The organism is Lentzea sp. NPDC037011, from assembly GCF_055607425.1.
On the sequence record NZ_JBVJRT010000012.1, the window covers coordinates 56,792 to 114,462 of the forward strand.

General features: G+C 68.7%; 46 protein-coding genes and 1 pseudogene (1 of these 47 cut by a window edge). 26 read left to right on the plus strand and 21 right to left on the minus strand.

The annotated features are described in order from the left end of the window. The 3 genes from ACZ7CH_RS32235 to ACZ7CH_RS32245 form a co-directional block, all read right to left on the minus strand. A protein-coding gene (locus ACZ7CH_RS32235) for a branched-chain amino acid ABC transporter permease (RefSeq protein WP_360390075.1) crosses the window boundary here: on the minus strand, window positions 1-764 show its 5' portion. Its footprint begins 949 nt before the window's first position; 764 of the gene's 1,713 nt are visible here — the first part of the coding sequence; its start codon is at window positions 762-764; the stop codon falls past the left edge of the window. Further along, window positions 761-1,675 (minus strand): branched-chain amino acid ABC transporter permease, encoded by a 915-nt coding sequence (locus ACZ7CH_RS32240; RefSeq protein WP_360390078.1) that lies wholly within the window; start codon window positions 1,673-1,675, stop codon window positions 761-763. Before ACZ7CH_RS32240 ends, ACZ7CH_RS32235 begins: the two co-directional genes overlap by 4 nt. A 77-nt stretch (window positions 1,676-1,752) precedes the next feature. Further along, complete coding sequence (locus ACZ7CH_RS32245; RefSeq protein WP_360390081.1) at window positions 1,753-2,979, minus strand: branched-chain amino acid ABC transporter substrate-binding protein; 1,227 nt, start codon at window positions 2,977-2,979, stop codon at window positions 1,753-1,755. Between the two features lie 435 nt (window positions 2,980-3,414). Between ACZ7CH_RS32245 and ACZ7CH_RS32250 the strand changes: the two genes are divergently transcribed. Next, complete coding sequence (locus ACZ7CH_RS32250; RefSeq protein ID WP_470375676.1) at window positions 3,415-4,836, plus strand: hypothetical protein; 1,422 nt, start codon at window positions 3,415-3,417, stop codon at window positions 4,834-4,836. Here ACZ7CH_RS32250 and ACZ7CH_RS32255 read toward each other — a convergent pair. Together ACZ7CH_RS32255 and ACZ7CH_RS32260 are read right to left on the minus strand one after the other, a co-directional pair. Next, window positions 4,817-5,428, minus strand: a complete 612-nt coding sequence (locus ACZ7CH_RS32255; RefSeq protein WP_360390086.1) for an ANTAR domain-containing response regulator — start codon at window positions 5,426-5,428, stop codon at window positions 4,817-4,819. The two genes, ACZ7CH_RS32250 and ACZ7CH_RS32255, sit on opposite strands and share 20 nt — an antisense overlap. Before the next feature lie 42 nt (window positions 5,429-5,470). Then, complete coding sequence (locus ACZ7CH_RS32260; RefSeq protein ID WP_470375677.1) at window positions 5,471-6,289, minus strand: hypothetical protein; 819 nt, start codon at window positions 6,287-6,289, stop codon at window positions 5,471-5,473. Window positions 6,290-6,550: 261 nt separating this feature from the next. Here ACZ7CH_RS32260 and ACZ7CH_RS32265 point away from each other — a divergent pair, with 261 nt between their 5' ends. Genes ACZ7CH_RS32265 through ACZ7CH_RS32275 form a run of 3 tightly spaced genes read left to right on the plus strand, consistent with a single transcriptional unit; the run spans window position 6,551 to window position 9,031 of the window. Continuing rightward, window positions 6,551-6,850 carry a hypothetical protein gene (locus ACZ7CH_RS32265; RefSeq protein WP_470375678.1) on the plus strand — a complete coding sequence of 100 codons (300 nt, stop codon included), beginning with the start codon at window positions 6,551-6,553 and terminating at the stop codon, window positions 6,848-6,850. A gap of 59 nt (window positions 6,851-6,909) precedes the next feature. Further along, the gene (locus ACZ7CH_RS32270; RefSeq protein WP_470375679.1) at window positions 6,910-8,490 is read left to right on the plus strand and encodes a thiamine pyrophosphate-binding protein; all 1,581 of its coding nucleotides are present in this window, start codon (window positions 6,910-6,912) and stop codon (window positions 8,488-8,490) included. Between the two features lie 55 nt (window positions 8,491-8,545). Further along, window positions 8,546-9,031, plus strand: a complete 486-nt coding sequence (locus ACZ7CH_RS32275; protein WP_470375680.1) for a mycothiol transferase — start codon at window positions 8,546-8,548, stop codon at window positions 9,029-9,031. A gap of 8 nt (window positions 9,032-9,039) precedes the next feature. On the opposite strand, the gene ACZ7CH_RS32280 is transcribed toward ACZ7CH_RS32275, so the two are convergent. Beyond that, entirely contained in the window at window positions 9,040-9,567 is a 528-nt protein-coding gene (locus ACZ7CH_RS32280) for a PH domain-containing protein (protein ID WP_470375681.1), read from the minus strand. A gap of 34 nt (window positions 9,568-9,601) precedes the next feature. Then, on the minus strand, window positions 9,602-10,519 hold the full coding sequence (locus ACZ7CH_RS32285; protein ID WP_470375682.1) for a LysR family transcriptional regulator: 918 nt from the start codon (window positions 10,517-10,519) through the stop codon (window positions 9,602-9,604). Window positions 10,520-10,600: 81 nt separating this feature from the next. Between ACZ7CH_RS32285 and ACZ7CH_RS32290 the strand changes: the two genes are divergently transcribed. The 6 genes from ACZ7CH_RS32290 (at window position 10,601) to ACZ7CH_RS32315 (ending at window position 17,423) form a co-directional block, all read left to right on the plus strand. Further along, window positions 10,601-12,082: an aldehyde dehydrogenase family protein gene (locus tag ACZ7CH_RS32290; protein ID WP_470375683.1), complete on the plus strand. Its 1,482-nt coding sequence runs from the start codon at window positions 10,601-10,603 to the stop codon at window positions 12,080-12,082. Window positions 12,083-12,208: 126 nt separating this feature from the next. Then, window positions 12,209-13,378, plus strand: coding sequence for an NAD(P)/FAD-dependent oxidoreductase (locus tag ACZ7CH_RS32295; RefSeq protein ID WP_458430812.1), 1,170 nt, complete (start codon window positions 12,209-12,211; stop codon window positions 13,376-13,378). A gap of 25 nt (window positions 13,379-13,403) precedes the next feature. Beyond that, complete coding sequence (locus ACZ7CH_RS32300) at window positions 13,404-14,528, plus strand: Glu/Leu/Phe/Val family dehydrogenase (protein WP_360390109.1); 1,125 nt, start codon at window positions 13,404-13,406, stop codon at window positions 14,526-14,528. Continuing rightward, window positions 14,525-15,604: a CaiB/BaiF CoA transferase family protein gene (locus tag ACZ7CH_RS32305; RefSeq protein WP_470375684.1), complete on the plus strand. Its 1,080-nt coding sequence runs from the start codon at window positions 14,525-14,527 to the stop codon at window positions 15,602-15,604. Before ACZ7CH_RS32300 ends, ACZ7CH_RS32305 begins: the two co-directional genes overlap by 4 nt. Window position 15,605: 1 nt before the next feature. Then, complete coding sequence (locus ACZ7CH_RS32310) at window positions 15,606-16,766, plus strand: acyl-CoA dehydrogenase family protein (protein WP_470375685.1); 1,161 nt, start codon at window positions 15,606-15,608, stop codon at window positions 16,764-16,766. A 63-nt stretch (window positions 16,767-16,829) separates the two neighbouring features. Beyond that, window positions 16,830-17,423, plus strand: a complete 594-nt coding sequence (locus tag ACZ7CH_RS32315; RefSeq protein ID WP_360390118.1) for a TetR/AcrR family transcriptional regulator — start codon at window positions 16,830-16,832, stop codon at window positions 17,421-17,423. A 4-nt stretch (window positions 17,424-17,427) separates the two neighbouring features. Here the strand turns inward: ACZ7CH_RS32315 and ACZ7CH_RS32320 are convergent, their stop codons facing one another. Beyond that, window positions 17,428-18,123, minus strand: a complete 696-nt coding sequence (locus tag ACZ7CH_RS32320; protein ID WP_360390121.1) for a peptidylprolyl isomerase — start codon at window positions 18,121-18,123, stop codon at window positions 17,428-17,430. 167 nt (window positions 18,124-18,290) lie between these two features. Between ACZ7CH_RS32320 and ACZ7CH_RS32325 the strand changes: the two genes are divergently transcribed. The 3 genes from ACZ7CH_RS32325 (at window position 18,291) to ACZ7CH_RS32335 (ending at window position 21,489) form a co-directional block, all read left to right on the plus strand. Beyond that, window positions 18,291-18,479 (plus strand): antitoxin, encoded by a 189-nt coding sequence (locus ACZ7CH_RS32325; protein ID WP_360390123.1) that lies wholly within the window; start codon window positions 18,291-18,293, stop codon window positions 18,477-18,479. Window positions 18,480-18,716: 237 nt separating this feature from the next. Next, a complete protein-coding gene (locus ACZ7CH_RS32330) occupies window positions 18,717-20,747 on the plus strand; it encodes a hypothetical protein (RefSeq protein WP_470375686.1) in 2,031 nt (676 codons plus the stop codon). A 52-nt stretch (window positions 20,748-20,799) separates the two neighbouring features. Beyond that, complete coding sequence (locus tag ACZ7CH_RS32335; RefSeq protein WP_458430808.1) at window positions 20,800-21,489, plus strand: RlpA-like double-psi beta-barrel domain-containing protein; 690 nt, start codon at window positions 20,800-20,802, stop codon at window positions 21,487-21,489. A gap of 7 nt (window positions 21,490-21,496) precedes the next feature. On the opposite strand, the gene recQ is transcribed toward ACZ7CH_RS32335, so the two are convergent. Both recQ and ACZ7CH_RS32345 read right to left on the minus strand, forming a co-directional pair. Beyond that, window positions 21,497-23,521, minus strand: coding sequence for a DNA helicase RecQ (gene recQ / locus ACZ7CH_RS32340; RefSeq protein ID WP_360390132.1), 2,025 nt, complete (start codon window positions 23,519-23,521; stop codon window positions 21,497-21,499). Between the two features lie 39 nt (window positions 23,522-23,560). Next, window positions 23,561-25,411 carry a Xaa-Pro dipeptidyl-peptidase gene (locus tag ACZ7CH_RS32345; RefSeq protein ID WP_458430806.1) on the minus strand — a complete coding sequence of 617 codons (1,851 nt, stop codon included), beginning with the start codon at window positions 25,409-25,411 and terminating at the stop codon, window positions 23,561-23,563. A 99-nt stretch (window positions 25,412-25,510) separates the two neighbouring features. Here ACZ7CH_RS32345 and ACZ7CH_RS32350 point away from each other — a divergent pair, with 99 nt between their 5' ends. The 4 genes from ACZ7CH_RS32350 (at window position 25,511) to ACZ7CH_RS32365 (ending at window position 32,530) form a co-directional block, all read left to right on the plus strand. Beyond that, a complete protein-coding gene (locus ACZ7CH_RS32350; RefSeq protein ID WP_470375687.1) occupies window positions 25,511-26,449 on the plus strand; it encodes an iron-containing alcohol dehydrogenase in 939 nt (312 codons plus the stop codon). Between the two features lie 91 nt (window positions 26,450-26,540). Further along, a complete protein-coding gene (locus ACZ7CH_RS32355) occupies window positions 26,541-27,842 on the plus strand; it encodes an alpha/beta hydrolase (RefSeq protein ID WP_470370641.1) in 1,302 nt (433 codons plus the stop codon). Further along, window positions 27,839-30,316 carry a rhomboid family intramembrane serine protease gene (locus ACZ7CH_RS32360; RefSeq protein WP_470375688.1) on the plus strand — a complete coding sequence of 826 codons (2,478 nt, stop codon included), beginning with the start codon at window positions 27,839-27,841 and terminating at the stop codon, window positions 30,314-30,316. Before ACZ7CH_RS32355 ends, ACZ7CH_RS32360 begins: the two co-directional genes overlap by 4 nt. 93 nt (window positions 30,317-30,409) lie before the next feature. Then, complete coding sequence (locus ACZ7CH_RS32365) at window positions 30,410-32,530, plus strand: ATP-binding protein (protein WP_470375689.1); 2,121 nt, start codon at window positions 30,410-30,412, stop codon at window positions 32,528-32,530. A 19-nt stretch (window positions 32,531-32,549) separates the two neighbouring features. Here the strand turns inward: ACZ7CH_RS32365 and ACZ7CH_RS32370 are convergent, their stop codons facing one another. Further along, complete coding sequence (locus ACZ7CH_RS32370; RefSeq protein ID WP_360390147.1) at window positions 32,550-33,158, minus strand: LysE family translocator; 609 nt, start codon at window positions 33,156-33,158, stop codon at window positions 32,550-32,552. A gap of 82 nt (window positions 33,159-33,240) precedes the next feature. Next, window positions 33,241-33,816 (minus strand): DUF4232 domain-containing protein, encoded by a 576-nt coding sequence (locus ACZ7CH_RS32375; RefSeq protein ID WP_470375690.1) that lies wholly within the window; start codon window positions 33,814-33,816, stop codon window positions 33,241-33,243. A gap of 97 nt (window positions 33,817-33,913) precedes the next feature. Here ACZ7CH_RS32375 and ACZ7CH_RS32380 point away from each other — a divergent pair, with 97 nt between their 5' ends. The 4 genes from ACZ7CH_RS32380 (at window position 33,914) to ACZ7CH_RS32395 (ending at window position 35,888) form a co-directional block, all read left to right on the plus strand. Beyond that, the gene (locus tag ACZ7CH_RS32380; RefSeq protein ID WP_360390153.1) at window positions 33,914-34,603 is read left to right on the plus strand and encodes a hypothetical protein; all 690 of its coding nucleotides are present in this window, start codon (window positions 33,914-33,916) and stop codon (window positions 34,601-34,603) included. Window positions 34,604-34,647: 44 nt separating this feature from the next. Continuing rightward, complete coding sequence (locus ACZ7CH_RS32385; RefSeq protein ID WP_360390156.1) at window positions 34,648-35,079, plus strand: hypothetical protein; 432 nt, start codon at window positions 34,648-34,650, stop codon at window positions 35,077-35,079. A 9-nt stretch (window positions 35,080-35,088) separates the two neighbouring features. After that, window positions 35,089-35,460: a MerR family transcriptional regulator gene (locus ACZ7CH_RS32390; RefSeq protein ID WP_360390158.1), complete on the plus strand. Its 372-nt coding sequence runs from the start codon at window positions 35,089-35,091 to the stop codon at window positions 35,458-35,460. Window positions 35,461-35,525: 65 nt separating this feature from the next. Next, a complete protein-coding gene (locus ACZ7CH_RS32395) occupies window positions 35,526-35,888 on the plus strand; it encodes a helix-turn-helix domain-containing protein (protein ID WP_360390161.1) in 363 nt (120 codons plus the stop codon). Here the strand turns inward: ACZ7CH_RS32395 and ACZ7CH_RS32400 are convergent. The 3 genes from ACZ7CH_RS32400 to ACZ7CH_RS32410 form a co-directional block, all read right to left on the minus strand. After that, complete coding sequence (locus tag ACZ7CH_RS32400; protein WP_360390164.1) at window positions 35,885-36,472, minus strand: ClpP family protease; 588 nt, start codon at window positions 36,470-36,472, stop codon at window positions 35,885-35,887. The two genes, ACZ7CH_RS32395 and ACZ7CH_RS32400, sit on opposite strands and share 4 nt — an antisense overlap. Continuing rightward, a complete protein-coding gene (locus ACZ7CH_RS32405; RefSeq protein ID WP_360390166.1) occupies window positions 36,469-37,080 on the minus strand; it encodes a ClpP family protease in 612 nt (203 codons plus the stop codon). Before ACZ7CH_RS32405 ends, ACZ7CH_RS32400 begins: the two co-directional genes overlap by 4 nt. Window positions 37,081-37,202: 122 nt before the next feature. Beyond that, complete coding sequence (locus ACZ7CH_RS32410; protein WP_470375691.1) at window positions 37,203-37,949, minus strand: hypothetical protein; 747 nt, start codon at window positions 37,947-37,949, stop codon at window positions 37,203-37,205. Window positions 37,950-38,428: 479 nt separating this feature from the next. On the opposite strand from ACZ7CH_RS32410, the gene ACZ7CH_RS32415 reads away from it, so the two are divergent. After that, window positions 38,429-39,187, plus strand: a complete 759-nt coding sequence (locus tag ACZ7CH_RS32415; protein ID WP_470375692.1) for a DUF2637 domain-containing protein — start codon at window positions 38,429-38,431, stop codon at window positions 39,185-39,187. A 115-nt stretch (window positions 39,188-39,302) separates the two neighbouring features. Here ACZ7CH_RS32415 and ACZ7CH_RS32420 read toward each other — a convergent pair whose 3' ends face one another. The 6 genes from ACZ7CH_RS32420 to drmD all read right to left on the minus strand — a co-directional run bounded on the left by ACZ7CH_RS32420 (window position 39,303) and on the right by drmD (window position 53,746). Next, the gene (locus ACZ7CH_RS32420; protein WP_470375693.1) at window positions 39,303-40,073 is read right to left on the minus strand and encodes a pentapeptide repeat-containing protein; all 771 of its coding nucleotides are present in this window, start codon (window positions 40,071-40,073) and stop codon (window positions 39,303-39,305) included. An 85-nt stretch (window positions 40,074-40,158) separates the two neighbouring features. Beyond that, the gene (gene drmC / locus ACZ7CH_RS32425) at window positions 40,159-40,896 is read right to left on the minus strand and encodes a DISARM system phospholipase D-like protein DrmC (RefSeq protein ID WP_470375743.1); all 738 of its coding nucleotides are present in this window, start codon (window positions 40,894-40,896) and stop codon (window positions 40,159-40,161) included. Beyond that, window positions 40,865-42,889, minus strand: coding sequence for a DrmB family protein (gene drmB, locus ACZ7CH_RS32430; RefSeq protein WP_470375694.1), 2,025 nt, complete (start codon window positions 42,887-42,889; stop codon window positions 40,865-40,867). The genes drmC and drmB overlap by 32 nt, the downstream gene beginning before the upstream one ends. Continuing rightward, window positions 42,886-46,566, minus strand: a complete 3,681-nt coding sequence (drmA, locus tag ACZ7CH_RS32435) for a DISARM system helicase DrmA (RefSeq protein ID WP_470375695.1) — start codon at window positions 46,564-46,566, stop codon at window positions 42,886-42,888. Before drmA ends, drmB begins: the two co-directional genes overlap by 4 nt. Continuing rightward, on the minus strand, window positions 46,563-50,552 hold the full coding sequence (locus ACZ7CH_RS32440; RefSeq protein WP_470375696.1) for an Eco57I restriction-modification methylase domain-containing protein: 3,990 nt from the start codon (window positions 50,550-50,552) through the stop codon (window positions 46,563-46,565). Before ACZ7CH_RS32440 ends, drmA begins: the two co-directional genes overlap by 4 nt. After that, complete coding sequence (gene drmD, locus ACZ7CH_RS32445) at window positions 50,549-53,746, minus strand: DISARM system SNF2-like helicase DrmD (protein ID WP_470375744.1); 3,198 nt, start codon at window positions 53,744-53,746, stop codon at window positions 50,549-50,551. Before drmD ends, ACZ7CH_RS32440 begins: the two co-directional genes overlap by 4 nt. A 78-nt stretch (window positions 53,747-53,824) precedes the next feature. On the opposite strand from drmD, the gene ACZ7CH_RS32450 reads away from it, so the two are divergent. The 4 genes and pseudogenes from ACZ7CH_RS32450 to ACZ7CH_RS32465 form a co-directional block, all read left to right on the plus strand. Next, window positions 53,825-54,937, plus strand: a complete 1,113-nt coding sequence (locus ACZ7CH_RS32450) for a helix-turn-helix domain-containing protein (RefSeq protein ID WP_470375697.1) — start codon at window positions 53,825-53,827, stop codon at window positions 54,935-54,937. Further along, window positions 54,934-55,473 carry a PIN domain-containing protein gene (locus tag ACZ7CH_RS32455; RefSeq protein ID WP_470375698.1) on the plus strand — a complete coding sequence of 180 codons (540 nt, stop codon included), beginning with the start codon at window positions 54,934-54,936 and terminating at the stop codon, window positions 55,471-55,473. The genes ACZ7CH_RS32450 and ACZ7CH_RS32455 overlap by 4 nt, the downstream gene beginning before the upstream one ends. A gap of 130 nt (window positions 55,474-55,603) precedes the next feature. Continuing rightward, window positions 55,604-57,268 carry a hypothetical protein gene (locus ACZ7CH_RS32460; protein ID WP_470375699.1) on the plus strand — a complete coding sequence of 555 codons (1,665 nt, stop codon included), beginning with the start codon at window positions 55,604-55,606 and terminating at the stop codon, window positions 57,266-57,268. Window positions 57,269-57,363: 95 nt separating this feature from the next. Next, a pseudogene (locus ACZ7CH_RS32465) lies at window positions 57,364-57,542 on the plus strand (IS5/IS1182 family transposase); the annotation flags it as partial. Window positions 57,543-57,671: the final 129 nt, after the last annotated feature.

Sequence of the window (57,671 nt, forward strand, 5' to 3'; positions counted from 1 at the left end):
ACCGTCATCCAGTACTCGTTGCCGGCGTCGGTGAACGGCAGCAGCAGCGCGCACGCCAGGAGCACGATCACGCTGAACACGCGGTGTTCCTCGGACAGGTGCGAGATCCACTTGGTGTAGCCGATGCCGTTGAGCGCCGCCAGCAGACCGCCGGCGAAGCCGAGGAACGACAGGAAGATGGCGCCCGCGTACGGGTTGCCGGCACCGACACCGCCGGTGGTCAGCATCGCGGAGACGGCGTAGAGCACCGCGCCGAACGACACCAGCAGCACCAGGTACGCCACCGGCGTGCTGAGCTTGATCCGCCAGTTGCCGGGCGGCTCGATGCCGATGCCGTAGCCGGCGAGGATCACCAGCACACCGGCGACGACGCCGGCGATGCTGCCGAACGCCACCACGTCCTTGTACGCGGTGATGGCACCGAACCCGCCGCCCTTGACGACGAGGTAGATGCCGTTGATGGCGGCCACCGACAGGACGCCCCAGCCCAGCGCGCGCACGACGCGGCCCTTGGACGGGGTCGGCGCGAAGGCGGCGACGAGCACGAGCACACCGAGCACCAGCATGTGCCAGCGGAAGCCGGTGAGCGCGAACGGCGCGTCGAAGAACGACAGCGTCGACTTGTCCGGCCAGTTCCCGTCGTTGAGCGGGAACGTGACCCACGGCAGCATGGCCGCGACGATCGACAGCACGCCGCCGACGGCCGCGAACGGCTTGCCCAGTGGCGCGAGAGCGGAGCGCTTCTCAGCAGCGGTCGTGGTCATGCGCGCACCCTTTCCGGCTCGCCGAACAGACCCTGCGGGCGGAAGACGAGCACGAGGATCAGCACGACGAAGATCCAGACGTAGTCGTACTGGGTACCGCCCGGCATGTACTGGCCGGCCAGGGTCTTGATCAGACCGATGATGAACGCGCCGATGACCGCACCGCGGATGCTGCCGACGCCGCCCAGCACGGCTGCCGTGAAGGCGAAGATGCCGTTCTGGAAGCCCATGTCGATGTTGATGTTGTTCAGGTATCCGCCGAACATGACGCCGGCGACACCGGCGAGCACGGCACCGAACACGAACGTCAGCACGATCACGCGGTCGGGGTTGATGCCCATCAGCTTCGCGGTGTCGGGGTCCTGCGCGGTGGCCCGCATCGCACGGCCCATCCGCGACCGGTTGATGTAGGTCTGCAGCAGGATCGACAGACCGACCGACAGCACCACGAGCAGCACGCCGGTCCACGGCACGCTGATGGGGCCGAGGGCGAGGCTCCCCGTCGGGAAGACCTTCGGGTAGGGCAGGTTGGACGTGGCGTCGGGGTACCAGACGCGCACGGCCTCCTGGAGGAACACCGAGACGCCGAGCGCCGTGATGAGCGGCGCGAGCCGGGGCGCGTTGCGCAGCGGCCGGTAGGCGAAGCGTTCCATGACCACGGCCACGACGACCGCGACGAGGATGCCGCCCAGGAACATCAGCGGCAGAGCCACGGCAGGCGACTTCTTGAGGTCGTCAGGAAGAAGCGTGAACGTGGCGAGTCCTCCGTACGAGGACACCATGAAGACTTCACCGTGGGCGAAGTTGATCAGCTGGATGATGCCGTACACCATCGTGTACCCGAGGGCGATCAGGGCGATCAAAGCGCCCTGCACGACCCCGTTCGCCAGCTGTTGGAGCAGGACTGACACGACTACCTCCGTAGACGGCGGGGGCGAGCAAACTTCGCCCGCCCCCGCCGCAGCTTCATTTAACGATCAGCAGTCGGTCAGCCCGTGTACTCGCCGGTCTGCACGTCATCCCACTTGGTGCCGGTGACCTGGTAGACGGTCAGGACCTTGTTGGTGCTGTCGCCGTACTGGTCGAACTTGACCTCACCGGTGGCGCCGGAACCGCTGTAGGCACCGACGTTGGTCAGCATGGCGTCGCGCTTGGCGTCGCCCCACTCGCCGCCCTCGACGGTCTTGGCCAGACCACCGATGATCGCGTTCGCGGCGTCGTAGGAGAACGCACCGTAGGCGGCGAAGTCCTCCTTGCCGAACTTCTCCTTGTACGCGGTCACGAAGGCCTTGGCGGTCTCCAGCGACTCGGTCGGCGCACCGACGGAGGTGGCGAGGTCGCCCTCCTTGCCGCCGAGGTCGATGAACTTCTGGTCGTAGATGCCGTCGCCGCCCATGAGCGGGACGTTCAGGCCGTTGTCCTTCATCTGCTTGGACAGCGGACCGGCGGCCGGGTACTCACCGCCGTAGTAGACGGCCTCGGGCGCGAGGCCCTTGATCTTCGACACGACGCCGGAGAAGTCCGTGTCCTTCTCACCGACGGTCTCGGTGCCGACGATCGTGCCGCCCTTCTTGGCGACCTGCTTCGCGAACTCGTCCGCCAGACCCTTGCCGTAGGTCTTGCCGTCCGTGATGATCGCGATCTTCTTCTTGCCGGCCTTCTCGACCATGTAGTTGGCCGCGAACGGGCCCTGCAGGTCGTCGGTCGCGCAGACGCGGAAGTAGTTGTCGAACTGCCGCTTCGGCGCCGTCAGGAAGTCGTTGCCCCTGGTCAGCGACGGGTTGGTGTTCGCGGGCGACACCTGCGGGATCTTCTTGTCGCGCAGGATCGGCTGCACCGTCTGGGCGACCGACGAGTTCAGCGTGCCGACGACGCCGACGACGTTCGGGTCGGTCGACAGCTTGGTGGCCGCCTGGGCGCCCTTGGCCGGGTTCGCCTCGTCGTCCTGGGCCGACACCTGGAGCTTGTAGCCCTTGACGGTGCACTTCTTGTTGGCCTCGTCCACGGCGAGCTCAGCGGACTGCTTGATGCCGATGCCGAGCGCCGACAGGTTTCCGGACAGCGGAGCGACAACGCCGACGGTCAGCGTGCCCTTCGACGTGTCGCAGCTGCCCCCGGTGCCGCCCGCTTCGGTCTTGTCATTCGTGCCACAGGCCGCGACGACGAGCAGCGTGGCGCCGACGATCGCTGCGGACTTCACAAGGTGCTTACGCACGTGAGTCCCTCCTCTATCCGTGCTCACTGCGATGGCGAGATCTCCGCGCACCGCTCCACGCCCCTCTGCTGAGGGATGGCCGGACCCTAGGCGCTGATTGTGACCCCAGTCATCAACGCCAATGGGCTCGTGACCATAACGCAACTCGGCGTTATGTTTTGTTTAAGGAAAGTCACCGTCAGTAACCTTCGTTCACTCTTTGGACTGCTGCCATAGCCTGGGCGTATGACTCCGCGTCGTCGTTTGGTCGCAGTCATCGCTGCCGCCGGGGTGCTGACCTCGGCGGTCCTGGTGCTGCGCGACCCCGGCCCGGACCCGCAAAACCCCAGCTCGGGACCTGTGCGGCTGACGAGCTACACGGCCGACTATGTCAAGCCACCGCCCCGTTCAGGCTCGATTTCGGCACCGTCCTCCGTCTGGAGCAACGACGGGCGGGTGCAATGGTCCCCCGTGGCGGGCGCCGCGGGCTACGAGGTGTCGGGCAGGCTGGTCGCGTCACCCGAGGTCGCCGGCGGTGGCACACCGGAGGTGCGGGCGGTCGACGCGCACGGCCGGCGGTCCGCGCCGGTCCGCGCCGAGGAACGCGCGGGGGACGACGGGGCGTGGCGGCAGCGGGTGTCCGGGTTCCTGGAGGAGTTCGACGACCCGCGGGTGGAGCGGCGCTTCCACCTCAGCGGCCGGCGCGGCTGCGTGAACCCCTCGCTGGGCTCCGGCCGGCTCGTGGTCGACATGCAGTGCGGCGAGGGCACGGCGGTCCTGCGGGCGCGGTCACCGCTGGTGCTCGAAGACGCCGGCGAGCTCGGGCGTGTCGCGGTGGTGACGTCGGCGGCGGGTCCCCGCGGCAAGCTCGTGGTGGACCTCGTGCCGGGCACGCCCGACCTGGCCGGACCCACTCCCCCGGCCGGCGCGATCCGTGTGGTGGTGGACGACTCGGTCGCCGGCACGCGCGGCGCGGGCGTGCTGCACCGGTTCGAGGTGGTGCTGACCCGCGACGGCGTGCGCGTGCTGCAGGACGGCGCGGAGATCTCCCGCTCGGCCGCGGTACCCGCGTGGCGGCAGGCGACCGTGCTGGTCGGCGTGACCGCGCCACCGGGACGGCCGGGACGGGTGGAGGTCGACACCGTCGGGATCTCCGGCGGACCGCGGCCGGTCACCGAGGTCGTCGAGACGCCCGTCGTGGCGGGCACGTTGCGCGTGCTGGAGCCGGAGGAGGAGGCGCCGGGCATCGGCGTGGCGCGCACACCGTTGCGGAACGCGCCTTCCGCCCGGCTGCGCGCCACGGTCCGGCTGGGCGACGGCGGTGACGTGAACGGCCTGGTGGCGCAGCTCGGAACGGCGCGAATCCCGTTGCGGCCGCAGACCGAGGGCTGGTCGGCGGCGCAGGATTCCGAGGTCACCGTGGCGGGTGACGTCCCGGCCGAGCTGCTCGGACCCGAGACCGGGGCGCTGTCGCCGTTCGTGCTGCGGATGCCGGGCGCGTCGCAGGCGCAGGTGCTGGAGAGCTACCTGGAGGTGCCGGGCGAGACGCGGGCGCGGCTGCCGAACGCCCCCGGGTCCCTGCCGCCCGCCGTGCCCGTGATGACCGCTGAGTTCGCCGCTGTGACCCCGAACGAGGCAACGCTCGTCGTCACCCTCGACGGCAGCGCCACACCGTCAGTGGCTCCCGTGGCGGGCTTCGAGGTGTACGTCGATCGGCACCACGCGGCCACGGTCGCCACGCCCGGTGGCGTCGGCGGCCGGCACGAGCTGCTCCTCGCGCTCAAGGGCGGCCACGACGTCGAAGTCCGCCTGCGCCCCGAGGATCCGGGACGGCAGGCGGACTCGGTCTGGCTGGAGCTCAGCCGAAGTTCTCGATGACGGCCTCGGCCACGGCCTTCATCGTGGTGCGGCGGTCCATGGCGGTGCGCTGCACCCACCGGAACGCCTCCGGCTCGCTCAGACCCTGCTTGGTCATGAGGATGCCCTTGGCCCGTTCCACGACCTTGCGGGTCTCCAGCCGCTCGGTCAGACCGGCGACCTCCTGCTCCAGTGCCGCGAGCTCGTTGAACCGGCTGATCGCCAGCTCGATCGCGGGCACCAGGTCCCGCTTCGCGAACGGCTTGACCAGGTACGCCATCGCACCCGCGTCACGGGCGCGCTCGACCAGCTCGCGCTGGCTGAACGCGGTGAGGATCACGACCGGCGCGATCCGGTTGCCCGCGATGTGCTGCGCGGCCTCGATCCCGTCGACCTTGGGCATCTTGACGTCCAGGATCACCAGGTCGGGGTCGAGCTCGGTCGCGAGTTTGATCGCCTCTTCACCATCCGCGGCCTCACCGGCCACGTCGTAGCCCTCCTCGCGCAGCATCTCCACGAGGTCGAGGCGGATGAGCGCCTCGTCCTCGGCGACGAGCACGCGCGGGGCCTTGCGCGTGGCTTCGGACTGGGCCTCGGCAGCCTGCTGGGTCACCGGGGTCCTCCTGACGATCGTTCCTGCGGGCGAAAGGGCAGTCTACCGGCGCCCGTGGCGCTGATCGGGCTCATCAGCCGTGACGGCAGACACGAACTCCTCCGGCCACGGGTAGGTGCGCATGCGCCGGTCGACGTCCTCGGCCGGCGCCTCGCTGCGCTGCAGCACGACCTCGTGCGCCGTGCCGAACCGCGGGTGGGCGAGCTTCTCCCGGACGCCGGCCTCGGAAGGACCGCCCGGCCACTCGACGAACCAGCCGTCGCCCAGCGGAAGCGCACGGAGCCAGCACGCGTCGTGCCACAGGTGCACCCGGCGCAGGAGAGCGCTCCCAGTGGCCGCTTGCGCGACCTCCTCGTCGAGCCCGCCGCCGTCTGCGTACTCGACGCCGCGGAACTCGTGCATCCACCGCACGTACCGCATGCCCTGGTCCCACGCCGCCTGGTCGACACCGGCGAGGACCACCGACGCCTCCCCCGTGGTGAGCTCGGCGGAGCGCCGGTGCTGCCGGTGGACGAGCCCCGCGACACCCATGCCGTAGCCGCCCTCGGTGCGCGGCAGCAGCTCGAACAGCAACGGCCCCAGCACGCGCGGCGCGAGGTGCAGCCGGACCGCCTCCCCCGGCTCCACCGCGCGGAACGCGTGGGTGGGCGTCGTGATGCTCGCCGGGGGCATGAGCTGGACGATGCTCGCCGCCGTGCAGCCGGCGAGCAGCACCTTGGCCTCCAGCTGCTGCTGGGCCGCGGTGGTCGCGTCGGGCAACGGCGCCCCGTCGCGCACGGCGGGAACGGCCTGCGAGAGGTTCTCGCCCGTGTAGGTGCGCCGCAGGTCGGCGAGCTGGTCCGTGGTGGACAGACGTGCCATGGCAGCAGTCCTCGTTTCCGCCGCCCGGCTCGGCCGACAAGGACGCATGTGCACGCGTCTACGTGGTCAGTGCGCAGTTCGTGAGCAGGAGTTGCTGAACTCTGCGACGGACTCCGCTCCACTGCCGGGAGAGCGGCTCCAGCCCCACGTCTGCTCGACGCCACCGACCACGGTACCGGATCTGCGCACCCGATTTTCTGTCCGCGCCGACGATCAACCGGTACCGCACGTCGACGGTGAGCCGCGGCGCGCTGGTCGCGCATGCAGAACCGCCCGGACGTGTCGGTCACCGGGTTCGTGGTCGAGGGCTGGTTCGCCCACGTCCACCACCGCGCCTGGAACTCCGCGGTGGCCGGTTCGTCCGATGTGGACGACGTGGGGGCGGTGGCGCCGCCGTCCGGGCCCCTGACCCGCAGCCGGCGAGCAGGAAGACCAGTCCTCGTCGTGCACCGGACGCCCCGCCACCCGATCTTCGGCAGACTGCGCACGGCCCCCTCGCCGGTTGTGACGACGCCCGTCGGGTGCGGGTCCGCCGAAGAGGCATCGAACAGGTGGTCCTGAGCACCAGAACTGCTGCACGACCGTTGCCGGTGCGATAAGCGCCCCTTAGCGTCGAGCGCATGCCCAATGGTGCCGAGAGCCTGCTGGCGATGGTGGCCGCGCACGACGTCGAGGTGGTCTTCGGCCTGCCCGGTGTGCACAACCTGGCGGTGTGGGAAGCGCTTGCGGCGTCCGGGATCCGGATGGTCGGCGTGCGGCACGAGCAGACGGCCGTGTACGCGGCGGACGGGTACGCGCGGGCGACCGGGCGGCTTGGCGTCGCGGTGGTGACGACGGGGCCGGGGGCGGCGAACACGCTCGGTGCGACGGGCGAGGCGATGGCGTCGGGCAGTCCGGTGCTGGTCATCGCGACGGACATCTCCAGCGCGGTGCGGCGGCCCGGCGTGTACCGCGGGGTGCTGCACGAGACGCGGGACCAGCGGGCGTTGTTCGGCCCGGTGACCAAGGCGGCGTTCGACGTGCCGGCGGCGGACGAGCTGCCCGCGTACGTCGACCGGGCGGTGCGCACCGCTCTCGAAGGCGCGCAGGGGCCGGTGTACCTCGGGGTGCCGACGGACTTCCTGACCGCGGAAGTGGAGTGGGGTGTCAGGTCTGCCACCGGCGAGCAGCCGCCGGTTCCGGACCTGTCCGAGGCGGTGGAGCTGGTCGGGAAGGCCGAACGGCCGCTGCTGTGGGTGGGCGGCGGTGCGGCGCGGTCCGGGGCCGGGGCCGCGATCAGCGCGGTGAACGACAGGCTGAACGCACCGATCATCACCACCTACGGCGCGCGCGGCATCAGCGACCACCCGCTCGTCGTGCGCGGACCGGTGCACGCACCGGTGGTCGGCGCGTTGTGGGACGAGGCGGACCTCGTGGTCGCCATCGGCACCGACTTCGACGGCATGATGACGCAGAACTGGTCGCAGCCCAAGCCACGCGCCCTGCTGTCGATCAACATCGACGAGGCCGAGCTGTCGAAGAACTACCCGGCCGACGTGGCGTTGCTCGGCGACGCGCGACACGTGACCGCGGCGCTCGCCGAAGCGGTCCCGGTCAAGAAGGCCGCCGTGGACGTCGAACGGGTCAACGCGGCGGTGCGGGAGTTCGTGCGCGCGGACTCGCCGGAGGCGGCGGTGTTCCTGGACGCGATGGCGGGCGTGGACGCCACGATCGTCGCCGACATGTGCATCCCCGGCTACTGGCTCGGCGGGTTCCACCACGTCCGCAGGCCGCGCGGGCTCGCCTACCCGGTCGGCTGGGGCACGCTCGGGTTCGGTTTCCCCGCTGCCATCGGCGCGGCGGTGCACGGGCGCACCATCGCGGTCGTGGGCGACGGCGGGTTCCTGTTCGCGTGCGGGGACCTCGCGACGGTGCGGCAGGAAGGGCTGCCGTTGACCGTCGTGGTCGTGGACGACGGCGGGTACGGCATGTTGCGCTACGACCAGCAGATCGCCGGCCACGCGGTCACCGGCGTCGACCTCACCCGCCCTGACTTCGCGAAGCTGGCCGAGAGCTTCGGCATCCCGGCGGTCACGCTCGACGGGTTCGGCGGCCTTGCTGAGGCGCTGACGGCCGAGGGACCGAACGTGGTCGTGGTCAACGCCAGGCTGCAACCTCCGGTCAACACCTCTCCGCGCTGGTACCGCACAACCACCGGCTGATCATGTTCGCGATCGACCGGGAGCCCGCCGAGCAGTCGGCTGGCAGACTCCTGCCGTGACCCGAACCTGGCCCGAGAACCTCGCGACCGACGAAGGTGTGCTCGCCTGGCAGTTCCTCGACTTCCTGCGCAGGACGGCCGTCCTGAAGGTCGACGGCCTGACCCGCGAGCAGGCGGCCGCCGCCCCGATCGCCACCTCGCCGAAGCTGACCGCGCTCGGCGTTCTCAAGCACCTCGTCGCCGTCGAGCGCTACTGGCTCTGCATCGCGGGCGCGGGCCTCGGCCTGCCGTCGCTGTGGGAGGGCGACCCCGACCCGTCGTGGGACCTCGACCCGGCCGACACGCCGGAGACGCTCATCGCCGCCTACCGCGCGGAGTGGGCCAACGCCGAAGCCCTCCGGGACCGCGGCGCGGACGCTGTCGCGGCGGACGGCAAGCGCACGGTGCGCTGGATCCTCGCCCACGTGGCCCAGGAGACCGCACGCCACGTCGGTCACCTCGACCTGCTGCGCGAGCTCGCCGACGGTCAGACGGGCGAATAGGGGCGCGATCAGGAAACGCCGGCCCAGGCCACGACCAGCAGCAGGGCGACCAGCCCCAGGAAGTGCCACGGACAGAGGTCGAGCCGCCTGCCGGGCGCCTCACCCGCGGGCGGCACGGCCGGGCGGTGCCGCTCGATCTCCTCGCGCATCCGGTGCTGCACCCGGCTGCCGCCCAGTGCGCTCGCGAGCGAGAACGCCCCCGCGGTCACGTCGACCCGCTCCCCCGTCGTGAGCACCAGGACGACCTCGCGGGTCACCTCGACCTCGCGCAGCGCCGTCCACGGCACCCAGTAGGAGCGGAACCAGTTGACGACCCGCACCCCGGACTCGTGGACGCGCACCGCCGGGTGCGCGAAGACCATCCAGCAGAACCAGATCAGCGGCGCCATCACCGCGACGAGCTCCGTCTGCTGCGCGAACCCGGCACCGGGGAGCGGGTGCAGCAGGACGTAGGCCGTGCCGCCGGTCCCACCGATGGCCAGGGACCAGCCGACCGCGCTGTCGGACCTCCTGCGCAGCACTGCTCTCGCCTTCACCCGACGCATTGTCGCCGACTCCCCGTTCTCCCGGTCATGGCAGGCCGACGTGGTCGCCCACGGCGTCCTCGCAGGCCTGGTGCAGGGCGTTGACCGCGTCGTGCAGCAACGGGTTGGTGTTCGCCGTCCGGTGCACGACGTGCACGTGCCGCCGCAACGGCTTGCCGCGCAACGGCATCGCGTGCGTGCCGCTGAGCGCCTTGTGGCCGAGCGCCGGCACGAGGGCGACGCCGACGCCCGCCGCGACGAGCGACTGCACCACCTCGTAGTCGTTGCTGCGGAACGCGATCCGCGGCGCGAATCCGGCCGCGGCGCACAGCCGGGTCAGGCAGGTGGCCCCGGACGTGCCGTCCCGTGACGCGATCCAGCGCTCGTCCCGCAGGTCCTCCAGCCGCACGGTGGCGCGCGCCGCCGGGTGGTGCTCCGGCACCATCACCAGCAGCGCCTCGTCCAGCATCGGCCGCACCGTCAGCTCCTCCGGCCACGTCCGGGGAACGAGGTCGTAGGCGTAGACCAGCGCCAGGTCGAGCTCCCCGGTCAGCACCAGCGGCAGCACGTACTCCGGCTCGCCCTCGTCCAGCCGGATCTCGGCACCGGGCAGCTCGGCCGTGAGCCGGGCGAGCGCCCTGGGTACGACGCGCGACGACGCCGTGGGGAACGTGCCGATCCGCAGCCGCCCGCGCAGGCCCTGCACCACCGCCTTCACCTCGTGCTCGAACCCGTCGAACGCGGCCAGCAGCTCCGCACCCCGGTCGGCGATGAGCAGCGCGGCCGACGCGGGCCGGATCGAGTGCGCCTCGCGTTCGAACAGCGTCACGCCGACCGCCCGCTCGAACGCCGAGACCTGCTGGGACACCGCCGACGACGTGTAGCCCAGGCGGCGGGCCGCCTCGGCGAACGAACCGGTCCTCACGACCTCGACGAGCGTGCGGAGATGCACCGGGTTGAGCACCAGGCCAGCTTATGCTCGACAACGCGAGGTTTCGCTCTGCCGCCTCTGGTGTTCTCGCCGGGCAGCTACCAGGGTGGAGGCATGGCCTACGTCTCCACGAACCCGTCGAACACCTCCGACGTGGTCATCGAGATCGAGCTCGGGACCAGCGCGACCTTCATCGACGCCGCGGGACGCGCGAAGGCGGCGCAGCGCGAGTGGGCTCGGGTGCCCGCCCCCGTGCGCGGTCAGGTCATCGGCAACATCGGCCGCCTGGTGGAGGCCAACGCCGAGAAGCTCGCCCAGCTCGTGACCCGCGAGATCGGCAAGCCGATCGGCGAGGCCCGCGGCGAGGTGCGGGAGATCGTGGACACCTGCGACTTCTTCGTGGGCGAGGGCCGCCGCCTCTACGGGCAGACCGTCCCGTCGGAGATGCCCGACAAGCAGCTCTTCACCTTCCGCAACCCGGTCGGGGTGGCCGCCGTGATCACCGCGGGCAACTTCCCCGTGGCGGTCCCGTCCTGGTACATCGTGCCCGCGCTGCTGTGCGGCAACTCAGTCGTGTGGAAGCCCGCCGAGTACTCCGCCGCCTCCGCCCAGGCCTTCTACGACCTGTTCCAGGCAGCCGGCCTCCCCTCGGGCGTGTTCGAGGTCGTGTTCGCCGAGGGCGCGGAGACGTTCACCGGCCTGGAACGGGCCCTGCAGCAGGGCCTCGTCGACAAGGTCGGCTTCACCGGCTCCACCGAGGTCGGTGTGCGCATCGGCGAGCTCTGCGGCCGCCACCTCCAGACGCCGTGCCTCGAACTCGGCGGCAAGAACCCGATGGTCGTCACCAAGGACGCCGACCTCGACCTCGCCGTGCAGGGCGCGTTGTTCGCCGGCTTCGGCTCCGCCGGCCAGCGCTGCACCTCGCTCGGCACGGCGATCGTGCACGAGTCGCTGTACGACGAGTTCCTGGCCCGCTTCACCGCGGCCGTGTCCGACGCCGTCGTCGGCGACCCGACCGGCGACGTCCTCTACGGACCGCTGCTGGACGAGAAGTTCGCGCTGGCGTACGAGAAGTACCTCGGCTGGATCGGTGAGCACCACGTGGTGCACGGCCCGATCGGTCGCATCACCTCCTCCCACCCTCGTGGTGGGTTCACGGGCACGGGCGGCTTCTTCTACCACCCGGCGGTCGTCTCCGGCGTCCGCGCGGACGACGAGCTGTTCCTGCAGGAGACCTTCGGCCCCATCGTCGGTGTGATGGCGTACTCGTCGCTGGACGAGGCCGTCGAACTCGGCAACGCACCGGGCTACGGCCTGTCGTGCTCGATCTACACCACGGACCCGGACAAGGCGTTCCGCTTCCGCGCGGGCATCTCCGCCGGGATGGTGAGCGTCAACAACTCGACGTCCGGGGCCGAGGCGCACCTGCCGTTCGGCGGCAACGGCAAGAGCGGCAACGGCTCCCGGCAGTCGGGTGTGTGGGTGCTCGACCAGTTCACCCGGTGGCAGTCCATGAACTGGGACTACTCGGGCACGCTGCAGAAAGCGCAGATGGACACGCTCGAGATCGAGGCGGACCTTGGCTTCCGGCTGTGACGGTGGCGGGGCGCCGAGTGCCGTCGTGAGCCCGGCTCCCGCTGCACCGGTGCAGCGGGTGGCCTGCGGCTCGGTCCGGCCGACGCGCCCGGGACCGCCGTGGCGCCACGAGATCGGAGGCCTGCCATGACGTCCGGCTCAGTGGAGCTCCCTGCGCGGGCTGAGGTCGTCGTCATCGGTGGCGGGGTGATCGGCACGTCCATTGCCTTCCACCTCGCCGAAGCGGGCGTCCGCGATGTCGTCGTCGTGGAGAGGGACGAGCTGGGCTCCGGGTCCACCTGCAAGGCTGCAGGCGGGGTGCGCGCCCAGTTCTCCGACGAGCTCAACATCAGGCTCGGTGCTCGGTCTCTCGAAGCGTTCCAGCGCTTTCCGCAGCGGCCCGGGCAGGAGATCGATCTCCACCGGGTCGGCTACCTGTTCCTCCTCTCCTCGGCTGACCACGTGACGGCGTTCGAGCGCAACGTCGACCTGCAGAACTCCCTCGGCGTGCCGAGCCGGATGCTGTCGGTCGAGGAAGCCCGGCGGTTGTCTCCGCTGGTCGAAACGGACGGTCTGCTGGCGGCGGCCTATTCGCCGGAAGACGGACACTGCACGCCCGAGTCCGTGGTCCTGGGATATGCCACCGCTGCCCGCCGGATGGGGGCCCGTTTCTGCACCGGAACTGCCGTGGAATCGATAGTAGGGGCCGGGTCCGACACTTTTCGGGTCGAAACCGGCCGCGGCACCGTCATCACCCGGACGGTGGTCTGCGCGGCCGGTGCGTGGTCGCGCTCGATCGGCGAGATGGTGGGCGTCGACCTGCCGGTTTCCCCGCTGCGGCGGCAGGTGGTGTTCACCGGGCCCATGCCGGAGTTACTCGATCGGGTGGTTCCCTTCACCATCGACTTCGGCAGCACCTTCTACTTCCACCGCGAGGGCCGCGGCCTGCTGTTGGGCATGTCCGACCCGGACGAGACGCCGGGGTTCAAGCTGGAGGTGTCCGACGCGTGGCTGCCGCGGCTCACCGAGGCGATCGGCCGGCGGGCACCGCGGCTGCTCGACGTCGGCGTGCGCACCGGGTGGGCCGGGCTGTACGAGGTGACCCCGGACCACAACGCGCTCATCGGCCAGGCGGAGGGCGCGGGCCGCTTCTTCTACGCCACCGGGTTCTCCGGGCACGGTTTCCTGCAGGGACCCGCGGTCGGCGAGGTCGTGCGCGACCTCGTGCTGGGCCGGGAGCCCTTCCTCGACGTGTCCGCCCTGGACGCCTCCAGGTTCACGGCCGGCCAGGCGCGGCCGGAGCTCAACCGCGTGTGAAGCCCGACCGGGAGGGGGAAGTGCGGTGGACGTTCTCCAGCTCATGGACGAGTGGGGACCCGAGAAGGTCGTCGCGGTGTCGGACCGGCGCACCGGCATGAAGGGCGTGCTGGTCATCGACAACACCGCGCGCGGCATGGGCAAGGGCGGCACGCGGATGAGCCCCGGCGTGACGGTCGCGGAGATCGCGCGGCTGGCCAGGGTGATGACGTGGAAGTGGGCCGGGGTCGACCTCTTCTTCGGTGGCGCCAAGGCGGGGATCCGGTTCGACCCCGCCTCCCCCGGCAAGGAGGCGGCGCTGCGGGCGTTCGCGCGCAAGCTGTCGAACGAGGTGCCGCGCGAGTACGTGCTGGGCCTCGACATGGGCCTCACCGAACGGGACGCCGCGATCGTCCAGGACGAACTGTCGGACCGCGGCGCTATGATGGGCGCACCGGCTCAACTCGGCGGCTTGCCGTACGACGAGCTGGGCGTCACCGGGTTCGGTGTGGCCGAGGTGGCGGACGAGCTGATGCCCCTGCGCGGCAAGCGGGTCGCGATCCAGGGCTTCGGCGCGGTGGGTGCCGCGACGGCGAAGCGGTGCGCCGAACTGGGCGCGATCGTGGTGGCCGTCTCTTCAGTTCACGGCGCGTTGGTGGACGCCGGAGGTCTTGACGTCGACCGGTTGTTGCGGCTGCGCGCGGAGTGCGGCGATCTCGCGGTGGAGGAACACGGCGGCGGTGCCCTGCGGGCGCTCGGCGCCGAGCTGCGGGTGCCGTGCGACGTGCTGGTGCCCGCGGCGGTGCAGGACGTCGTCGACGCCGATCTCGCGAAGGAGCTCGACACCGCGCTCGTGGTCGAGGGGGCGAACCTGCCCACCTCCCCCGCGGCGCAGGAGGTGCTGGCCGCGCGCGGGATCACCGTGGTGCCGGACTTCATCGCGAACGCCGGCGGCGTGGTCGCGGCGGCCTTCGGGATGGACGCGCGGTACTCGCCGTTCCCCGTCGACCCCGCGGTGGTGCTCGACGCGGTGTCGGTGAAGCTGCGCGCGAACGCGGCCACCGTGCTCGCCGAAGCGCGCAACCGGGGTACGACAACACATGCAGCAGCGAGAGAGGTGGCTCAGGAACGCGTGCTCGCGGCGATGCGGCTGCGGGGGCGGGTCGCATGAGCTCGCTCGAAGGGGTGGTGATCGCCGACTTCAGCAGGGTGCTGGCCGCGCCCTACGCGACCATGGTGCTCGGTGACCTGGGTGCCGAAGTGGTCAAGGTCGAACAGCCCGGCCGGGGCGACGAGACCCGCACGTGGGGTCCGCCTCACCACGGCGACGAGGCCACGTACTTCCTGTCCGTCAACCGGAACAAGACGTCCGTGCAGATCGACCTGGGCACCGCGGCGGGCCGGGAGCAGGCGCGCGAGCTGATCGCGCGCGCCGACGTCGTGGTGGAGAACTTCAAGCCCGGCACGATGAAGAGGTTCGGGCTGGACTACGAGTCGCTCGGCCGCGACGACCTCGTGTACTGCTCGATCTCCGGGTTCGGCTCCGGCAAGGGGGCCGGCCTGCCTGGCTACGACCTGCTCGTGCAGGCCGTCGGCGGGTTGATGAGCGTGACCGGTGACGGCACGCCGGTGAAGACCGGTGTGGCGCTGGTCGACGTCCTGACGGGCCTGCACGCCTGCGTGGGCGTCCTGGCCGCGCTGCGGCACCGGGAGAAGACCGGGCTGGGGCAGCGGGTCGAGCTCGACCTGCTGTCGGTGTTGTTGTCCAGCATGGTGAACCAGAGCGCGGGCTTCACGCTGGCCGGTGCGATCCCGGAGCCGCTGGGCAACCGGCACCCGTCGATCGCGCCGTACGAGGTGTTCCCGACGGCCGACCAGCCGATCGCGCTCGCGGTGGGCAACGACCGGCAGTTCCGCCGGTTGTGCTCGGTGCTGGACGTGCCGGAGCTGGCGACCGACCCGCGGTTCGCGACGAACCCGGACCGGGTGGAGAACGTGGACGCGTTGTTCGAGGTCCTCGCGCGGCAGCTGCGGGAACGGCCGGCGCTGCACTGGTTCGAGACCTTGACGCCCCTGGGCGTTCCGTGCGGGCCGGTGAACGACATCGCGCACGCGTTCGCGCTGGCCGAGTCGCTCGGCCTCGCTCCGACCACGACGATCGACGGCATGACGCTCGTCGCGAACCCCATCCGCCTGTCGCGCACGCCGGTGAGCTACCGGCTGCGCCCGCCGAAGCTGGAGCCGTGAAGTGCAGGACCCGTTGCAGCTGCTGGACATCCCGTCGTTGCTGAGCGACGAGGAGCGCGACATCCAGGCCACCGTCGCGGCGTTCCTGGCCGACCACGTCCGGCCGCACGTCGCCGGCTGGTTCGAGGAGGGCGTGCTGCCGCGCGAGCTGGCGCGGGAGCTCGGCAAGCTCGGTGTGCTGGGCATGCACCTGGAGGGCTACGGGTGTGCGGGCACGTCGGCGTTGGCCTACGGGCTCGCGTGCCTGGAGCTGGAGGCCGTGGACAGCGGCATCCGCAGCTTCGTGTCGGTGCAGGGCTCGCTGTCGATGTTCTCGATCTGGCGGTACGGGTCGGAGGAGCAGAAGCAGGAGTGGCTGCCGAGGCTCGCGGCGGGCGAGGCGATCGGGTGCTTCGGCCTGACCGAGCCCGACCACGGCTCGAACCCGAAGGGCATGCGCACGCGCGCGGTCCGCGACGGCTCCGACTGGGTGCTCGACGGCACCAAGACGTGGATCACGAACGGCGGGCTGGCCGACGTCGCGACCGTGTGGGCGCAGACCGGCGACGGCGTCCGCGGGTTCCTCGTGCCGCGCGGCACCCCGGGGTTCACGACGCACGACATCAAGCACAAGCTGTCGATGCGGGCGTCCGTCACGTCCGAGCTGGTCCTGGAGGGCGTGCGGCTGCCCGACAGCGCCCGCCTGCCGGGGGCGACGTCGCTGGGCGCACCGCTGTCGTGCCTGAACGAAGCCCGGTTCGGGATCGTGTTCGGAGCGGTCGGTGCCGCCAGGGACTGCCTGCGGACGGCACTGGGCTACGCGGCCACGCGGATCCAGTTCGACCAGCCGATCGCGGCGTTCCAGCTGACCCAGCGCAAGCTCGCGACGATGGCGGTGCAGGTGAACAACGCCATGCTGCTCGCGCTGCACCTCGCGCGGCTGAAGGAGGAGGGCCGGCTCAGGCCGGAGCAGATCAGCGTCGGCAAGCTCAACAACGTCGAGGCGGCCATCGCGATCGCTCGGGAGAGCCGGACCGTGCTCGGCGCGAACGGCATCTCGCTGGAGTACTCGCCGCTGCGGCACGCGAACAACCTGGAGTCGGTGCTGACCTACGAGGGGACCTCCGACATCCACCTGCTCTCCATCGGCCACGCGTTGACCGGAATCGCCGCATTCCGCTGATCTTCGCCCTATCCTGCACTGGCAGTTCGTCGAAAGACGTTCGACGGGGAGGACGTCCTGCCAGTGGACACGAGCAGCCGCAGCGACGCGCGCCGCAACCGCAAGCGGTTGCTGGAGGCGGCGACGCACGTTCTGCGGGAGGAGCCGACGACGGCGACGATGCAGTCCATCGCTCGCGAGGCGTGCCTTTCGCAGGCGACCGCGTATCGGCACTTCCCGTCCGTGGAGGCGCTTGTCGTCGCCTACCACGAGGACGTCATGACGTCGTTGGCCGAGCACGGCGAGAAGTCGCGCAAGACCGGCAAGGACCTGTTCGAGCACCAGGTGGCGCACTGGGTCGAGCTGCAGGACGTGCACGGTCCGGTGATCGCACGGTTCTGGTCCCAGCGCGGGTTCCTCGACCGGCTGCGCTGCTCCGACGCCACGGCGGCGGTGTTCTGCCGCGCGTGGGACCGGGCCTTGCGCGGCGTGCTGATCGACCTGGCACTGCCGGACCCGCTGCTGCCGGTGGGCCGGTTCCTGCACAACGCGCTGTTCGACCCGCGGGAGATCCTCGACCTCACGAGAGCCGCCGGACTCCCTGGCGAGCAGGTGGTCCGGCGGCTCTCGGACGCCTTCTACGGCGCGTTGTCGGGGTGGGCCCGCTCCGGGGCCTGACGGGTCAGATGCCGAGCGGGAGCACCCACCTGAGCTCGGACTTGACGTTCGGGCGGCCGTCGACCGGGTTCTCCCCCGCGATGCCGCCGGCGGCGATCTTGTCGAGCGTCTTCAGGCCCTCGGGCAGGATCTGGCCGAACACGGTGTAGTTCGGGCGCAGGACCGAGTCGGACTGGACGAGGAAGAACTGCGAGCCGTTGGTGTCCGGGCCGGCGTTGGCCATGGCGAGCGTGCCGCGCGGGTAGATGCGGCGCTGGCCGGTCGGGTCGTTCGGCACGGGCTGCAGGTCAGTCGGCAGCTCGTCCCGGTACCTGTATCCAGGGCCGCCCTCGCCGGTGTTGGACGGGTCGCCGCACTGCAGCACCTTCAGCGTCGGGTACGCGGTGAGGCGGTGGCACTCGGTGCTGTTGTAGAAGCCGCGGTGGGCGAGGTGGATGAAGCTGTGCGTGGTGCACGGCGCCTTGGTGCGGTCGAGCACGAGCGGGATGTCGCCCTGGTTGGTCTTGACCTTGACCAGCACCTTGCCCCTGGTGAACCAGGGGTCGTGCGGCACGGGCACCGGGCGGGCGGCGGGCTCCTCGGGCGTCGCGGTGTAGCCGCAGTCCGGCCTGGCCAGGTCTTCCTGCGCGGCCGCGGTGCCCGTCGTGCCGAAGACGACGGCGAGTGCCGCCACCGCCAGTCCAGCTGCGATTCGCCTCATGCGCGTTTCCTAGTGGAGGGGGTCGTGGCCCGGCAAGGGTTAACGGATCACTCAGCTGCCGGTCATCTGTGTCCCTCCACGCGTGGCTCGCCACGCTTCACCCCATCCAGCGACGTGTACCGGATGCCAGACCGGGTATCCCGACTCCATAGGGAGGTGATGCAGTCATGGGCTTCGACGAGTTGAAGGACAAGGCAAAGGACCTCGTCGGTCAGCACGGCGACAAGGTCGACCAGGGCGTGGAGCGCGCAGGCCAGTTCGCCGACGAGAAGACCGGCGGCAAGCACAGCGAGCACATCGACCAAGGCGAGGACAAGCTCAAGGAAGGTCTCCGGAAGTTCGGCGGCCAGCAGTGACCTCCGCGGCCGGCGCACTCACCTGGAGTGCGCCGGCCGCTTTCGCTTCAGCACGCGACCAGCACCCCGTGCAGCCGAACCCCCGGAAGTGGGCATCTGAGGCTGTTCGTGCGGGTGAGTCGCATGTGAGTGAGGCGGGAAACCGCCGAACGCGCTGTCTGCGCACCACCCGTCCGAGTTACTTCCGCGATCCTGCCGTCCCGGTTACCGTCGTTCGCCGGGATCGCGGAGGTGAAGGTGGATCCGAGCGGGCTGTCGAGAGCGGCACGGCTCACCGCGTTGGCCGGGTTGTGCCTGGTCACGGTCCTCCTGCTGCTCCCGGCGGCGATCAGCGTCAGCACCGGCGGCACCGCTCCGGAGTTCCTCGGCGAGTTCGGGCGCTGGCTGTGGCCGGCGGTGGGCGTGATCGTGCTGGTCGCGGTGGTCCTGGCCGTCTGGGAACGGGTCCGCGGGCACGAGACGTCGAGCCGGTCGGCCGCGCTGAACCGGGTCGAGGCGCGGGTCAAGGCCCTGCTCGCCTCCTCGCTCGCCGCGCAGACCCAGGTCAAGCTCGGTGTGCTGCGCCAGCCGAAGCTGTCCGTCCGTGCGGACGGCGACGAGATCTCCTCCACCGACCTGCCCGCCGTGTACGACCGGCTCGGCCACACGATGGTGCTGGTCGGACCGGTCGGCAGCGGCCGGTCGACGCTGCTGCGCGAACTCTGCCTGGTGCTCGTGGAACGGGCCCGCAACGACCCCGGCGCACCGATCCCGGTCGTGGTCGACCTCGCGACCTGGCGGCCGTACGGCGCGCGCAAGCCCACCGAGTTCACCGCGTGGCTGCTGCGCGAGATGAACCGCCGCTACGGGATCAGCCGCTCCGCCGGCACGATCTGGCTGCGCCGGAACCGGGTGGCCGTGCTGGTCGACGGGCTCGACGAGGTGCCGCGCGCCGACCGCGAGCACTGCGAGTCCGAACTGGCGCCGTTCGCCTCGGTCGTGGTCTCGACCGGACCCATCGAGAACCTGCCGTCCGTCCACGTCGACCCCCTGTCCCGCGGCGAGGTGCTGGAGTACGTCGCGTCGGTCAGCCCGCGGCTCGACAGCCTGGAGGCCGCGCTGACCCCGGAGGTGTGGGAGCAGCTGACCTCCCCGCTGGCGCTGAACCTCCTGGCGCTGACGCACCTCGACAAGCAGGTCGACACGATCGGCACGGACCTCGTCGGTTCCTTCGTCGTCGAGCGGCTCTCCGGTCAGCGCGGGGCCGGTCCTGCGATCCGCGCGCTCAAGTTCCTGGCCCGGCTCGGCCGACCGGACCTCGGTGCGCCCGTGCACATGCCACACCGCCGTGCGTGGTTACCGCTGCTGCCGACGCGTCCGCTGTGGTTGCTGTTCATCCGGGCCGTACCCGCCGCATTCGCCGGTGGGGTGTGTGCGGTGACGTTCATAACCGGGCTGCAGCTCGGCTTCTGGTCCGCGTTGACGTTCGTGGTGTCGGCTTCGCTGATGCTGGTGTGGGTGAACAAGCTGCCGCACGTGTTCCATCCGCCAGGGCGCGCACACGGTCTGATAACCGCCGGGATGGGTTTCCTGGCCGGTCTGGTCATGGGCTTGTTGGTCGGTTTCGTGGGTTTGTGGCTCGGCGGGATAGCAACGCCGTGGCCGTACTTCGCCGCGTATGCGTTCGTGGTGGTGGCGACATTCTTCTTGGCATTGGGTTTTGTCCCCGGTGACGCGCCTGTGCCGTGGTCGATCCTGATCACGGCGGCGCCCGGTGTGTCCATGGTGTGGGTCGGGCCGCATTCCGTCCTGGCCGGTATGGGACTGGGGTTCTCCGCGGGTGTGGCGGGCGGCGTGTTCGCGGCGGCGGTGGGACGGGTGTGGCGCACGGTGCGCCCGGCACAGCACCAGCGGATGCGGCTCGGCCGGCCGTGGTGGGTGCAGCCCGCGGTGCCGTTGGCCGGTGCGGTGGGGCTGCTGGGCGGCATCGCGTCGTTCGGGTCGTGGGGTGCGGCGCTGGGCGTCGCGCTCGGGTTGATGGTGACACCGGTCGCCGCCCGCGACTACGTCTGGCCGTTCGACGCGCTCGCGGAATGGGCGGCGGAAGGCCTCACCCGGCCGTTGTCGCTGGGTGAGTTGTCGTTCCGCCGCACGGCTTTGCTGCACCTCGCCGAGGACCGGCTGCTGCTCACGCGGGTCGACGGCGAGTACCGCTTCACCCACGTCGTGGTGCGCGACCACCTGGCTGCCTGCGACCCGACCGCGCTGGTGAGGGCCACCCGTCGTTGAACCGGGCCGTTCCGCGGGCCGTACGGCCTGACAGAAGGGTCGGGTGTTGCACATGCGCTGGTCAAAGGGCTGGATCGCGGCCGCCGGGGTGTTCTCGGTCGTGGCCGCGGTCGGGGGTACGGCCTTCGCTCTGGCTGGATCGGGTTCGCCGTCGGCGCAGACCTCGGTCGCCGGCAAGGAGGTCTGCGCCGGGGAACCACTTGAGCTCAAAGAGGTCGGCGGGCCGGCCGGGGTGTTGTCGGACCAGATCCCGGTGGGGACCTCACTGCGCATCACGAACCTGGCCAACAAGCGCAGGATCACCGTTCCCGTGGTGGGAACGGCGCAGAAGTGCGCGGTGCTGAACTACGCGGCGTACGAGACGCTGCGGTCGCCGGACGCCGCGCGAGGTGGAGCGGAAACGGTTCTCCGGCGCGTGCTCGTGGAGATAGTGGGAAATGCGCCGGCGCCGGACCCGTCGGCGAAGGCACAGGTGCGGGCTTCCGGGACCGCGGGACGAGTTGTGTGCGAGGGGGCTTCGGTCGCGTTGTCCGACGTGGGCGGGGCACCCGAGGCGTTCTCGTCCGTCCTGCCGGTCGGGACCGTGGTGCGGGTGACGCACCTGGACAGCGGGCGGCAGGTGACAGCGCCCGTCGTCGGGGTGGGACGCGGGTGCCTGGTGTTGAACCGGACGGGATTCGCCGCGGTCGGGACGTCGGGCAGGAACGTGGTGGGCGGGGTGCGGATCGAAGTGGTGGGGTGAGGCCCCGTCACCAGTCGAGGGGCTCCTCGGGCTCGGGCCACTCCTCCGGTTCCGGCAGCGAGGAGAACCCGTCGTCGTCCGAGGCGCCGGGGGCCCAGGCACCGGCCGCGGTGGCGCGCGACGACGGCCGGGCGGACCGCGCGGGCTTCGCCGGGGTGCCGGTGCCGAGGAGCGCCTGGTCCGGTGCCGCGGCACCGGGACCGGCGTCGGCCACCAGTTCGAGGACCGCGGTGCCGTACTTGGTCAGCTTGGCCTGGCCCACACCGCTGACGGTGCCGAGGGCCGCGAGCGTGGTGGGGCGGGAGGCCGCGATGCCGCGGAGGGTGGCGTCGTTGAAGATCACGTAGGCCGGGACCGCCTGCGTGCGGGCCTGGTCGGCGCGCCACTTGCGGAGGGTCTCGAAGAGCGGGGCGGCCTCCGCGGGGAGGTCGGCGGCGGCCTTCGGCTTGGCACCCGGTGTGGCGGTGCGGGTGGTGGAGCGGGCCGGGGTCATGTCCTTGCGCATCATGACCGTGCGCTTGCGGGACAGGACGTCGCCGCTGGCCGGCGTGAGGACGAGCGTGGAGTACTCGCCCTCCACGGCGAGGAGGCCCTGGGCGAGGAGCTGGCGGACCACACCGCGCCACTCCGACTCGGTGAGGTCCTCGCCGAGGCCGAAGGTGCTGAGGCGGTCGTGGTCGAACTGCAGGACCTTGGCGGTCTTGCGGCCCAACAGGATGTCGATGGCCTGGCCGGCACCGAACTTCTGGTTGCGCTCGGTGCGCAGGCGCCAGACCGTGGAGAGGAGCTTCTGGGCCGCGACCGTGCCGTCCCACGACTCGGGCGGGGTGAGGCAGGTGTCGCAGTTGCCGCAGGGGGTGCCGGGTTCTCCGAAGTAGTCGAGCAGCGAGGTGCGGCGGCAGTTGACGGTCTCGCAGAGGGCGAGCATCGCGTCGAGGTGCGCCTGGCTGCGGCGGCGGAACGCCTGGTCTCCCTCCGAGGACTCGATCATCTTGCGCTGCTGCACGACGTCGGCGAGGCCGTAGGCGAGCCAGGCGGTGGACGGCAGGCCGTCGCGGCCCGCGCGGCCGGTCTCCTGGTAGTAGCCCTCGACGGACTTCGGCAGGTCGAGGTGGGCGACGAACCGGACGTCCGGCTTGTCGATGCCCATGCCGAAGGCGATGGTGGCGACCATGACCAGGCCGTCCTCGCGCAGGAAGCGGGCCTGGTTGCGCTGGCGGACCGAGGCGTCGAGGCCCGCGTGGTACGGCAGCGCCTCGACGCCGTTCGCCACCAGGAACTCGGCGGTCTTCTCGACCGAGGCGCGCGACAGGCAGTAGACGATGCCCGCGTCACCGGCGTGCTCGCCGCGCAGCAGGTCGAGGAGCTGCTTCTTGGGCTCCTTCTTCGGCACGATCCGGTACTGGATGTTCGGGCGGTCGAAGCTGGAGACGAACAGGCGGCCGTCGCCGAGGTCGAGGCGCGTGAGGATCTCCTTGCGGGTCGCCTCGGTCGCGGTGGCGGTGAGGGCGATCCGCGGGACCTTCGGCCAGCGTTCGTGCAGGTGGGCGAGCGAGAGGTAGTCGGGCCGGAAGTCGTGGCCCCACTGCGAGACGCAGTGCGCCTCGTCGATCGCGAACAGCGCGATGTCGGCCTTGTCGAGCAGCTGCACGGTCGCCTCGGAGCTGAGCCGCTCGGGCGCGAGGTAGAGCAGGTCGAGCTCGCCCGCGACGAACTCCGCCTCCACCATCCGGCGCTCGTCCCACGACAGCGACGAGTTGAGGAAGCCCGCGCGCACGCCGAGGGCGCGCAGCGCGTCGACCTGGTCCTGCATCAGCGCGATGAGCGGGGAGATCACCACGCCGGTGCCGGACCGCACCAGCGCCGGGATCTGGTAGCACAACGACTTGCCGCCGCCGGTCGGCATGAGCACGAGCGCGTCGCCGCCCGCGATCACGTGCTCGACGATGTCGGCCTGCTCGCCGCGGAACTCGGGGTACCCGAAGACGCGCTGCAGGACCTGCAGCGCGTCTCCGTGGTCGGTTGAACCCATGCCGCCGATGCTAGCGAGCGGCACCGACAACTCGGGGAGCTAGCCCAGCGCGCTCTGCGTACCTGCGGAAACGCTGAGCGCGGTGATCGGGGCGGCGGACGCGGCCGGCACCGTGCCGCGGATCGGGACCCGCACCGAGGTGTCCGCCAGGTCCACGGTCAGCCGGGGCAGCCGACCCGGCGCGACGATCACGCTGGAGTCGGTGCCGCCGATCAGCAGGCCCAGGCGGTGGCCCGCCGGGACGAGGTGGTCCGTTGTGGACAGCCGGAACGTGATGCGGTACTTGGTGCCCGGCGTGATGGTGCGCGTGGTGGAACGCGACTCGTAGTTCGCGAGGTCGGCCCACCCGCGCGCGATGACCTGCGCGTCGACGTTGCCCGCCGTGGTCTCGGTGTTGCGGTAGCAGGCGTCGTCGCCGGTGCGGCTCTCGCCCCAGCACGACTCCGCGGTCAGCGTGCGGATGCCCTCACCGGTGCGGACCCGCGCCGGGCCGTAGTCGACGAGGTACGCCGTGAGGTGCGCGGTCGGCGTCGAGGACGACACCCCCACCGTGATCGACGACGTGCCCGCGACCAGCAGGTCCGACGTCAGCGGCGCGGTCGAGTGGACGACCCGGCCGGTGTTCGAGCCGGAGAGCCACGAGGACGGCGTGCCGCTGCCGTTGTCGGTGAACGCCGCGGTCCCGGTACCGGGCGTCGTGCCGAGGCCCGCGGCAGAAGGCCGCAGCACCTGCGTGGTGGTCCCGGCGGGCGGCCACGTCTGCGTGTCCTCCCACTGGTCCGGGTTGCGTTCGACGGACGCCTGGGCCTCGTTCTCGATGCCGTTGGGCACGTCGAGCAGCCAGCGGTCGAACCACCGGTGCAGCGTCGGCACCCATTCGGCGCGCCGGAAGTCGAACGGGTCGACGTGCGCGGTCTGCGAAAACCACAGCTTCTTCGGCACGGTCGCCGGCAGCGCGTCCCAGAACTGGCCGTACTGCAGCGTCTTCACGTTGAGGTCGTTCTGGCCGTGGATGGCGAAGACGGACGCCTTCACACGCGAGGCGTTGCGCACGAAGTCGCGTTGCTGCCACATGGCCGTGTAGTCGCCGTTGGCCGGAGAGCCGTTGTTGATCTCCGTGCGCACGGCACCACAGCGCGAGCTGGCGTTGGAGTTCTCGAACTGCGAACCCAGGCCCGTCGGGGAGCTGTAGCTGCGGTAGGAGACGCCGTCGGAACGGAACCAGTCGTACCACGAGCTGATAGCGGCAATCGGGACGATGGTCTTCAAACCGTCGATACCGGTCGCCGCGACGCCGTTCGCGATGGAGCCGTCCCACGACTTGCCGATCATGCCGACGGCGCCGGTCGACCAGCTCGCGGACTTCGTCGTGCTGCCGGTGACGGTCGTGTAGCCGGTCCGGCGGCCGTTGAGCCAGTCGATCACGGCGCTGGCGGACGCGATCTCCGCCCGCCCGCCGACGTCGACGCAGCCGCGCGACCGGTTCGTGCCGAGGAAGTCGACCAGCACGACGGCGTAGCCGCGCGGGACGAAGTAGTTGTCGTAGAAGAGCGGGAACTTCACCGGGACGCCGGCCGAGTCGTAGGTCTTGACCTCGCTCTCGTTGCCGCGGCCCGCGCTCTGGTAGTACGGGCTGGCGTCCATGATCACGGGCACGCGCCCGGTGGTGGCGGGTCTGATGACGTCGGCCGTGACGCGGTCGCCGCGGCCGTCGCCGTCGAGGTCGAGGCCGGTGTCGACCCAGACGCTCTCGCGGACGGCGTCGGCCATCGAGTGGATGGGAGCGGACACGCCGCCGGACAGGGTGAACGCCGGTGTCGCCGCTGTGGCAGGGATTGGCGCGAGGGTCAGGGCCCCTACTAACGCCACTACAACACGAGCACGGTTCATGAACTTTCACGCTACGGAGTGACAAAGTCACCTAGCAGAGTCGAAAGTCTGGTTCCGCAGAGTTGCGGCCGGTCCCCGTGGCGCTGAACATACGACCTCGTGAGCTTCACCTTCGAGCCGGCGCGCACGCGGATCGTGTTCGGTCGCGGCACCTCCTCCTCCGTACCCGCCGAGGTCGAGCGCCTGGGCGCCGCGCGGGTCCTGCTGATCGCCCGGCACGGCGGCGACCGGGTCGCCGAGGCGCTGGGACCGCTGCTCGCGGCCCGGTTCACCGGCGCCACCGTGCACACCCCGGTCGAGGTCACCGACCGGGCGCTCGCGGTGCTGCGCGAGCACGGCGCGGACTGCGTCGTGTCGGTCGGTGGCGGGTCCGGCACCGGGCTCGCGAAGGCGTTGTCGGTGCGCGCGGGCGTGCCCCAGGTCATCGTTCCGACGACCTACGCGGGCTCCGAGGTCACGCCGGTGCTGGGCGAGACGGCGGACGGGCTGAAGAGGACCCGGCGGGACGCGGCGGCGCAGCCGGACACGGTTGTCTACGACGTCGACCTGACGCTGGACCTGCCGCTGGACGTCACGGTGACCAGCGCCGTGAACGCGCTCGCGCACGCCGTGACGGCACGCGGCAACGAGAACCCGTTGATCGACGCCATCGCCGTCAAGGCCATCGACGGCATCTTGCACGCACTGGCTGACGATCCGTCCACGGTGGACGCACGGACCGAGTTGTTGTACTCGGCGTGGTTGGCGGGAACGTGCCTGGCGTCGGTTCCCATGGGGCTGCACCACAAACTGGCGCACGTTTTGGGTGGATCGTTCGGAATGCCCCATGCCGCAACACACACGGTGTTGCTCCCCCACACCGCACCCGCCGACCTGGGCGGGCGCGTCCACGACACCGCGGCACGGTTCGGAGCCGCGACCTCGTTGCGGGAGCTGGGATTGACGGAGTCCGATTTGTCCCGCGCCGCGGAGATCGCCGAGCACCCGGAGGCCTTGCGCGTGCTGGCGAACGCGTGGCGCGACGCACCGATCAGCTGAAGCGTTGTCAGCCTTAAGGCTGATGTTCACGTCATCGAACCGAGACCAATCTCCGATGTGGAACCTGTAGATCTGCTGATGAACTGACGGCATGTCCAGCCCCTTGGATCTGTCCCTGCTACACGGGCCGATCCCCGTCGCCGCGACTGCCGCGGGCGTGGTCGCGCTGCTCTTCCTGGCGATGCGGGCGAAACGGACGTGGTGGACGCGCGTGCTGCCGTTGACCGTGCTGGGCTGTGCGCTGGTCGTCGCGGGGCTGGCGTACGTGGTCGACCACGTGTGGAAACCGTGGCCGGAACCGCTGCCGGCGGTCCTGCTCGGGTGGCTGGGCGCGGCACTGGTCGGTCTCTGCCTGGCGGTCGCGCGGCTGCGGGCCGGGCGGTGGTACCTGCGCACGTTGAGCGTGGTGGCCGCTCTTGTCGTCGTGTCGAGCGCGGTGACGGCGACGAACGCGTTCTTCGGGCAGTACCCGACGATGCGGGCGGCGCTGGAGGTCTTCAGCAACCCGACCGTGGACCTCGACGAGGCCGCGAAGCCCGGTTCGGCCGTCCTCGAGGTGCCCGCGGGCAAGCGGCTGGCCGACGTGTGGCGCAAGCCGCCGGACCTGCCGGACAAGGGGACGGTCTCCGAGGTCGACATCCCGGGCGCCTTCAAGGCACGTCCGGCGTGGGTGTACCTGCCACCGGCGTACTCGGCGACCCCACGGCCCCGATTGCCCGTCATCGTGCTGATGGCGGGTCAACCGGGCAGTCCGCGCGATTGGCACGACGCCGGACGGCTCGTCGAGAACATGGACGCGTTCGCACGCGCGCACGACGGGCTCGCGCCGGTCGTGGTGGTGCCCGACCAGCTCGGTGCGGTGACGGCGAACCCGCTCTGCCTCGACTCGAAGCTCGGGCAGTCGGAGACGTACCTCGCGCGGGACGTGCCCGCGTGGGTCAGGAAGCGGCTGACCGTGGACGAACGCCGGGAGGCGTGGACCGTCGGCGGGTTCTCGCACGGCGGCACGTGCTCGTTCCAGCTGGCCGTGCGCGCGCCGGACGTCTACGGCAACTTCATCGACCTCAGCGGCCAGGCCGAGCCCACGCTCGGCACGCGCGAGGAGACCGTCAAGGCCGCCTTCGCCGGGGACGAGGCGGCGTTCCTGCGGGTCAACCCGCTGGACGTCCTCGCGCGCGAACGGTTCCCGCACACCGCGGGGGTCATCGTCGTCGGCCTGGGCGACCCGGGGTTCCGCGAGGCGAACGCGCTGGTGCTCGAAGTCTGCCGCAAGGCGGGCATGGACGTGGTGCGGCACGAGCTGCCCGGCGGGCACGACTGGAACGTGTGGCGGGCCGGGCTTTACGAACACGCGCTGCCGTGGCTCGCGGCGCGGACGGGGTTGAGCAGGTGAACGGGGTGGTGGCCGTGGCGCGCAGGGCGCGGCGGATGATCGCGCGGTTGTTCCGGACGGCACCGCTGACGTGCTCGTTCCTGGTGGTGTTCTGGACCGTCGGGACGCTGGCGCCGCCGGTCGACGAGGTGCTGGAGCGGGTCGGGTTCGGCACGGACAGTCCGGCGTGGACGGTGCTGACCTCGGTGCTGTGGGCGATGGACCTGCCGGGCTACGTCGCGACGACGGTGTTCCTGCTGGTCTTCGGCGCGCTGGCGGAACGGGAGTTCGGGTCGCTGCGGACAGCGGCGATCTTCCTGGTGTCGCACGTGGTCGGCGCGTTCCTGGGGATCTCGTGGGTGCTGCTCGGGCAGGCCGCGGGCTGGTGGTGGCTGGACTCGCTGGTCGGCCACGTGGCCGCGGGGCCGTCGATCGGCGGGGTGGGGCTCGCGCTGGCGCTGACGTTCCGCCTGCCACCGCTGTGGCGGCGCCGGGTGCGCTTGTTCACGATCTTGTCGGTGCTGGTCCTTACGCTCTACTCGGGATGGTTGGAGGACCTGCTCCGGCTGTCCGGTGGTGTGGTGGGTCTGCTGGTCGGAGCGTTGTTCCTGAAGGGAGGTGGCGAGCACAGGGCGCGCACGTTGCAGGAGACGCGGGTGCTGGTGGCGTTGCTGCTGGCGGCCTCGGCGCTGGGACCGGTGGTGGCGATGCTGTCGCCCAACCAGGACGGTCCGCTGTGGTGGTTCGCCGACGTCGTGGCGGTCGTGCAGCCGTCGCAGGACGAGGTGGCGGTCGTGTGCGGCAACCCGGACGCGGTGGACCTGTGCCGGACGATGCTGGTCCAGCTGTCGTACGGGCGGTTCCCGGCGCTGGTGATGTCGGTGCTGCCGGCGATGCTGCTGCTGGTGCTCGCGGAAGGCCTGCGGCGCGGACGGCGGTTCGCGTGGTGGTCGGCGCTGGTCTGCAACGCGGCGTACGCGGCGTTCATCGGGTGGTACGTCGTGGAGGCGGCGCAGATCCCCGAACGCGGGGCGCTGGACCTGGCGTTCTCGTACAGCGTGCCGATGCTGGTGCCGCTCGCGATCACGGTCGTGCTGCTGGTGACGCGTCGTCATTTCGACGTCGCGCTGCCCCGGCGTGCCGTGGTGCGGTTCTGGCGGTTCACGCTGGGCAGTGTGGCGCTGCTGTCGGCGCTGTACGTGTTCGGCGGGTACCTGGTGCGCGACGAGCTCACGCCGGCGCCGGGGTTCTCCGAGCTGCTCGCCGACCTGCCCGCGCGGTTCCTGCCGCCGGGGTACCTGGTCGGGCTCGTGCCGTTGCAGTTCTCGGCGGACGGGTTCGTGGGCGCGCTGCTGTTCGAGTACACCGGCGTGGTGTTCTGGCTGATCGCGCTCGCCGGTCTGCTGATGGCGTCGTGGCGTTCCTGGCCGACCGCGTGCACCGAGGCGGCCGAGCGCGCGCGTGCGTTGATGCGGCGTCACGGCGGTTCGTCGTTGTCGTACATGACGACGTGGCGCGGCAACCAGTACTGGTTCACGCCCGACGGCGAGACGGCCATCGCGTACCGGGTGGTCGCGACGATCGCGCTGACCGTCGGCGACCCGATCGGTCCGGCGCCGCTCGCGGCCGTGCGCGGGTTCGCCGAGTTCTGCGCGCGCAACGGCTGGACGCCGTGCCTGTACAGCGTGGGCGCGGCGACCAGGGACGCGGTGGCGGGCCTCGGCTGGTCGGCCGTGCAGGTCGCCGAGGACACCGTGGTGGAGCTGGAGGCGCTGAGCTTCACGGGCAAGAAGTGGCAGGACGTCCGCACCGCGCTGAACAAGGCGGCGAAGGCGGGCATCACCGCGGAGTGGTGCACCTTCGCCGACGCACCGTTCGCGATCACCGACCAGATCCGGTCGATCTCGGCGGAGTGGGTGGCGGACAAGGGCCTGCCCGAGATGGGGTTCACGCTCGGCGGGCTGGAGGAGCTGACCGGAGAGGGGGTGCGCTGCCTGATAGCGGTCGACGCCGACCGCACGGTGCACGGTGTCACGAGCTGGCTGCCGGTCTACGCCGACGGCGAGGTCGTGGGCTGGACGCTGGACTTCATGCGCCGCCGCTCGGAGGGGTTCCGCGGCTCGATGGAGTTCCTGATCGCCTCCGCCGCGACGTCGCTGAAGGAGGAGGGCGCACGGTTCCTCAGCCTGTCCGGCGCCCCGCTGGCCCGCCTCGACCGCGGCGAACCCCCGCGCGGGGTGCAGCGCGTGCTGGACCTCACCGGGCAGGTGCTGGAGCCGGTGTACGGGTTCCGGTCGCTGTTCGCGTTCAAGGCGAAGTTCCAGCCGACCTACCGGCCGATGTTCATGGCGTACCCGGACTCGGCGGCGCTGCCCCGCATCGCCAACGCGGTGAGCCGCGCCTACCTGCCGCACCTGAACGCGCGGCAGGGCGTCCGCCTGGCCGGCAAGATGATCATCCGTTCCCGCGACCGCGAGCCCGCGCCCGTGCGCTGACCTGTGGGCGCGCCGGGTGAGAGTGCTAGGCCGAAAGGGTGGTGAGTCGATCCTTCTCGCCGTGGCGCGCGCGAGCTGGGCAAGGATGCGCCGATGACCGTGCGGGACGATCTGCTCGACCGGCCCACGACGTTCATCGGCCGGCACGCCGAGCTGGCCGAGGCCAGGGCGCTGCTCGGCCGGTCGCGCCTGGTGACGCTGGTCGGCACGGGCGGCGTGGGCAAGACGCGGATCGCGGTCGAGACGGCGCGCGCGGTGCGGGACGACACCGCGTTCCGGCACGGGGTGTGGCTGGTGCCGCTGGGCGAGCTCGACGACCCGGCACTGCTGGCGAGGACGGTCGCGGCCGGGCTGCGCGTCGTCGACAACGGGCGGGACGCCGGCCCCTGCCGGCTCGTGGAGGCGTTGTACGACAAGCACTTGATGCTCGTGCTAGACGCGTGCGACCACCTGCTCGACGCCGTGCGGGACCTGGTGCACCACCTGTTGCGCCACTGCGAGGGGCTCACGGTCCTGGTGACCTCGCGTGCGCCGCTGAACCTGTACGGCGAGTGCGTGCTGCTGGTGCCGCCGTTGTCCGCTGATGATGCGCTGGCGCTGTTCCGCGACCGGGCGGCGGTCACCGAGGCCCGGCTGCCGGAGGCGTTGGACAGGACGCCGCTGGCGGTCGAGCTGGCCGCGACGCGACCGGGCGAGCCGGTGCGCGCACCGGTGCTGGAGTGGGTGGCGCGGAACTGCTCCGACGAGGAGCGCGAGCTGTGGGCGGCGCTGTCGGTGTTCCCGGCGGACTTCGACCTCGCCGCGGCGACAGCGTTGTGCGGCAGGGAGATTTCGCTGTCCGCACTGGTGGACAGGGCGCTCGTGACGGTGTCGGCGAACCCGGTGGTGGAGCGGACGCGGTACCGGCTGCAGGACACGGTCGCGCGGTTCGGCACAGGTCTGCTGACGGACCCCGATGCGGTGCGGCGCAGACATGTGCGGCACTACAGCGCGGTGGCGGAGGAGGCCGCGAGGTCGTGGTTCTCACCGGACGACTCGCGGTGGGTCGCGCGCCTGCGGGAGGAGTGGCCCAACCTCCGGACCGCCATCGGGTACGCGCTGCGCTCCCCCGGCCTGGCGCCCACCGGCGCGACGATGCTGATCGACCTGGGGCGGACCCGGTTCCCCGTTCTCGCGGGCGTGCTCGGCCAGTTCCAGGACCTGCTGGCCATCGCACGCGAGGCCGTCGGACCGCCGCTGCGGACGTCGCTGGCCGCGCACCAGGCGTTGCTGGCCCTGACGCAGGGCGACCTCGCGGCGGCGGGCCCGTTGCTGAGCGAGTTGCGCGGGCAGCCACCGGATGCGGAGTCCGATGTGGACCTGATGTGGGTGGAGGCGACGCAGCTCTTCCTCGTGGCGGGCTCTGCGGACTGCGTGCCGGTGTACGAGCGCCTCGCCGAGCTGTCCAGGGAACGCTCGGCGCCGGGCGACACGTACGTCATCGAGCTGTTCCTCGCCACCGCCTCCTGCCTCCTGCTCGACGCCGAGGCCGCCGACAAGGCGACGACCGCGCTGGCCGCGAAGAGCACCGGGGTGGCCTGGTCGACCGCGTGGGCGCTGTGGCACCGCGGCCTCTACGAGCTGCTGCACGGCGACCCCGCCCTCGCGCACCCGCACGCCGCGGAGGCGTTGCGCATCCAGCTCACCCTCGGCGACACCCACGGCCCCGCCCACAGCCTGTGGCTGCTCGCGTGCACCTGCGCCGAACTGGGCGCCCACGACCGCGCGACCCGCCTGCTGGGCGCGCTGCGGTCGCAGGAGCGCACCACCCGGATCTCCTTCGCAGGCCTGACCCCGTTCCGCGTCCTGCTGGAACGCGCGGACCGCACCGTCCGCCGCGCACTGGGCGACGACCACCCGGTGATCGCCACCCTGGGCGCCGACCTGCGCCCCGACCAGGCGATGGAGCTCGCGCTGGAACCGGTGCCCGACTCCGAGCGCCGCCCGCCCCGACCGACCCTGCCCGGCGGTCTGACCAGGCAGGAGTTCACGATCGCGGGCCTGGTGGCCGACGGCTTCTCGGCCAAGCAGATCGGCGCCCGCCTCTTCATCTCACCCAGGACGGCGGACCGGCACGTGGTCAACATCCGCACGAAGCTGGGCCTGCCCAGCCGGGTGGCGCTGGCGGCGTGGCACCGGTCGGTGACCGGCGACGACCCCGACCGCCGCTGGTAGCCGGTTCGCCGGCACCGGCTCACCGCGTCTCGGCGGCCAGTTTCAGCCCCAGCGCGATCAGCACGGTGGCGGTGAGCCGGTCGAGCAGGAGTCGCCGGCGCAGCAGGAAGGCGCGGGCGCGGGCGGCCAGGCCGATGAGGACCGGGAACCACAGCAGGCCGATGCCGAGGTGGATGGCGACGAGCAGCACGCCCCACGACGGTGCGGACGCGGGCAGGAACTGCGGCAGCAGCGAGAGGTAGAAGACGCCGGGTTTGGGGTTGAGCAGGTTCGTCAGCAGGCCGACGCGCACGGCGGCGCGGACCGACGGGACCGGGGCCGGTTCGTCGAGGTCAACGGGTGTGCGGGCGGTCCACAGCGCCTTCACGCCCAGGTACACCAGGTAGGCGGCGCCGAGGACGCGGACCAGGTCGTAGGCGAGCTCGGACGCGGTCAGCAGCGCGGTCAGACCGGCCAGCCCCGCCGCCGCCCACACCAGGCAGCCCAGGGTGCTGCCGACCACGACGCCCAGCGCCGCGCGCCGGCCGACGAGCAGCGCCGTCCGCAGCACCAGCAGGGTCTCCAGGCCCGGGGTGATGACGGTGAGCAGCGCGACGAGCGTGAAGCTCAGCAGTGCGGTGGTCGACATGCGGCCATCAGAACACGGAAACGCTGCGGTGCCGGAAGAATTTACTCGGCCGACACGTGCGTGACACCATCCACAGTGGACCTCAGCGGTACCATGCCCGCACACCGATGCGGCCCGTGCTGCCCAGGTCGATGTTGATGCTGCGCTCGGGTGCGACCGGCACCAGCGACTGCCAGGCGCCGCCGGGTGCGACCGCCAGGTCGACGTGGCTGCCGACCTGCGGCGGGTCGAGCGTGGTGTGCGTGTTCCGCCAGAGGATCGCCGAACGCGCGCGCCCGCCCGGTTGCACGGTGATCGGTTGTGGCGGGTCGTCGAAGCCTTCGAGCCGTGCGATGCCGCCGGAACCCGGCAGGACCGCCACGTCCAGCGGCTGCCAGCGCTCGTCGAGCAGACGCACCTGCGGGTGGCCGTTGAGCTGCACCGGTTCGGTGCCGCAGTTGACCACCTCGACCGCCATCACGCGCAGGCCGGTGGCCGCGTCGCCGCCACTCGTGGTGAACCGCAGGCCGCCGGTGCAGGCCGGTTCCGCCGGTGCCGCCGTGGTCAGCGCGGGTGGCGGCAGCACCGGTTCCTGCCGCAACGCCGTGTGCCTGCCGCACGAGGTCAGTGCGACGAGCGCGGTCACCACCGCCAGAAGAGCTCCGCCCCCAGATCTCATGCGACCGATCATGCCCGTGACCGGAGGAGATGTCATTGATTTGGCACCGGCCGGCGTTCCGCCGCGGCGCTACCCTCTGCTCCGGGGAGGGATACCGATGAACGCCGTGCATCCCGGCTTCGTCCGGTGGATCAACGAGGAGTGGGGCGGTGACGAGCTCTTCGCGGCCGCCCTGTGCCTCGACGAGCTCGCGGAGGCCTGCGGAGGGCCGTACGGCGAGTGGGGCACGCTGTCCGAAGAGGACCAGTCGGTGCTGCTGCAGCACTTCAGCACGCTGCACCCGGACCGGACCTCGTTGCGGGCGGTCGCGTTCGAGTACCGGGAGCACGCCGGCGACGGGAACCTGCGCGAGCTGGCCCGGCGGCTGCGCGAGGACGGGGACGTCCTCGCGCACGACCTCGCGCCGGTCTGGTGGCGGCGCAAGCAGGAGAACCGGGTCAGCACGCACCGCTCCACCTACACCGTCGAGCTGCTGCTCGACGACTACGACCGGCTGATCGCGCTGGTGGGCACCCTGATCGACGCGGCACGGGACTCGGCGCAGTGCGAACGGCTGCTGGACCTCAAGATGGTGCACCGCGAGCTGGAACGCGGGCGCGACCGCGCCGTTCCGGCGATGACCGGGCAGAACCGGTGGGAGTTCTTCGTCATCCTCACGGCCGAGCACATGGACCTCCTGCGCGCGGAGGGCGGCGAGCACGCCCGGTCGGCGCCGGCCGGCTTCCGCGCCTACTGGCGGGACGTGGACAGGGCGTTGCGGTCGGCGCGGTCCATCGCGTTCTCCTGAGCGGGCTTGACCCTGCACCGTGGTGCAGGGTCGAGGGTGGCGGTGTGATCGAGACCGTCGAGACTTCGGAACGCGCCGCGGTGACCAGGTGGGGCCGGGCGGGCGCGCTGTACGACCTGGTGGCGAGCGCCGCCTTCCTCACGCCGTGGACCGCGGCGTTCGCGCTGGGTCTGATCGGGGACCTGCACGCGGCGCTCGGGCTGCCGGGTGCGCCGCCTCCCCCGCCGAACGCGATGACGTTGTTGTTCGCCACGCTGTTCGGCACGGTCGTGGTGCTGTGGTCGGTGGTCCGGTGGGTGCGGCCGGAACCGGTGTTGATCGCCGCGGACACGGTGGGCAGGGTGCTGTTCAGCGGGTGGTTCACCCGGGCGCTCTGGCAGGGCGAGACGCCGGTGCTGGCGGTGTTCCTGGTGCTGGAGGTGGCGTGGGGTGCGGCGCAGCTGCGGGCGCTGCTGGCCGGGCGCAGGGCGGGGTAGCGTCCGGCGGTGCGCATCTCCGAACTGGCCCGGTCGGCGGGCGTGGGCATCAGCACGGTGCGGTTCTACGAACGGCGCGGGCTCGTCGTCCCGTCGGGGCGCACCAGCGGCGGGTACCGCGAGTACGAGCCGGAGGCGGTGAAGCGGCTGAAGTTCATCCGCCGCGCGCAGCTGCTCGGGTTCACGCTCACCGAGATCGACCAGATCCTCGCGCTGTCCGCCGGTCCGGTCGACGTGGCCGGGCTGGGCGGGGTGATCGAGGAGAAGGTGGGCGAGATCGAGGAACGGGTGCGCGACCTCGAACGGGTGCGGCTGGCGTTGCTCGACGTGGCCGCGAACGGGCCGCGCGAGACGTGCCCGGTGGTCGCCGCGTTGAGCTGACGGCGTCTTTCTGCCGACAGCAGAACGCACCTTCCGGCCGGTGCGGCTGCTGTCACGATGGCGGCATGGCGGACATCTTCGACTTCAAGGGCAAGCGCGAGCCGCAGCCGCTGTGGCGCGAGGCGCTCGGCCGGAAGCTGCGCGAGATCAGGGAGCTCCAGGGTGCCCGCCTGGTCGACGTGGCCGAACGGGCGGGCATCTCGACGCAGTACCTGTCCGAGATCGAACGCGGGCGCAAGGAGCCGTCGAGCGAGATGATCGCCGCGGTCACCGGTGCGCTGGGCGTGGACCTGGCCGACCTGCTCGTCGGCATCGCGGGCCAGGTCCGGCACTTCCAGACCGCGCGTCCGGTGCACCGCCCCGGCGGCCCGGTGATGACCACGCGGTCCCTCGGCCGTCCCAGCGGACCGGTGCTCATGGCGGCCTAGCGCTGCTCCAGCACCTGGTCGGCCAGTCCGTACGCCACAGCACCCTCCGCGTCGAACACGCGGTCGCGGTCGGTGTCGTGACGCAGCTGGGCGACGTCGCGCCCGGTGTGCCGCGACAGCACGTTCTCCAACTGGGAGCGCACCCGGACGACCTCGTCGGCGGCGAGGATGAGGTCCGGGATCGTGCCCCTGCCCTGTGCCGCCGGCTGGTGCAGCACGACCCTGGCGTGCGGCAGCAGTGACCGGCGGCCCTCCGCGCCCGCGGCCAGCAGGACCGCGCCCGCCGCGACGGCCTGGCCCACGCACGTCGTCGCCACCGGTGCCTTGATGTAGCGCATGGTGTCGTAGAGCGCGAGCATCGCCGACGGGTCGCCGCCCTCGCAGTTGATGTAGAGGTTGATCTCCAGGTCGGGGTTGTCCGACTCCAGGTGCAGCAGCTGCGCGATCAGCGCGTTGGCCACGCCCGAGTCGATCCCGGTGCCCAGGTAGACGATCCGCGACGACAGCAGGTGCGAGTAGACGTCCATGATCCGCTCGCCGCGGGCGTCGCGGGTGATGACGTTGGGGATGGTGTAGGTGCTCATGCGACGGCTCCGGAGTGCAGGCCCAGCTGGTGGGTGCGGACGGGGACGACCTGGCCCAGGTCGCTGACGACGTGGTCGATGAACCCGTACTCGCGGGCCTGGTCGGTGGTGAACCAGCGGTCGTGCAGCGAGTCGGTGAAGATCCGGTCGAACGGCTGGCCGGTGTCCTCGGCGATCAGCCCGAGCACGGTGTCCCTGGTGTGGCGCAGGTCGTCGGCCTGCACCTCGACCTCGACCGCGGAGCCACCGATGCCCGCGGAACCCTGGTGCATCAGGATGCGGGCGTGCGGCAACGCGAACCGCTTGCCCTTGGTGCCGGCGGAGAGCAGGAACTGGCCCGCGCTGCACGCGAGACCCAGCGCGAGGGTCGCCACGTCGCACGGGACCAGCCGCATCACGTCGCGGATCGCCAGCATCGACGGCACCGACCCGCCGGGCGAGTGGATCCACAGCGCGATGTCCTGCCGCGGGTCCTCGCTCGCCAGCGACAGCATCTGGGTCGCGAGCACCGTGCCGTTGTCGTCGTCGAGCGCGCCGTCGAGGATCAGCACCCGCTGCGCGAAGAACCGGTCCCTCAGACCGGGGCTGAACATCTTGTCGTTCGTCATGCACCCGACGATGCCGGTGCCACCGCCGCGGCCGCTTCCGTTGCTGCTGTGGGCAGATCGGCTCACGGCAGGCACGCACCCGGAGCTTCAGTCCTTTGAGGACACCTTCGGGGGCCGCACGGTCACGCCGATTCCACGGTGAGCCGCCACCGCACGATCCCTTCGGCGGGCACGACGGCGACCGGGTTGTCGGGGTCGGTGCGTTCGAAGCTCGCGCCGACCATGGGTTCCACCCCGATGCTGCGGTAGGGCTCCGGTTCCGGCCAGCCCTTGAGGTTCCGCCACAGCGCGATCGACACCGGCTGTCCCGCGCACTCCACCCGCAAGTCGAGCGCGTGCTCGCCGTCGACCACCCGGATGCGGTCGTGGCGCAGCACCGCACCGGTCGCCGTGCCGTCGTCCGGTCCGAGCGTTGCCAGTCCCGCCGGCCACTCGCTCATCACCGGCGCGGGGTCCGCGATCAGCACCGGGACTCCTTCCGGTGCCTCCAGACGGGCTTCCTGGCTGAGCTCCAGCAACGCGTGCGCCGCCCACACGAACCGATAGCCGGGTTCGGCCGTCAGCTCGTAGTCGACGACCACCACGTCGCCTTCACCGCCGAAGCGCCGCCGGAACGAGAACTCCGGTGTCTCCACCGCCCACCAGCCGTCGACCTCGTGCCAGGGCCGGCTCCACACGTCACCGTGGTCGGGCAGCCCGCGCAGCGTCGGAACGCATTCCTCCAGCCCGCCCGCGTCCGCCCAGGGGTCTCCGGGCGACACCGCCGCGCGTGCCGGGTCCTCTCTGGCCCACAGCCACTCGCGTTCCCCGCTGCGCAACGACGTCCACCGTCCGCCGAGCGAGTGGTCCACCTCGACCCGCAACCCCACCACACCACCCCCGCCAGCAAGGTCATCGCGTTCCGACCCTCCCACGCACCAAGGCGCAAAACAACGCCCGGCCGGGGACCTGGGAGCCCAGAAAACACCACGGGCGGGGTATGTCCGCGCGTTCCGCAGACATACCCCGCCCGAAGGTCGTGCCCCCGGCGCACCTCGCACAATGTCTACACGCTCGCACACCCGCCGTGAACTGCAAGTTTCCGCCACCGTGGAGGTTCCACGTGGCCGCCGCCGTCGCGCTGGCGGTGAGGCTTGATGAATCCGAACGAGATCATCTACGGCCTGACTGACCTGCAAGCTGACGGCTTGGCCTATCCGGTTTGCGCAGCAAACTTCATGCAGGTCCATGCTGCCTCGGTGCCTGTTGGTCGCTCTGTGACCGGCTCCCAGGTCCACGCCTGCGTCAACGGGTGCGCTGCTTCAGCTGCGGCAGCCGTCGCGGCTCGGCGTCGAGCCGGCGGTGCACGATGACCGCCGTCGTCCGGCGCGATAGCTCGCTGCGGGTCCAGTGCGCGTGTACGACCCTTGTCGCGCTCGGCGCGGCGTACGCCTCGTACCGACACGGGCGCGAGTTCGCGCTCCGGTTCGGCGCGGACGAAACCACCGCGGCGATCTGGCCACTGATCGTGGACGGCCTGTTGACCACGGCGACGGTCGAGCTGTGGAAGACAGGCCGTGGGAGCGGGCGCTGGAAGGCCTGGCTGGCGTTCGCGTTCGGCATCGTGCTCTCGCTGTGCGCGAACGTGGCCGCGGCCCCGGAGTTGAGCGTGTTCGCCGTGGCGGTCGCGGCATGTCCGCCACTTGCGCTGCTGCTCGCAGTCGAGCTGCTCAATCACGCCCTGAAGCGTCGTCGCGCCGAAACCACGAATCAGACTGGAATCGGGAACGATGAGAACGGCGACGAGACCGCCAGCGTGGTGCGACTCGCTTCAGCCTCGGGCGGTTCTCGTCCGCCAGGAGAGCCGACCGCCGAGCAACGGATGTGGGCCTACTTCCGTGCGCAAGCCGCGCACGGTCGATTGCCGACCGGCGCAGAATTGGACCGTGCTGCAGGAACCAACAACTACGGCCGCAGGGTGCTGCGCATGTGGCACGAGAAGGGCCTTGTAGCCTCCTCGACCACTCTCAACCACTCGCACCGTCGCAAGCCCAGAGCTGCCAACGAGATCGGCCGCCCAGAGGGCGATGCCGCTCACGACCACACCGGCGATCAGAATCAGGTTTGACAAGGCGCCAACCACGCGCTTATTGACCTGGCGAGCGGCGAAGTCCGATGTGTCGGTCCTAAATGCCCGCTGATCTGCGAGCGCTACACCTGGAGACCAAACGCACCCTGCCCACCTAAGAGAAATGCATCCCTACCGTGTCCATAGTGCCATCGCAGCTAAGACCATCACTCTTGAACGGACCTGCGAAAAAAGCTTCACGAAACGTAGCGGCTGCGACGAAACGGACACCATCAAAAGACGCACCGCGATTGAAATAGCAAAGTGTGAAATCAGCGGGGACGGCGAAGGTAGCCCCGTCGAACCGCGGGCTCTCCGAGAAGTAGGTGTGACTAAACTTCGCGAAGCTGCCGATGAAGCGCGCGCCACTGAAGTCCACGTCGTTGATCCATCGCCCCGAAGTATCGAAGTCCGTAAGAGTTACGCCACTAAGGTCAACTGACACATCCGGCCAGTACTGCCCATCTCTGTCATCCCACCCTCCGCGACGTGTGCGAATGTCGTAAAAGACGTCTCGCAGGTCCCTGCGAGGCTGGGACATGTGCTTCAGGATGACGCGTTGCGCAGTTTTCAACACTCCCAGGTCGCCGCCGGAGGGTGCATGATCGCTGGCAGCGCGCAGGCAGCCGCACAGTACGTGCATGACGGCCTGCCGGTAGCCCGGATGCTCCTGACCGAGGTTTTCCAGCAGCCGGATACCAGCGATCCGAGCTAAGGCGTTGCCGCTCGACAACTGTTCGACTGCGGCAGTGAAGACCTCCGCGATCGAGCCATTCTGCCGGTCATGTATATGAACCCCGCCGTATATTGCGCCAGCCTGAAGGCTGACACCAAATACGGAACCGGCGATCTCGTTGTGCGTTCGCCACTCTGCCTCATCCACCATCCGGCGCCCCCCGCCTGAATCTTGTCGACCGAACGAACGCTTTTCAAATTAATCGACCAACTCAACATAACTGATGGCTTCGCGATCACATGAAGGGAACTCGCTCGTAGAGCAGAGGCTCTGCGTCTCGGAGCTCACGTTCTACGGCTTCGGCGAGGTTGCGGTCATCGATGAGCACGCCGAACTCAACGTTGCCGTGTTCCGCGCTCCACGAGTAGTTCGCGCTGGTCACCAGCAAGAACCGGTGGTCGATCGCAAGGAACTTGGCGTGGTTGCGTACGCCGGCACCGTCGAACTGCTTGGTGTGCATGACGATGGCCGGCCGAAGGTGCGTGGCCACCTCCAATGCGGTCGGTGCGCCCTGTCTTGCGGCTGCTGCATCGAGGTAAACCCGCAGCGATAGCCCCGGCCGCGCGGCCGCCCGCCGCAGGGCGGGCCATAGTCCCGAGGAACGCTGGAAATTGAATGTGGAGCACGTGATGGAGTACCGGGCGCCGTCGACCAGATGCGACACGGAAGCCGTAAGCGGCCCACTACGCGCGAGGTGTCCTGGCATCGTCCACAAAGGAATCGCTGAGGTGAGGGTTGACCGTGCGCCTTCGATAGCCCGCAGAACAGCGATGCGGGAGGACTGAGAGCCATCCGCCAGCAATGCCCGAACCGCTGCACGGTCTCCTGCGGCAACGGCCTTCAGCGCGCTGGTGAGGGTATCGCCGTCAGCGAGCCGGTCCGCAACGAGCCCTGCCTCCGTGCCAGTCAGCCGCTGTCCCAGTTCTCGTGCCGCGACGGGGTCAATCGACGCGGCCGAAGAACCCAAGACCACTCCCAGGGAGATCGACAAGAAAACGCCGGTCGAGGAACCGATTGGCCCGCTCACACGAGGTCTCCGACGCCATGACACAACAGTGACAGGCAGCGCCGTGCAGGAAATCCTCCGGGTCCTGCGGGGTCCGCATGGCACAGATCGGGTCTGAGGAACATCGGTTGGCTCGATACAGCGCACCTGACACAACGCGTTCGAGCCGATCGGGTTCGCTCAACTGCACCAATCCGCCCAGCGTGCCATCACTGTCGGAGGCGGTCGTGCAGATGAGAAGCCCAGCCGCCGCTTCGCGTGTGTCGGACGCTGGCCAGGCGTAGAGCCGCTCACTCAGGCTTGCTGCGGAGTAGCCGCACTCCATCGCTAGTTCCCGGATCAGAACGTGCGCAAAGGTGTGGATCAGCCAATAACGCGGCGGCCGAAGCCGCGTGTCTGGGTCAACGATAGTCGCGGTCTCTGAGAAGCGACGATAGAAGTTGCGGCGATGTGCTTCCCGATGGTCCCGCCAGATGCTGGTCGCTTCGACCCTCGACTCCCATGCCGCCACGGCAGCCTCGTCGAGTTGGAGGTAAACGCCCTCGCCACGGTCCTCTGTGGCCACAGTCCACGCCGGCCGTGGCGCTCTGGTCAGCGGGGCCAGACGTTGGGGCAGGTCACCGACCCGATCCATGTCGTCGATGCGGGTAAATCCGACCAACGCGTTGACCTTGCGCAACCGTTCGACCGCCAGCACTCTGGTGATCTCCGGCCGTAGGCCAAGCCCGCGTTCCCTGATGGAGAGGGTCAGTCCGCTCACGGGATCTTCGTCCCGCGGCCCCCGAGGATCCTTCAGAAGGTGTTGCCATTCAGGCACGAGCAGGTCCACCGGGTCCCATTGCTTGGCCCACGCGTCCAGTTCCTCCGCTGACTCGGAAGGAGCCATGGCGGTGGCGACTGCCTGGGTAAGCTTGTCATCCGGCACCTCGGCAACATCTACCTTGCCGTCGAGCACGTCCCGCAGGGTGTCCAGGTCGTCGGCGTACTTGGCCAGCTTCTCGCCGAGCGCCACGCGGATTCGCGCTGCGAGGTCTCCAGTCTCCTCCTGCGGCGACTCGGGCATCACAATGATCGACTGCGTTGCCGGGAACCACAGGTTCGAGGCGCCTACCAAGATGAGTCGCGCCTCGTTGACACAGCCGTTCGGCTCGAAGGCGTCGAGATGAGGATGACGACCCCGGCAGTGCGGAAGCTTGCTCTTGCCTGCGTCGCCCTGAGCCTCGTTCATGGGGCGCCGCGCGCCGCAGGACCCGCACCCGATAATCGCCGATGCGCCTTTGCCTGCCATGCGATCGGCCATCTTCAGTGCAGGGAACTCTGCCTGTGGGCAAGGCTTCCAGTGGTGCACCCACTCGTCGTAGGGGAACTCGTCGAGGTGGCCGTCGACGCAAGCCAGCAGGTACCTGGCAGGGACCGCGGTGCGACGAGTCGGTTTCCGAGTCCGGTTGCCTGTGCGGCCGGTGCACTTCGGGTGTTCGAAGCAGGCCAGGTCGGGGCGGAACGGGTGGGTGTTGGTGTAGGCGAACTGCGAAACCGTCCCTAGCATGTCGCATCCCGTACAGCGGAGCCATTGTGGGAACACCCGTGCGGGCACGCCAAGGTCATTGCCTTCCGTGGACATGCTGATCTTCTTTGGCTGCCACGGATGGAGGCTCAACTGAACGTCGCGGGAGCGCAGAAGCTTAGCAACGACCTCACGCAGCCGGGGCGCACGAACCGGTCGGATGCCGTTGCGGCGGCGCCAGATCCGATCCCAATCATCGAGTCCGGTCGGCATGATTGTGAATTGCGGCAGGTCCATGATCGCGCCGGGACCATACGTGTAGAGCAGTGACGAAGGTCGGCCCGAACCGACCTTCGCGCGGTTGTGCTTGGTCGCCTTCTCAGCCTCGCGGTCCACGTCGCCCAGCGGATCAACGGCGGTCGCGGCGTCGTAGACGAACCGGGTGTCGGCGGTCACGGGTTCTCCTGGGGCGGTTCCCATCGCGGTGCTCCTGGCGGCGCGATGTAGACGAGGTTCTCCTTGATAGGGCTCACGAGCAGGTTGATCTCTGGCTGAACCTCTCGCATCGAGTTGGCGACCACGAACGGCGGGGCGTCCCTGGATCCCGCACGCGACTTGGCGTTCTCGGCGCTCATCATCAGCGCGTCATGCCGCGTTTCGTCAGTGACCTTCTCGTAGACCAGAGACTTCCGATGGTCAGCCAGAAACTTGCGGCGCTTCTCCCAGTGATCAAGCCGATTGACCAGCTGGTCTCGCGCCCGGCGTGCAGCATCCTCGTTCGACGCGCGCAGCACCCGGCTCACCAGGGTGTCGATGAGGTCGACGACGAAGTATCGCTGTCCGTCGATGCCTCCCGCATTGCTCTCTGGGGAAAGTCCTTGCACCTGTGCCGCATGCAGCACACGTGCGGCACTGACCAGCACGCCGTCCAGGCCACGGTCGAGCGATGTTGCGGAGAACGGTGTGACCGACAACGCCTCGACCTGTGCGTAGAAAGTCTCGTGGTAGTGCCGGAACTGCTCAAAATGCGCCAAGTCACGAGGCCGTGCCCAGTTACCCAGCGACACAACCAGGCCAGGGCGCGTGCCGTCGCGGCCTACGCGCGAGGAGGCCTGGATGTACTCCGCAGTGTTCTTCGGCTGGCCGACCACGAGCATCAGTCCAAGCCGGGTGACATCTACTCCTACCTGGAGCATCGACGTGGCCAACACCGCATCAAAAGGATGGATCTCGCGTGAAGGCACCGTTTTCTTGGCTTCACGTAGCGCCCGCAGTTCACGCTTGCCCGCCGTGGAATCGAAGACCGGGTCGAAGCTCACGGCCATCTGGTCCAGCGTCGCAGTGATGTCAGCGCTGGCCACCCGCGAGGTGAGCTCGGCAACGTGAAGGGAGCCGAAATCAGTACCAGTCCTGCTAGGAAGCAGCGACCACGGTCGCCGCTTGGCGAGCGCGGTCTGGATGTCGTCGCCCATGTACCGAGCCATACCTGCCAGCTCACGAGTAGCACTGAAGTACGCCACCAACGACAGGTACGGGTCGGCTGCCTCTCCAGATCGGTCGAGCAGCAGTTGCCCGGCTGCCATCAGCACCTCCGCCACCCGAATCTCGGCGGTGGTCAAGCGGACACCGGTGGTCGACAGGCCGATGTATCGCCGGCCTGGGAACTCCTCAGAGATCGGTTCTTCCTTGGAGAAGAACGTCCGGCCCGCGTCCAGCACCTGCGGTGGAAAGATCGTGACGTCGCGTCCGTACAGCGCTTTGACCTGATCCGCGGCGTTGCGTGCCGTCGCCGTAGACGCGACCAGCAACGGACGAATCGGTCGATCGTCAGACATTCGCCACGTAGTCAGCACGTCGACGGCGACCTCGAACAGTCCGACTGTCGTCCCGAGCGCGCCGGTGATCAGGTGCAGCTCGTCCTGAATGACGAGATCCGGCGGTCGCAGGCGGTTTGCAGGACGCGCCGCGGCGGCAGGTAGTCCATCCTTGGCCGGGTGCTTGTTGCCGTCCTTGATGTCGCAGTGCTTGTAGTCGGGGTGCACGAACCCATGCCGGTCACATCGCCGCGATACGTATCCGAACAGAGATGCCGCCTCGCCCTCGCGCGCGAGCCGAGCGAACTTGTCAACCGTCGCGATGAGAAACGCGGGCGCAAGCCGATAGATCTCCTCGTCCACCGTTAGCACCGGCAAGCCTTCAGCCGACGTTCCACCAGCGGCAAACGGGCACTCCGCCAAGTCATCTCCGCAGTAAACATGCACTCGGCGGTTCTCAGGCCTGGCCTTCACCTCACCAGACCCAATCCGATGCCCGCACCAAGGACAACGTTGGATCTGCAACACTGTCAGCCGATAGCCACCTCCGCTGGCGTTCGCCCGCGTCAACTGCTCTTCGGCCTCGTCGAAGCGCTTCGGACTCACGTCTGTTCCGACCCACAGCCCAATGCGGAACGGCTCGGATCCCCAAGTCGTCTGGTCTTCCAACCGCGCCAGCTCAGCGGCACATACCAATGCGGTCGCGCGCTGGAACTGCTGGGCCGTGAGCAACCGCAACGTGTATCGCATCATCACGGCGATACCGGAACTTCCGTCGAGCGGCCCGTCCGGTGTGGATATGACACCCTGGCGTCGCCGGATGGCGAACGCGTACGCGGCGAGCCCAAGGTACGCCTCGGTCTTGCCACCGCCGGTGGGGAAGAACAGAAGCTGAGCCTTCGGATCCCTACCGGACCGTCGTTCCGTTGCAGGGTTGGTCAGCATCGGGAGTTGCATGAGCACGAAGGCAAGCTGAAACGTGCGCCAAGAGTGCGCCCTCGGTCCCTCTGCGAGAACCGCTGTTCGCGCCTGCTCGATACTCTCGCTTGGGTTCTTGGCCCGGCGCTGTGCCACCTGCGACTGGATGCGCTGGTCAGCCATCACCCGATTCATGAACTGGAAGCACCGCAACGCCTCGTCGTCGGACAGGAGATGTTCGATGCCGTCCGCAAGCTGCTTTTGCACCTTCTGTGCTTCGCGGACGAGTTCGACACCGTCCTCGCGCAGATGCTCAGGCAGAGCTTCAGCCTTGGCGAGTTGGCCATCGAGCCAGGTGCGATACCCAACGACGATTGGCTCCAGTCCGGCCCTCAAGTCATCGCGGCTCGCCTTCTGGAGCACCCGCATGTCGAGCAGAGCCTCGCGAATCTCCTCCGCGGTGGTCTGCGGGGTCTGCACTGTTGGCAGCCAGGTCGTCCACACGGCGCTGGCCCGGCGAGCCTGCTCTGATGCTTTCCAGTCGACCGAACAGGTGCGACCGATCGCGAATTCCAGCCGGTCGCGGTACTGGAGCTTCAACCGTCGCAGCTCGTCGTCCCGCTCCTCGCGGGTGTCGGTTAGTCGATCTGCAACCGGCAGGAAGACCTCTTGACCACCCGCTTGGACAAGCAGCTTGGTTTGGTAAAGCCAGGCTGTAACCGGGATCTTGCGTGGCGCCACGCGGTCGTTGCACAGCGCCACCTCGATCAGCCGCTTCTCGCCTCCGACATCGTCGTAGCGATCGATTCGCAGCACTACGGTGTCCTTGAGGTGGATCATCGTCGTGTGCGCAGGGTCAAGCTTAGCTACAGTGATCGTTTTGGTGATCTCGATGGGAATGCGCTTGTACCGGCGGATCGTGCTCGCACTGTCCTCGCGCTTCTCCTTGACAGGTTCGTACTGTCCCCACGATGCGGCAACGGTGAACTCAGCCAGATCTCCTGGGATTTGGCAGCGCAACCCCATCGACGCCGGGATCATCAGGCCGCGCTTCTGCGGGTCGTCCTCGACGTTGTCCTCGTCAGCGCCCGCGCCGCTTTCATCCACCGCGGTAACCGGCACTCCGCGGCCTTCCTCGGCGTCGAGCGCGTCACCCACGTCCGTCGCTGCGTCGCTTTCATCGGCGTCCGAAGGGTCCTGTCGGCCGGAAGCTAGCCGCACCGGCGCGATCCGCCCAACCAGATATGCCACGTCGGGCACACCGTCGAGGACTTCCTCCGGGCCGTTCGCAGGGCCGAGAAGTTCCCGTTCGAGGATGTCGACCAGGTTCTCCCGCACAGTGAGCGACCGCCCATCGGGCTCGTGCTCAAGGCGGTAGTGCAGGTCCGATGGGGCGTTCACTCGTCATCCTCCTCATCCTCGGCCGGCGGTGGCGCCTCACCCTGAGCAGCGGCCCGGCGGTGGTTCTCCTCCAACAGCCGATCCAGAATCTCCACTCGCGCAGCTGGGCTGACCGTCCACCGAGTCATCTGCCGATAGGTGTGGAAACCGTGGTCTAGTGAAACGTCTCCCCAGTCGTAGGATTCCATGACGGCCTGGTCGAGCTCGACATGAATTTTCCGCATCCGCGCCACGTCCACATCGATGGAGTCAGTAATATTCGAGTCATTTACCAGGCCGTATAGCCTGGTAAGCCCGATCCGCCGCCGCAACATGATCTCTCGACGCACGAAATCCAGCTTCTGGCCCATTTCCTCCAGCAGCTCAGCGGATTTCGGATGAGGAAAAGTCTCAAATACCTTTGAAGGGGTATATGTCGGATCAATCCGCATCGTCGTACCATACTTGATTGCCCACATCTGATGCAGACTGGACGACAACACTGCCTGACAAGCAAATGAGTCAGTGGTGAAGACAACTAGCTTCTCGTGAAAGACTTGACCAGTTGGAACTCGGGCCGGCATCACCGTCCTGCTGACGCGTGCGATGGCAAGGACCTCATCGAGACCAGCCATCGCCTTCCTCATAGCAGGCCTTCCGTTCCAGAACTTCCACCACTCGTTAACCATCCTTGGGTACTTACGAGCATCGTTCTTGGCCCGGATGGACCGGACCTCTCTATCGACATGCACCCAAGGATCTTCGAATAGACGCGCATCTTGCTGTGACCGTTCACCGAAGTCGATCACCCATCGCGAGGGCGAGAGATCCGGACTGGAGTTGAGATCTTCACCATCCAAGTATGGGAGTATCACTTCAGAATTGCGCGGATCGCTTGCGATCCAGGCTGCCGCCTCGCTCGGCGTTAGCACAAAACCCTTGCCGAGCACGATGCATCCCTGGAACGCGATGCCCGAATTCTCAGCTAGTCGGATAGCGGGCCGATCCACGCGTCCAGCAGCCTCCAGAAGGGTGGACACCTTCGCCACAGCAATGTCGTCCACTATGCGCGGCACACGCGGTGAGACCACACGACGACTACCCCATACCGCGGCATACTCCAGATTCGCACTGGCGGCCGGCCATGATTTACTTTGGATTGCTCTCACGATTGTAAATCCGCTCGCGACCATACGATCAAGACTAACTTCCCTAGTCTCTCCCTGCGCCACCGTATTCGTCGCAATTAGACCTAGATTACCACTTGGATTGAGCAACGACATGGCTCGCAGGAAGAAGTATCCAACGAGATCAGCATTGCCCTTCAATCCGCCAGCCAATACATTAACGAGCCACTCGCGCATGTTTGAGCCGATAGCGGGTGAAATTTTCTTTCCCCCCAGAAACGGCGGGTTGCCGATGACAGCGTCGAAGCCTCCACGCTCCATTACGTCTGGCATCATGAGAATCCAGTGCAATGGCTTCCAGCGAGCATAATCGGTTCGTACCGCTGGGACTAGCCCGGCTTCAAGAATTCCGTCGAGCATGACTCGGTCAGCCTGCTCGCGTGCGAGACTAATAGCGTAGCTGAGGTTGGCATACTCAGTGTTGAGTTTCTTGCCTCGCTTACCGCCGTGCCGAAGCCCACCAGCGATAACCGCGTCACCGATTTCGGACAGCCCAGAAACAAGCTCTCGGTACTCACGCCACTGGCGGCGCTTGGTGGTCGCGGAACGCTGCGGGTCGGCGTCATTAACCTCGTTGGCAAGCTGGCGACGCAGTGTCACGGCACGACGAAGGGTGCTGTCCACATCAATTTGAAACAGCCGAGCCTGCGGCACAGAATCGGGATCAATGTGCTGATACTTGAGCTGCCGAATATCGGTGAGCCCGAGCAGAGAGTTACCGTGCAGGATCTTGTCGTCTACAAAAGAGAACGGCAGCTTCTGATCCAGCGATACCAGCCAGAGTGACAGCTTGCACATCTCGACGGCCATCTCATTGATGTCGGCCCCGTACAAGCATGTCGCCACGATCGTACGAATCGCGTGCATCATCTGCTCGTGTGGTGTGCCGATGGCCTCACCTTGGCGCTGCCACGCTTCAACCAGCCGCTCGGCCAGATACCGGGCTGCCGCAACAAGGAATGCACCTGAACCGCAAGCGATGTCCGCGACCTTGAGGTCGAGAATCCGCTCGGAGGAGACAGGCACCCAACCATCAACCTGCTGGTGTGGACCAGGGTCGAAGACGAGTGGCTCTAGTGCATGACGAACAACCTCCTCGGCCAGTGATCGAGGCGTGTAGTGCGCGCCGGCTGTCGCTCGCGACGGTGTCTCGACTACCAGCACACCACCAGGCTCCACGACCAACGGACGGTTGCGGAGGTCACGGCGGATGATCCCGGCGAACGGCCGTAGTCGGTCACGCAGCTCGGCGTTCGAGGTCACGGCGCGAAGTGCACGTTCGGTGTCCTCGACCTTCTCACTGTCCCGGATGGCCTTCGCCAACGCCGTTTTGGATGGCGGGGTAGCAGCGAGCTGGTTCTCCTTGACCCACGCTAGGACCGCGTCAGCAAGCGCGGCGTCGCCTCGCTTGGCCACCGCCAGCGACTCAAGCACCGCGAGAGGAATCTCCGGCTCTTCGCCCTCCTTGCCGATGAGCCCGATCACCACCTCGTCGACCTCGGCGCAGGAGTAGCCGAGAAGGCCCTCGTAGATGTAACCGATCTGCTCGACGTCGATGTCCCGGAACGAGATCCGCCGTGCGGGCTGCCCCTTGAGCTTGGCGAACTGAACCGCGCGCAGCACCTCCAGCATCACCCGGTCAGACACCGTGATTGCCAATGTCCCCGCCTGCCCGCGCGCGGTGAGGAACGGGAATCGACCGGAGTCGAACAGCGAGCCACCGTAGGATGGAAGCCGGATGTCCTCAAAGGACGCTCCGTGGTACAGCGCCTGAGAGGTAGCAAGCAGGCGGTGCCACGTCAGATGGGTGGCGTCGAGCGCTTCGCTACCTTCTTCGCGAGCACGGGCGTCGAGCGCGTCCAACTCCTCGCTGATGCCGTAGCCCAGCGTGAACAGGTTTCCTTGGGGCAGCAGGTTGCGTTCCTCGGCGAAGAGCAGGAATACAACACGCATCATCACCGTCACCGCGGCCTCGTACACCTCTGCCCGCTTGGCGGGCAGAGGGTCGAAGCCGTCTGTACCCAGCGCGGCCTCTGATAGCGCTTGCACGAGCAGTTCGACTGCCCGCCGGACCTGCGTCCCCAACGCCTCAGTGATCTCTTCGGCGGCGGCGACCGACTCGCCGAAGAGCGCGGTTAGCCGGTCATCCAGCTTGCCGCCGATCAAATAGCGTCGCTGGAGCAGTTCGATGAACGCGTCGCGGGTGTGTGGCTCATCGATCCACGTCTGCGCGTCCACGACGCCAGACGCGGCTACGGTTTCCTTGCGAGCGCTGACGATCGCCCACCACCGGCCGTCTGTGACGAGACCGATCGGGACGGTGTTGACGCGGAGCAACTCCTCGATGCGGTCGACCGAGGTGTTCGCCCACCCGTCGTTGAGTGGGTCACGCAGGGAATCGACCGGATCGACCACCAGGACCAGCGCGCCAGTCACATCTCCGTGCACAACCGCACCTGTCGCGCACATGGTGACGGCGTGATCAGGGGATCGCACCTCATCAGCTGAGATGGCGGTGGTGTAAGAATCGCGCCACCCGAGCACGTCCCGTAGAACGACATCGACCCAGATGTCACGTTCCTGACGGTAGAAGCCGAGCGCAGCAGCGTCGTCCCGCCGCTTGTCCCAGTTCTCCCAAGCCTTCTCGAACGCGAGCTTGGCATCTTTCAATGCCGCAACCGCGTCCTTGCCAGGTCGTGGCATGCCTTGTGGCCAGACTCGCTTGAGGGCCGGCACTGCCAGAAACGGCCCGTCGGTGTCGACGAGTTCGAGCCACCGGCGATGGAGGTCGGCTCCGGTGGATGCAGACTTGCGGTTCATGCCCGCACCTTCCCAGTCTCGGCGTCAGACGGAGTCAACGCGAACACGACAGCTGCGGCCGACACATGCGGACGGATGTCGCGGTAACGCTCACCGATCGCCGCAATCTCGCGCTGCTCCTCGTCGTCAACGCTCGCCAGTCGGTCCTCCATCGCCCTAAGGTCCCTGCGGCGCTGCGCCTGCTGGTCGTCGGTGAACAGCTTCTCCTCCTCGGCGCGGATCTCCCGCGACAACCGATCGCGGGAGTCACGCAGGTTGATCCGAAACGCGCCGAAGATCTCGCGCACCCTGGCGATGTCGGAGTCACGCCGCTTCTGGAGCGCTTCGGTGACTTTCTCCTGGCGAGACTCGGCCTTGCGTGCCATAGCAGTCAGCAGACGGGTTCGCAGGCGGGAGCCATCCGCGTTCCATAGATCGGACAGCGCGGCGCGGACGTCATCTCCGGCTAGAGACAGACTCTCTGCATCGAGGGTCTCGTCGAGCACGTCCTCCACTTTCGCCTCGGACATCGTGTTGCCGTGCACCCTGATGCCGGTAAGGAAGACCTCCTCGTGCAGACGTAGGCCACCACGGCCGACCAGGACCAACCGCGACACTGCAGCCACGCATGACTGCGGCAAGCCCTCGGCGACGACGGCGGTTACTCGATTGACCGGCGAATCCACGCCGAACAAGGCGCTGCGCAGTACACGGGTGGCGCGCTGCATGAGCGCGTGCCCGAGGTGAATGTGCACAAGGTCATGCCGCCCCTGCGCGGCCTTATCGTCGAAGGTGATCGGTCGCGGCTTGTCGGGCTCAAGCCGGGTGTCCAAGCCGCGTAGCGTCGGCTGCCACGCCGATCCCAGTCCTGGCACGGTGAACACGGGCACGTCGGTGTCCTGGGCGAAAGAGAAGTCTTCCACCAGCGGAGGCTGGGCGGTCAACCCCAGCGCGGTGTCCACCACTCTGCGAGCGTTGGCTGGCGTCAGGTGCATCTCAACCTTGCGCTCGTCGTACGTGCGAGACAACTCAGTAAGCCTGCGGTTGAGTTCGAGGCCTCCAGCGAGCACGCGAGTGATGACCGCGTTGCCGTCATCCTGCGCAGTGGGTTTCGCTTTGCGGCCACCTGCCGCAGGGTCGAAATGATTGCGCACCTCGAAGTCGACCACCTGGTTGACCGAGCCGAGATCTGCAGCGACCGTTCCGATCTTGTCCGCGATGCGTTCAACCAGGAACCGCAGGTCTCGAGCGTACTGGGAGTCGTCCGACTCGGGCACGAACCGGTAGATCTCCGGCGTGTGTTGCTGGCCGTACCGGTCGATCCGGCCGATCCGCTGTTCCAGTCGGGACGGGTTGAACGGGATGTCGAAATTGACCAAACGGTGGCAGTGGCCCTGCAGATCGATGCCCTCGCCCGCCGAGTCGGTCGCGACCAGCACGCGCACCGGCCGCTTGGCGGGATCCTCGGTGAACTGTGCTCTGATCAGCTCTCGTTCCTCGGTCGGGGTCGAGCCTTGGATCGTGGCCAGCACGTCTCGATACCCGCGCTGCGTCAGCACATCGGTGATCCACTCGAGTGTGGCGGCGTATTCGGTGAACACAACGACCCGCTCGTTGGTCCACGTCTTGCCATCCGGACGGCAGATCGCGTCCAGGAACCTGATCAACGCGTTCAGCCGCGAATCCGGCCGATGCTCGTAACGAGACCCCCACTCGATCAGAGACTCGATCTCACGGCCCGTGGCAGTCACCATTGGATCGGAGCCCTTGCTCTGCCGCAGCGCGGTGAACTCAGGGTGCTCGGCCTCGCCCTCTTCCTCGTCGGACTGGCCGCTGCCCAGCACCTCAGCGTAATACTGTTCCTCGTCATCTAGATCCAGTTGGCGACCAGTGCTCGCGGCGTGCTCGTACAACTCCAACGTGCGGGCGAAGGACCACGGACTGGAAAGAAAACGCTTCTTCAGGAGCATCGCCACCAGGCCGCCGGAACGCCCCTTGCCGTTGGCGCGTGCGCTGTCACTGAGAATTCGATCCAGTAGAGCGAACTGACGCTGTTCGTCCTCGCTGGGAGCGAACAGGATTGGCTTGAGCTCCCGTTTACGGAAGTCCTTCTCTGGCAGATCAGTCTTCAGCCGCCGCACGGCGACTTCCCGCAAAGCCTGTTCGTCAAGGTTTGCGCCACGGCTGAAGCGCCGTCCATCGATCATTTCCAGCAGAGCCGTGAACGACTCCGAGTAACCGTTGTGCGGGGTAGCACTGAGGAACAGCCGGTGCTCGCACTTCTCCGCCAGTGCCTTCGTGGCGGTCGTGCGCTGGCTGTCCACGGCGTAACCACGCCGACCAGGCGCGGCGGTCGGGCTCGCCGGCGCGACGTGGTGAGCCTCGTCGACCACGAGGACGTCAAAGGCAAAGCGTCGAGCCGACGCCGTGTCTGCGACGTCGGCGAATACGTCACGCAGCAACCTTTGGGCGCGCAGTGTCGGCAACCACGACATGCTGACGATCACTCTGGGAAACAGTCGGAACGGGTTCGCAGCTAGCCCGTGGCTACGCCGCACCCTCGCCATCAGCTCGCTGTCGACGATGACGAAGTCCAGGCCGAACTTCTCCCGCATCTCGTCCTGCCACTTCAGCCTCAAGCTCGGCGGGCAGACGATCACCACGGAACGGGCGCGGTGCCGCAGCAGCAGCTCCTGAACCACCAGACCAGCCTCGATGGTCTTGCCTAGACCGACGTCATCAGCCAACAGCAGGTTCGTCCGCGAGGACTGCAGGGCTCGACGAAGCGGCTCAAGCTGGTAGGCCTCCACGTTCGCGCCACTGCGGAAAGGGGCCTGGTACGAGTTCGCGTCGGCCGACGTCACCGCACCCCAGCGCACGGCATCGACGAAAGCCGCCAGCGTGTTGGGGTCGTCGAACGCGTCCGGATCGATCTTCTCGGGGAGGCCCTGGTCGGGGGCGACGGTATGGCCGACTTCCAGCTCCCACACGACCGTGAGCTCCTGGCCCAGCCGGTCCTCCTCGAGCGACTGAAGGCTCACCACGTGCGTGAGGCCGACGGCGCCCTCGTCGGCGGGACTACGAGGCAATCCTTGCTGCCGAACTGCGGCCACTGCCCATGTCGATCCGCGGACGTTGACGACCTGACCAGGTTCTGGGACTGGCGGCATCATCGGCGCTCCAGCGTCATCACGCTGCTCACGCTCGGCTGCCATCGTCACGTGCGTATCCCCTCGTCGCTTGAGACAGCTCATCTAACTCCCGGCTTGCGAAAATCGCAAGCCGGGAGTTAGATGAGCCAAGTGTCCAGTGTTCCCGAGCGCGTACTGCGCCTGATCGAGGCGTCCGGGCTGACTCGCCGCGACTTCGGACAACGAATCGGCCTCGACGAGTCGAAGATGTCCAAGTCGCTGAGCGGCGCCCGCCGGTTCTCCTCTGTCGATCTTGCCCGTGTCGCCGAGCTGTGTCATGTCACGGTCGATTGGCTCATCACCGGCGAGGAGCCACCTCTCACTATCGCCGCCAGGACTACGGGCGGCAAGGCGGGCGCCGCGCTCGACGCGGCTAAGCGATACAGCACGCTGCGCAATGACATCGCGTTCCTCGGCTATCACCAACCGTGGCAGCCGAGCACCTATGATCCCAGCAAAGGTGGATACGCCGAGCAGGGCCGAGGCTTGGCACGGGACGCTTTCGCACGTGTCACCCAGGCGGGTCGATCGATCGAACGCGAGAATCTGATCTCCCTCGTCGAAGACGTCTTCGGCGTCGACGTAGCCGTCGTCAAACTCGGCACCGGATTCGACGGACTGGCGGCCTCCTCTGACGAGGTCAAGCTGGTCGTGCTGGCCGCTTCGCACGTTCCCGCGCGGCAACGATTCACCCTCGCACACGAACTCGGCCACCTTCTGGCTGGCGACGACCAAGACATCCATCTCGACCGGGACGTCTTCGACAAAGCTCAGGCAAAGGACCCCAGCGAGATGCGCGCCAACGCGTTCGCGTCCGCGTTCCTCATGCCCGAGAACCTTCTCCGCGCCGCTGTCTCGTCGAGAGGGCTCACCGACCAGGCGTTTGCGGCACTGACCTGCGACCTGATGGTCACCCCGTCTGCACTGGCCTATCGCTTGCTCCACCTACGACTGATCGATGCAGGAACCTGTGACCGTTACAAGGTGATCACCAGCGCCAAGGCAGCCGCCATGGCGGGCCGTGGCGAGGAGTTCGCGCGACAAGTCACAGAAGCCGGCACGCCACGCCCGCCTGGACTGCTCGTCCGTGACACCTACGCGGCCTACGAGTCCGGTGCGGCGACGCTCCGCCCCTACGCGAACCTGCTCGGCGTCGACGTCGACGAACTCCGGCACGCACTTGAGCCCGAACACGAAACCCCTGATGCCCAATGACCGAGTTCCTGTTCCCGGACAACACGGTCTTGTGCAACTTTGCCGCCGTGGATCGACTCGACCTGCTCAAGTCGGTGCTGGACGGGCGCGGCAGGTGGACCAAGGCCGTGGAGTACGAGGCCACGAAATCCGCCCGCGTCCTCCCCTCGCTCGTCACGCTCACAAACGATGGCTGGCTGGGTGAGCCGATCGAGATCGACAAGGAATCCGAGATTCAACAGATCAACGCCATACGTCGTGCCGTTTTTGGCGGCACCGACGACGAACCGTTGAAACACCTCGGCGAAGCCGAGACCTGCTTCGTGATCCTGAAGCGGCGCGACTTCACTGGTTCGTGGTGGATCTCCGACGACCGGGAGGCTCTGCGTTACGCGCGCCTGCAGGGCATCACCACACGTGAAACGATCGACCTGGTCAACGCTGCGGTGGTCGCTGGCGACCTCAGCGCGCAGGAAGGCTTCCGCCTCATGCAGCAGATGGCCGACGCGGGACGACACCTTCGACTCCCTGGCTCGGCTGCGGAACTCTTGTACTGATCGCCCAGGCAAGTCAGCTGGTTGGCTCAAGTTGCGGCTGGTCGCGTCAACTACGTGGCGGAAAGTGGCGATTCATCCACAGCAGTGGCGCCGATCTGTTGCGACCGAATCGCGTCTGCACCTGGACAAGTTGCCCGTCGACTACGACCTGGACGTGCCAGGTGACCGGTTCCTGGCCGGGTTGGTGTTCATGTTCGCCTGGGCGCGCTACGACTGTGCTGAGTCGATGATCGACTCGGGCTTCGGCGGCACGGTGATCGGCTCGATGGCCCGTAGTCTGTTCGTCGACGGGCTCAGATGGCTGTGGATCGGCGACCAACCCGACCGACGCCGCTGCCTACTGGGCGAGCTGCGCGACGAACGCAACCGCCTGTGCATCCGGCTGGAGCAGACCGGAGCCAGCGTGGGCAACCTCTCCCGCTGGCTGATGCCGCTGCCCGACATCGCGGACTTGACCAGCCAGTCGCTGAGCTGGCTGGACGCGCACGCGATGCCGGACGAGAAGGAACTGCTCGACGACTTCCTGACTCGGCGCGTCGCCCCCGAGCCGCCGGCGAGTGCAGGAGAGCACGCCGAGCTGCTGCGCCGGACGCGCACGCTGCTCGACATGTCGGGCCTGCGCGGAGCCGTGATGGTCCTGGCCCACGCCGGACACGGCAACCACCTGGGCCTGTTGAGCAGCCTGACCGAGGACGGAGTGGCCGGACACGACCTGCGCGCCGACCACGAGGCCCTGTTCATGCAGGTGGCCGCCGCCGGGGTGACCGCCACCCTGCTCGGCACCGCGGCAGCCGTCCCGGAGACCTGGCCAGCCGACGTGCCCCGCCAGCCTTTCCTGGAACGCGCCGTGCAACTGACGGCCGACGTCGCGGCGGCGGCCGCGCCGATCCACAAGCTCGACACCGCACGCCGACCCGCGCCCCAGAGCAAGAAAAAGGGCTCCTCGACGCAACGCGTCGTCCTGCTGCGTCCCGGTGCGGTGCTCGACGCCGAACTGCTGCAGCCCGATGTGAACTCCGCCGACGCGGTGATCGAGTCCGCGGAGAAGTACCACCAGCTGGTCAGAGCCCGGCAGTTGCGCCGCCCGAAGGGCCTCGGGGAACCCGCGTTGCACGCCATGCTGGCCTACGGCGGGGGCCATTCCAACCTGAAGGCGGTGATGGCCACCTACGACCGGCCGGGGTCGGCGGTGATCGCCGCGTTCGCCGCCCGGATGCTGCTGGAGGAAGCCGCCAGGATGATGTGGCGCTACTCCACCGGCGACGACCCGGAGGCGTTCACCGCACGCGCGAAGCAGTACTTCGACGAGTTCCGCGCCCGACGCAGGAAGACGATCACCACACTCACCGGAAGCGGCGTACCGAAGGCCGACGCGCAGCAGATCTTCGCCCTGCCCAGCAACATCCGGGTCATCACCCCCGAAGACGAGATCGCCAGGAACCGGCAGGCCCTGCCCAAGATCGACAGCATGCTCCGGGACCTGGGTGCGCCCTACCCGGAGCCGGGATGGCTAGAAGTGGCGTACTCCCTGCTCAGCCAGATCACCCACAGCACCCCCATCGGCTACATGCACGCCGTCCGCGTCCGCAACGGCGTCCTGCACGGCAACGAACTCAGCTCGGAGATGCTCGGCCTGACACTCGACGTGGCCTGCCTGGGCAGCGCCCGCCTCATCGGCATGGGCGCACGGCTGCTGACCGACGATCACCAGGACACAGTCCGTTACCACCGAGACCTTGTGCGACAGGCCGCCGCGGTCCACTCCGCCGCCCGCTTGGTCCACGGCCTGGACTAGCGCCGACGCAAACACGATCAGGAAGCGTCCTAACCGTCGAGAAACAACTGAGGCTAAAGGATGTCACGTAACTCGGTGATCGATCGCCGGGTTAAATCGAGGATCATGATCGGGTACAGGTGATTTCGGCGTTCCGGTCGGAGTGGATCTCACCGTTCACGGACTTGCAGCCCAGGGCAGTTCGCAAGCTGGTGCGGATGGAGGCCGAGCGCGGTGGTAATGCGATCGAGGACGTGCGCCCAGCAGGCGGTGGCGCGCGCGAACCTCTTCCCGCTATTCCCGTGGCTGTGAATCCGGCTTGATGAAGTTGCCGGGAGCGTGTCCCCGAAGGGCTCGTATTTCGGAGTTCAGGGGTGTCATCAGCGCCTCGCGCCGACAGGTGCACCAGCCTGGCGAAGGGACA

What these genes read in the sequence shown, in the direction of transcription:
- ACZ7CH_RS32260 (WP_470375677.1), bottom strand. Translation starts at nt 6,289, where the DNA reads ATGGCACGTCTGTCCACCACGGACCAGCTCGCCGACCTGCGGCGCACC.
- ACZ7CH_RS32265 (WP_470375678.1), top strand. Translation starts at nt 6,551, where the DNA reads ATGCAGAACCGCCCGGACGTGTCGGTCACCGGGTTCGTGGTCGAGGGC.
- ACZ7CH_RS32270 (WP_470375679.1), top strand. Translation starts at nt 6,910, where the DNA reads ATGCCCAATGGTGCCGAGAGCCTGCTGGCGATGGTGGCCGCGCACGAC.
- ACZ7CH_RS32290 (WP_470375683.1), top strand. Translation starts at nt 10,601, where the DNA reads ATGGCCTACGTCTCCACGAACCCGTCGAACACCTCCGACGTGGTCATC.
- ACZ7CH_RS32295 (WP_458430812.1), top strand. Translation starts at nt 12,209, where the DNA reads ATGACGTCCGGCTCAGTGGAGCTCCCTGCGCGGGCTGAGGTCGTCGTC.
- ACZ7CH_RS32305 (WP_470375684.1), top strand. Translation starts at nt 14,525, where the DNA reads ATGAGCTCGCTCGAAGGGGTGGTGATCGCCGACTTCAGCAGGGTGCTG.
- ACZ7CH_RS32320 (WP_360390121.1), bottom strand. Translation starts at nt 18,123, where the DNA reads ATGAGGCGAATCGCAGCTGGACTGGCGGTGGCGGCACTCGCCGTCGTC.
- ACZ7CH_RS32325 (WP_360390123.1), top strand. Translation starts at nt 18,291, where the DNA reads ATGGGCTTCGACGAGTTGAAGGACAAGGCAAAGGACCTCGTCGGTCAG.
- ACZ7CH_RS32335 (WP_458430808.1), top strand. Translation starts at nt 20,800, where the DNA reads ATGCGCTGGTCAAAGGGCTGGATCGCGGCCGCCGGGGTGTTCTCGGTC.
- recQ (WP_360390132.1), bottom strand. Translation starts at nt 23,521, where the DNA reads ATGGGTTCAACCGACCACGGAGACGCGCTGCAGGTCCTGCAGCGCGTC.
- ACZ7CH_RS32345 (WP_458430806.1), bottom strand. Translation starts at nt 25,411, where the DNA reads ATGAACCGTGCTCGTGTTGTAGTGGCGTTAGTAGGGGCCCTGACCCTC.
- ACZ7CH_RS32355 (WP_470370641.1), top strand. Translation starts at nt 26,541, where the DNA reads ATGTCCAGCCCCTTGGATCTGTCCCTGCTACACGGGCCGATCCCCGTC.
- ACZ7CH_RS32365 (WP_470375689.1), top strand. Translation starts at nt 30,410, where the DNA reads ATGACCGTGCGGGACGATCTGCTCGACCGGCCCACGACGTTCATCGGC.
- ACZ7CH_RS32370 (WP_360390147.1), bottom strand. Translation starts at nt 33,158, where the DNA reads ATGTCGACCACCGCACTGCTGAGCTTCACGCTCGTCGCGCTGCTCACC.
- ACZ7CH_RS32375 (WP_470375690.1), bottom strand. Translation starts at nt 33,816, where the DNA reads ATGAGATCTGGGGGCGGAGCTCTTCTGGCGGTGGTGACCGCGCTCGTC.
- ACZ7CH_RS32380 (WP_360390153.1), top strand. Translation starts at nt 33,914, where the DNA reads ATGAACGCCGTGCATCCCGGCTTCGTCCGGTGGATCAACGAGGAGTGG.
- ACZ7CH_RS32395 (WP_360390161.1), top strand. Translation starts at nt 35,526, where the DNA reads ATGGCGGACATCTTCGACTTCAAGGGCAAGCGCGAGCCGCAGCCGCTG.
- ACZ7CH_RS32400 (WP_360390164.1), bottom strand. Translation starts at nt 36,472, where the DNA reads ATGAGCACCTACACCATCCCCAACGTCATCACCCGCGACGCCCGCGGC.
- ACZ7CH_RS32405 (WP_360390166.1), bottom strand. Translation starts at nt 37,080, where the DNA reads ATGACGAACGACAAGATGTTCAGCCCCGGTCTGAGGGACCGGTTCTTC.
- ACZ7CH_RS32415 (WP_470375692.1), top strand. Translation starts at nt 38,429, where the DNA reads ATGACCGCCGTCGTCCGGCGCGATAGCTCGCTGCGGGTCCAGTGCGCG.
- ACZ7CH_RS32420 (WP_470375693.1), bottom strand. Translation starts at nt 40,073, where the DNA reads ATGGTGGATGAGGCAGAGTGGCGAACGCACAACGAGATCGCCGGTTCC.
- ACZ7CH_RS32440 (WP_470375696.1), bottom strand. Translation starts at nt 50,552, where the DNA reads ATGAACCGCAAGTCTGCATCCACCGGAGCCGACCTCCATCGCCGGTGG.
- drmD (WP_470375744.1), bottom strand. Translation starts at nt 53,746, where the DNA reads ATGGCAGCCGAGCGTGAGCAGCGTGATGACGCTGGAGCGCCGATGATG.
- ACZ7CH_RS32450 (WP_470375697.1), top strand. Translation starts at nt 53,825, where the DNA reads ATGAGCCAAGTGTCCAGTGTTCCCGAGCGCGTACTGCGCCTGATCGAG.
- ACZ7CH_RS32455 (WP_470375698.1), top strand. Translation starts at nt 54,934, where the DNA reads ATGACCGAGTTCCTGTTCCCGGACAACACGGTCTTGTGCAACTTTGCC.